General features: G+C 39.3%; 43 protein-coding genes (1 of these 43 only partly in view). 15 read left to right on the top strand and 28 right to left on the bottom strand.

Annotated elements, in window-relative coordinates:
• Positions 1-290: 290 nt before the first annotated feature.
• The 5 genes from H5090_RS02900 to H5090_RS02880 all read right to left on the bottom strand — a co-directional run bounded on the left by H5090_RS02900 (position 291) and on the right by H5090_RS02880 (position 5,041).
• A complete protein-coding gene (locus tag H5090_RS02900; RefSeq protein ID WP_182694991.1) occupies positions 291-761 on the bottom strand; it encodes a DUF1456 family protein in 471 nt (156 codons plus the stop codon).
• Between the two features lie 117 nt (positions 762-878).
• Positions 879-2,123 carry a lipoprotein-releasing ABC transporter permease subunit gene (locus H5090_RS02895; protein WP_182692978.1) on the bottom strand — a complete coding sequence of 415 codons (1,245 nt, stop codon included), beginning with the start codon at positions 2,121-2,123 and terminating at the stop codon, positions 879-881.
• A complete protein-coding gene (gene lolD, locus H5090_RS02890; RefSeq protein ID WP_007375330.1) occupies positions 2,113-2,811 on the bottom strand; it encodes a lipoprotein-releasing ABC transporter ATP-binding protein LolD in 699 nt (232 codons plus the stop codon). The genes H5090_RS02895 and lolD overlap by 11 nt, the downstream gene beginning before the upstream one ends.
• Entirely contained in the window at positions 2,804-4,021 is a 1,218-nt protein-coding gene (locus H5090_RS02885) for a lipoprotein-releasing ABC transporter permease subunit (protein WP_033029508.1), read from the bottom strand. Before H5090_RS02885 ends, lolD begins: the two co-directional genes overlap by 8 nt.
• 147 nt (positions 4,022-4,168) lie before the next feature.
• Positions 4,169-5,041, bottom strand: coding sequence for a LysR family transcriptional regulator (locus tag H5090_RS02880; protein WP_182694990.1), 873 nt, complete (start codon positions 5,039-5,041; stop codon positions 4,169-4,171).
• 134 nt (positions 5,042-5,175) lie between these two features.
• On the opposite strand from H5090_RS02880, the gene H5090_RS02875 reads away from it, so the two are divergent.
• Both H5090_RS02875 and fghA read left to right on the top strand, forming a co-directional pair.
• Positions 5,176-6,297 carry an S-(hydroxymethyl)glutathione dehydrogenase/class III alcohol dehydrogenase gene (locus H5090_RS02875; protein WP_002960732.1) on the top strand — a complete coding sequence of 374 codons (1,122 nt, stop codon included), beginning with the start codon at positions 5,176-5,178 and terminating at the stop codon, positions 6,295-6,297.
• Positions 6,298-6,369: 72 nt separating this feature from the next.
• Positions 6,370-7,212, top strand: coding sequence for an S-formylglutathione hydrolase (gene fghA / locus H5090_RS02870; protein WP_182694989.1), 843 nt, complete (start codon positions 6,370-6,372; stop codon positions 7,210-7,212).
• On the opposite strand, the gene H5090_RS02865 is transcribed toward fghA, so the two are convergent.
• Entirely contained in the window at positions 7,166-7,540 is a 375-nt protein-coding gene (locus H5090_RS02865) for a hypothetical protein (protein ID WP_096792994.1), read from the bottom strand. The two genes, fghA and H5090_RS02865, sit on opposite strands and share 47 nt — an antisense overlap.
• Positions 7,541-8,052: 512 nt before the next feature.
• Between H5090_RS02865 and H5090_RS02860 the strand changes: the two genes are divergently transcribed.
• Positions 8,053-8,469: an MgtC/SapB family protein gene (locus H5090_RS02860; protein ID WP_002960738.1), complete on the top strand. Its 417-nt coding sequence runs from the start codon at positions 8,053-8,055 to the stop codon at positions 8,467-8,469.
• Positions 8,470-8,618: 149 nt separating this feature from the next.
• Entirely contained in the window at positions 8,619-9,803 is a 1,185-nt protein-coding gene (locus H5090_RS02855; protein WP_024603369.1) for a DUF1624 domain-containing protein, read from the top strand.
• Positions 9,804-9,880: 77 nt separating this feature from the next.
• Here H5090_RS02855 and H5090_RS02850 read toward each other — a convergent pair whose 3' ends face one another.
• Entirely contained in the window at positions 9,881-11,788 is a 1,908-nt protein-coding gene (locus H5090_RS02850) for a beta-ketoacyl synthase (RefSeq protein ID WP_182694988.1), read from the bottom strand.
• Positions 11,789-11,914: 126 nt separating this feature from the next.
• Between H5090_RS02850 and H5090_RS02845 the strand changes: the two genes are divergently transcribed.
• The 3 genes from H5090_RS02845 (at position 11,915) to H5090_RS20750 (ending at position 14,239) form a co-directional block, all read left to right on the top strand.
• The gene (locus tag H5090_RS02845) at positions 11,915-12,925 is read left to right on the top strand and encodes a GlxA family transcriptional regulator (RefSeq protein WP_182694987.1); all 1,011 of its coding nucleotides are present in this window, start codon (positions 11,915-11,917) and stop codon (positions 12,923-12,925) included.
• A gap of 88 nt (positions 12,926-13,013) precedes the next feature.
• Complete coding sequence (locus H5090_RS20755) at positions 13,014-13,691, top strand: GAF domain-containing protein (RefSeq protein WP_259395029.1); 678 nt, start codon at positions 13,014-13,016, stop codon at positions 13,689-13,691.
• Between the two features lie 14 nt (positions 13,692-13,705).
• Positions 13,706-14,239 (top strand): EAL domain-containing protein, encoded by a 534-nt coding sequence (locus tag H5090_RS20750; RefSeq protein WP_310736302.1) that lies wholly within the window; start codon positions 13,706-13,708, stop codon positions 14,237-14,239.
• A 16-nt stretch (positions 14,240-14,255) separates the two neighbouring features.
• Here H5090_RS20750 and H5090_RS02835 read toward each other — a convergent pair whose 3' ends face one another.
• Genes H5090_RS02835 through H5090_RS02825 form a run of 3 tightly spaced genes read right to left on the bottom strand, consistent with a single transcriptional unit; the run spans position 14,256 to position 17,288 of the window.
• The gene (locus tag H5090_RS02835) at positions 14,256-14,768 is read right to left on the bottom strand and encodes an MgtC/SapB family protein (protein WP_002960746.1); all 513 of its coding nucleotides are present in this window, start codon (positions 14,766-14,768) and stop codon (positions 14,256-14,258) included.
• Between the two features lie 8 nt (positions 14,769-14,776).
• Positions 14,777-15,889 (bottom strand): GNAT family N-acetyltransferase/peptidase C39 family protein, encoded by a 1,113-nt coding sequence (locus H5090_RS02830; RefSeq protein ID WP_182694986.1) that lies wholly within the window; start codon positions 15,887-15,889, stop codon positions 14,777-14,779.
• A gap of 4 nt (positions 15,890-15,893) precedes the next feature.
• Positions 15,894-17,288 carry a RimK family protein gene (locus H5090_RS02825; RefSeq protein WP_182694985.1) on the bottom strand — a complete coding sequence of 465 codons (1,395 nt, stop codon included), beginning with the start codon at positions 17,286-17,288 and terminating at the stop codon, positions 15,894-15,896.
• Between the two features lie 293 nt (positions 17,289-17,581).
• Between H5090_RS02825 and H5090_RS02820 the strand changes: the two genes are divergently transcribed.
• Positions 17,582-17,920, top strand: coding sequence for a zinc ribbon domain-containing protein YjdM (locus H5090_RS02820; protein ID WP_182694984.1), 339 nt, complete (start codon positions 17,582-17,584; stop codon positions 17,918-17,920).
• A 45-nt stretch (positions 17,921-17,965) separates the two neighbouring features.
• On the opposite strand, the gene H5090_RS02815 is transcribed toward H5090_RS02820, so the two are convergent.
• The 5 genes from H5090_RS02815 to H5090_RS02795 form a co-directional block, all read right to left on the bottom strand.
• Positions 17,966-18,352 (bottom strand): hypothetical protein, encoded by a 387-nt coding sequence (locus tag H5090_RS02815; protein ID WP_138488983.1) that lies wholly within the window; start codon positions 18,350-18,352, stop codon positions 17,966-17,968.
• 182 nt (positions 18,353-18,534) lie between these two features.
• Positions 18,535-19,011, bottom strand: coding sequence for a GreA/GreB family elongation factor (locus tag H5090_RS02810; protein WP_007582643.1), 477 nt, complete (start codon positions 19,009-19,011; stop codon positions 18,535-18,537).
• Positions 19,012-19,193: 182 nt separating this feature from the next.
• Complete coding sequence (secF, locus tag H5090_RS02805; protein WP_182694983.1) at positions 19,194-20,129, bottom strand: protein translocase subunit SecF; 936 nt, start codon at positions 20,127-20,129, stop codon at positions 19,194-19,196.
• Positions 20,122-21,960 carry a protein translocase subunit SecD gene (secD, locus tag H5090_RS02800; protein ID WP_182694982.1) on the bottom strand — a complete coding sequence of 613 codons (1,839 nt, stop codon included), beginning with the start codon at positions 21,958-21,960 and terminating at the stop codon, positions 20,122-20,124. Before secD ends, secF begins: the two co-directional genes overlap by 8 nt.
• 108 nt (positions 21,961-22,068) lie before the next feature.
• Positions 22,069-22,530 carry a hypothetical protein gene (locus H5090_RS02795; protein WP_182694981.1) on the bottom strand — a complete coding sequence of 154 codons (462 nt, stop codon included), beginning with the start codon at positions 22,528-22,530 and terminating at the stop codon, positions 22,069-22,071.
• Positions 22,531-22,990: 460 nt separating this feature from the next.
• Here H5090_RS02795 and H5090_RS02790 point away from each other — a divergent pair, with 460 nt between their 5' ends.
• The 5 genes from H5090_RS02790 to H5090_RS02770 all read left to right on the top strand — a co-directional run bounded on the left by H5090_RS02790 (position 22,991) and on the right by H5090_RS02770 (position 31,617).
• Entirely contained in the window at positions 22,991-25,054 is a 2,064-nt protein-coding gene (locus tag H5090_RS02790) for a hypothetical protein (protein WP_182694980.1), read from the top strand.
• A gap of 129 nt (positions 25,055-25,183) precedes the next feature.
• Complete coding sequence (locus tag H5090_RS02785; RefSeq protein ID WP_182694979.1) at positions 25,184-26,962, top strand: ABC transporter ATP-binding protein/permease; 1,779 nt, start codon at positions 25,184-25,186, stop codon at positions 26,960-26,962.
• A gap of 240 nt (positions 26,963-27,202) precedes the next feature.
• Positions 27,203-29,281, top strand: coding sequence for a M13 family metallopeptidase (locus H5090_RS02780; RefSeq protein WP_182694978.1), 2,079 nt, complete (start codon positions 27,203-27,205; stop codon positions 29,279-29,281).
• Between the two features lie 258 nt (positions 29,282-29,539).
• The gene (locus H5090_RS02775) at positions 29,540-30,253 is read left to right on the top strand and encodes a YebC/PmpR family DNA-binding transcriptional regulator (protein ID WP_002959761.1); all 714 of its coding nucleotides are present in this window, start codon (positions 29,540-29,542) and stop codon (positions 30,251-30,253) included.
• Positions 30,254-30,294: 41 nt separating this feature from the next.
• Positions 30,295-31,617: a leucine-rich repeat-containing protein kinase family protein gene (locus H5090_RS02770; RefSeq protein ID WP_404936421.1), complete on the top strand. Its 1,323-nt coding sequence runs from the start codon at positions 30,295-30,297 to the stop codon at positions 31,615-31,617.
• A 79-nt stretch (positions 31,618-31,696) separates the two neighbouring features.
• Here the strand turns inward: H5090_RS02770 and H5090_RS02765 are convergent, their stop codons facing one another.
• From H5090_RS02765 to glk, 6 genes are all read right to left on the bottom strand, one after another.
• Positions 31,697-32,821, bottom strand: coding sequence for a sterol desaturase family protein (locus H5090_RS02765; protein ID WP_024597617.1), 1,125 nt, complete (start codon positions 32,819-32,821; stop codon positions 31,697-31,699).
• Positions 32,822-33,026: 205 nt separating this feature from the next.
• Positions 33,027-34,031 (bottom strand): type I glyceraldehyde-3-phosphate dehydrogenase, encoded by a 1,005-nt coding sequence (gene gap, locus H5090_RS02760; RefSeq protein ID WP_182694976.1) that lies wholly within the window; start codon positions 34,029-34,031, stop codon positions 33,027-33,029.
• Positions 34,032-34,040: 9 nt separating this feature from the next.
• Positions 34,041-34,661: a bifunctional 4-hydroxy-2-oxoglutarate aldolase/2-dehydro-3-deoxy-phosphogluconate aldolase gene (gene eda / locus H5090_RS02755; RefSeq protein WP_002959756.1), complete on the bottom strand. Its 621-nt coding sequence runs from the start codon at positions 34,659-34,661 to the stop codon at positions 34,041-34,043.
• 33 nt (positions 34,662-34,694) lie between these two features.
• Positions 34,695-36,545 (bottom strand): phosphogluconate dehydratase, encoded by a 1,851-nt coding sequence (gene edd / locus H5090_RS02750; RefSeq protein WP_182694975.1) that lies wholly within the window; start codon positions 36,543-36,545, stop codon positions 34,695-34,697.
• A 336-nt stretch (positions 36,546-36,881) separates the two neighbouring features.
• Positions 36,882-37,895: a LacI family DNA-binding transcriptional regulator gene (locus tag H5090_RS02745; protein WP_002959752.1), complete on the bottom strand. Its 1,014-nt coding sequence runs from the start codon at positions 37,893-37,895 to the stop codon at positions 36,882-36,884.
• A 38-nt stretch (positions 37,896-37,933) separates the two neighbouring features.
• Positions 37,934-38,926 (bottom strand): glucokinase, encoded by a 993-nt coding sequence (gene glk, locus H5090_RS02740; protein WP_182694974.1) that lies wholly within the window; start codon positions 38,924-38,926, stop codon positions 37,934-37,936.
• Positions 38,927-39,216: 290 nt separating this feature from the next.
• Here glk and H5090_RS02735 point away from each other — a divergent pair, with 290 nt between their 5' ends.
• Positions 39,217-40,233: a LacI family DNA-binding transcriptional regulator gene (locus H5090_RS02735; protein ID WP_024596123.1), complete on the top strand. Its 1,017-nt coding sequence runs from the start codon at positions 39,217-39,219 to the stop codon at positions 40,231-40,233.
• Between the two features lie 204 nt (positions 40,234-40,437).
• Here the strand turns inward: H5090_RS02735 and H5090_RS02730 are convergent, their stop codons facing one another.
• The 7 genes from H5090_RS02730 to H5090_RS02700 all read right to left on the bottom strand — a co-directional run bounded on the left by H5090_RS02730 (position 40,438) and on the right by H5090_RS02700 (position 55,983).
• Positions 40,438-43,365, bottom strand: coding sequence for a TonB-dependent receptor (locus H5090_RS02730; protein ID WP_182694052.1), 2,928 nt, complete (start codon positions 43,363-43,365; stop codon positions 40,438-40,440).
• Between the two features lie 504 nt (positions 43,366-43,869).
• Entirely contained in the window at positions 43,870-46,281 is a 2,412-nt protein-coding gene (locus H5090_RS02725) for a glycoside hydrolase family 15 protein (RefSeq protein ID WP_182694973.1), read from the bottom strand.
• Positions 46,282-46,290: 9 nt separating this feature from the next.
• Positions 46,291-47,796, bottom strand: coding sequence for an MFS transporter (locus H5090_RS02720; RefSeq protein WP_182694972.1), 1,506 nt, complete (start codon positions 47,794-47,796; stop codon positions 46,291-46,293).
• Complete coding sequence (locus H5090_RS02715) at positions 47,789-49,648, bottom strand: alpha-amylase family glycosyl hydrolase (RefSeq protein WP_182694971.1); 1,860 nt, start codon at positions 49,646-49,648, stop codon at positions 47,789-47,791. The genes H5090_RS02720 and H5090_RS02715 overlap by 8 nt, the downstream gene beginning before the upstream one ends.
• Positions 49,649-49,736: 88 nt before the next feature.
• Positions 49,737-51,593, bottom strand: a complete 1,857-nt coding sequence (locus tag H5090_RS02710; RefSeq protein WP_182694970.1) for a glycoside hydrolase family 13 protein — start codon at positions 51,591-51,593, stop codon at positions 49,737-49,739.
• Positions 51,593-53,086: a tryptophan halogenase family protein gene (locus H5090_RS02705; protein ID WP_182694969.1), complete on the bottom strand. Its 1,494-nt coding sequence runs from the start codon at positions 53,084-53,086 to the stop codon at positions 51,593-51,595. The genes H5090_RS02710 and H5090_RS02705 overlap by 1 nt, the downstream gene beginning before the upstream one ends.
• Before the next feature lie 104 nt (positions 53,087-53,190).
• Positions 53,191-55,983, bottom strand: a complete 2,793-nt coding sequence (locus H5090_RS02700) for a TonB-dependent receptor (protein WP_182694968.1) — start codon at positions 55,981-55,983, stop codon at positions 53,191-53,193.
• Between the two features lie 663 nt (positions 55,984-56,646).
• Between H5090_RS02700 and H5090_RS02695 the strand changes: the two genes are divergently transcribed.
• A protein-coding gene (locus H5090_RS02695) for an alpha-glucosidase family protein (RefSeq protein ID WP_182694967.1) crosses the window boundary here: on the top strand, positions 56,647-57,671 show its 5' portion. 598 nt of this gene lie beyond the right edge of the window; 1,025 of the gene's 1,623 nt are visible here — the first part of the coding sequence; its start codon is at positions 56,647-56,649; the stop codon falls past the right edge of the window.

Here is a 57,671-nt window from a genome sequence, read left to right as displayed (position 1 = left end):
AATTTTCATTCGAAAGTAACTTGATCCTACGCTGTTATGACCGAGCTTTACAGCGTTATAGCTTACGAATGCAATTATTATCTTTATTTTGCCAAAATTAGCGTTAATCTGTGAACTATTTGTGCGGGGGCAATATAATTTTTACACGCAAGTAAACCAATAAGTAACTTGGTGTTGTTATAAATGTATTTAATTATTAAGTGTTGGGGTTTAACATTGATAATAGGCTTTATGTAGCATTGCACATACACAAGCCCATTAACTAAAAGCTAATTAGCTAAAACCAGTTACTAAGCAGACTCTTCTGGACGATGCTGCTTTTGTACGCCGGTTAAAAACAAACGTAATATTTGATCGTTACAAACACGGTAATGTTTGTTATCTACTTTACGAGAAAATGCGCTTAACTCATGCTTACTTAAATCAAAATCAACAAGTGCAAGTGTTGCTATAACATCTTCTGCTTTCATATTTAAAGCAATACGTAGCTTCATAAAGATAATATTGTTGTTTAGCTTTTTCTCTGGCTCTGGTTGCTCACCTTCGCGTTTGCCACGTTGGGTATTAATAAACCCATTTAAAAAGCTTGCAAACTCAGTATCACTTATTGGGGTAAAAGCCTCTTCACCTTCTTTAGTTAACCATGCAATTACTTGCTCTTTGGTGACCGTATGCTCTGCTGATGCAAAAACATTGACCATAGCAGTATCAGTTAAGTTAAAAGTGTAGCGAATGCGGCGTAAAATATCGTTATTAGTCAAAGTAAATCCCAAAGTGAGGTATAGCAACCAAGCAGTTATTGCTTAATTTTATATAAGCACCTAGTTTAACAGGTTTACTAATACCACCCTATTAATTTTTATCTGAGCTTCTTATACCTAGTTACCAAGCACCTTGGCAGGATCTACGCGCGTTGCTTGCCATGCAGGATAAATAGTGGCAAGTATCGCAAGCACAAACGTAACAATCACTGTAATACCAATGTCTTCAAGTACTAATTTACTTGGTAAAAACTCTATAAAATAAACGCCCTCAAGTGGATTGGCTCCAAATAATTGGCTTATCCACGTAAAAAGCTCACTTATATTAAGCGCTAATACCACGCCAATTAGTGTCCCTAGTGCCACGCCTACAAATGCTTGCATTAAGCCTTGCATTACAAAGGTGGCTAAAATAGTACTGTCTTTCGCGCCCATGGTTTTTAAAATTGCGATATTGCCTTGTTTTTCGCGTACTTCCATCACCAAGGACGATACAATATTAAAACTGGCTACCGCTATAATTAAAAACACCACAATATAAACAATGGTACGCACCATTTGAATATCTTGATAAAGGCTGCCTTGGGTTCTAAACCAACTAGAAATATACACGTAGTCGTCAATAGTTTGGCCCACTCTTAGCGCTATTTGATGCGCCGAAAACACATCATCAACACTTAAACGCAGCCCTGTTACTTGGGTTTCATCGTAACCCAATGTTTGCTGTGCTTTGTTAAGATGTATAAATGCAGCGGTACTATCAATCGGTCCGCCCATTTCTATAACACCTGCAAGGTTAAGTGTTACGCGTTTAGGCGCTAATAATGATTGACCTTTTTGACTAATTTGCGGAATAAGTAATGTAATGTTATCGCCTACTTTGGCGTCTAACTGTTTTACTATTTGTTTACCTAAAATTACATCGTCAAGGCCTAGCTGGCTGACTAATTTACCACTGGTAAACTGATTTACCGCCGATACATTACTCTCTAGCGATGGCTCTACACCTCGAATTTCTATCGCTTTTAGCTGGCTTTTATATTGCGCCATCCCATTCACTGCAATAAATGGCGCAGCCCCTGTTACATGCGGTTGTGTTTGTAAATCCTCAATTTTTTGCGACCAATTCGCGATGGGTCTACTTGGTGCTACATATTCAACCTGTGGCACAACACTTAGTAATCTATGTACTAGTTGCTGCTCAAAACCATTAATTACCGACAGCGCCACAATTAAAACCGCGACACCTAATAAAATACCAATAGTGGACGCTTTAGCGATAAAACTAACAAAGCCGTTTTTTTCATCTTTGTGGCCTGAATAGGCTCTAAAACGTTTACTTAAAAATGCACTAAGCAACATGCTGCGACTCTTTAATAGCTAGTTTTCCATCGTCTAAATAAGCTATTTTGCCCAGCTTATCGGCAAGTTCTAAATCGTGTGTAACTACCACAAAACTGGTGTTTAAGCTTTGGTTAAGCTCATTAATTAAATCGTAAATTTTAATCGCATTTTGTTTATCTAAATTACCGGTTGGTTCATCAGCAAGCACAAGCGCAGGTTTTGTAACCAGTGCACGGGCAATAGCCACGCGTTGGCGCTCTCCACCAGAAAGCGCAGACGGTTTATGCGAGCTGCGATGTGCAAGGCCTACTTTTTCGAGCATATCGAGCGCTTGAGCTTTGGCTTCTTTTGCACTCAAGCCTTTAATTAATAATGGCATAGCCACGTTTTCGACTGCGCTAAACTCCATTAATAAGTGATGAAATTGATAGATAAAGCCCAAGTTTTGGTTTCTAAATGCGGCTTGCTCTGTTCGCGAAAGTTTTGCAACTTCTTGGTTTTTAATTTTAGCGCTACCTGAGCTTGCGGTATCTAATGTGCCAAGTATGTGTAAAAGCGTACTTTTACCAGAGCCAGAACTCCCTACAATAGCGAGCATTTCACCTTGCTGCAGCGCTAAATCAACACCTTTTAATACTTCAACTTGGTTGCTGCCATCTTGATAAACTTTACTTAAATTTTCACAACTAATTACTAAATCATTCATAACGTAATACCTCTGCTGGTTTTACTTTTGCGGCTTTACGCGCAGGATATAAGGTAGCTAAAAAGCTCATAGCAATGCTGGCAAATGCTATTATTACTAAACTCAAAATATCAAATTTTACCGGAAGCTCTATACCTGCCAATAAGTTTAAGCCCACTAATGCAAGTAGCTCATTTATATATAAACTAAATATTACACCTAAAAATGCGCCTATTGCTGTACCAATTACGCCGTTATATAAGCCTTGCACCATAAACACTTTTTGCACTTGCGAAGGCGTTAAACCTAACGTTTGTAGTATGGCCACTTCACCTTGTTTTTCGCTTACCATCATGGTTAATGCCGATACAATATTAAATACAGCCACCAATACAATGAGGGCAAGCAACATAGACATAATGCGCTTTTCCATAGCAACGGCTGCAAATAGAGTACCTTGGGTACTGCGCCAATCACTATAATTATGATCTTGTAAAATACGCTGGCTTGCTTCAATAAACTCATCTAGTTCGAAAGGTTCGTGCAATGAAACACTTAAATTTGGGGCAGTGTTTTTATCCAGCTTTAATACCCGTTGTAGTGAAGCGCCACTTGTAAACGCAAGTGCCATATCTATCTCAGATCCGGTTTCGTATATTGCGGCCACTTTAAATAAACGCTGGCTGGGTACTCGCCCAAGAGGTGTATATGTTGAAGCATTAGGCATAATAACGCGAAGCTTATCACCCACGCTAACGCCTAATTTACGACTCAAATAACGGCTTATAGCAATGTTGTAATTTTTGTTTAATACAGTTTTCCAATCGCCTTGCACTATTTTATCGGTAATTTTATACAAAGACCCGCTGTCGTTATAAAGGCCTTGTAGTAAAACGCCGTGCAAGTCTTTATTCGTCTGCAAAATAGCTTCGCCGTGGCGATATAAGCTTACATGATCAACATAAGGAGATTGTTCGAGGTCGGTTTTAAGGGTGCCCATTTGGGTGGCAGTATTTTTACCTGCGCTAACTTCAACATGCGGAATAAGTCCAAGCATATTGGTTTTTAGGCTATTTTCAAACCCGTTCATTACACTGCTTACCGTAAATAATGCCATTAAACCAATAGCGATACCGGCAATAGAAAAAAACGAAATAAAGGATATAAACGCATTTCCTTTAGAGGAGCGACTATATCTAAGCCCTATAAATAAGCTAACCGGTTGAAACATATTATTTTTAACACTTATCGTAAAAGTATTGAGCAATAGTAGCACGAAAAAAGTGCCTTTGGGTATGGCGTAAAATGTAAGAAATAATTTAAAAATCTGATACTTGGCTATATTTACAGCAATACATGCTTAACCATTAATTCGCGATTAAGCTTTCAGCCCTTTAACTAAATAATCGAGCAATACCCGTACATTAGTCGCCACAAACTGCCTTGGTGGATATACGCCCCATACCCCTTCTTGCTGTGGTTGATAGGGTGTTAAAATAGGCACCAATTGCCCTGAGTTAATTTCGTTTTCAATGTAGTAGTCTGGGAGTTGTACAATACCGAGCCCCTTTTTTGCGCCATCCACCAGCGCCCAACCACTATTACACTGTAGCCGCCCTGCTATTTTAATGTGTTTATCGCGCCCATTTTCGTTTACGCGCCAGTAGCTACTATTCCCAATTAAACATTCATGGCTGTTTAGCTCGCCTAAAGTATGCGGCTCACCAAATCGCGTTAAATACTGCGGTGCAGCGCACATAATAAAACGCCGCGCACTTAACCTACGCGCTTTTAAGCTCGAATCTTTTAAATGCCCTAACCTTATGGCTAAATCAAATCCGCCCTCTAATAAGTTTTCTTGCTCGTTACTTAGTGTGGCAACAACTTCTACCTCGGGATGCTCCTTCATAAAATTATGCACTATGGGCATAATAAAGCTCTCTCCGTACATAACTGGTGCTGTGAGCTTTATTTTACCTTTAGGCGTACTTTGTTGCTGAGCAAGGCCTTGAGTTGCCTCGTCCATAGCGTGTTGTAAGTGCTTTATTTGATGTAAGTACACTTCACCTTCTTTAGTTAAAACCACTTTACGAGTAGTACGAGTTAAAAGCTGGGTATTTAAACGTTGCTCAAGCGCCGTAACATGGCGGCTAATATGCGCAACCGAAAGCCCAAGCATTTTTGCAGCCGCAGTAAAGCTGCCCTCTTCACCAACCGCTATAAACTCATCAATTCCATCCCAACGTGCCATTATTACCATACTGTAAAAGTGTTTTAATAAAATTGAGATTATCATTATTTTAGAAACAAATACAATAAGCCCATCACCCAAGCAAATTGGGTCTACAATTATTTTTTAATAGCCAGTTAAAGGAAATAAAACACATGTCTGAATTTATTAAATCAAAAGCTGCCATTGCTTGGGGTCCTAATCAACCACTTAGTGTTGAAGAAGTTGATGTGATGATGCCTAAAAAAGGCGAAGTTATGGTAAAAATTACCGCTACAGGTGTGTGTCATACTGATGCATTTACATTATCAGGACAAGATCCTGAAGGCATATTTCCTGCTATTTTAGGTCACGAAGGAGCTGGTGTTGTCTATGCAGTTGGCGAAGGCGTAACGAGTGTTGAAGTGGGGGATCATGTTATTCCTTTATACACTGCAGAATGTGGCGTATGTAAAATGTGTACTTCAGGTAAAACTAACCTGTGTTCAGCCGTGCGCGAAACACAAGGTAAAGGCCTAATGCCAGACGGCACTACACGCTTTTTTAAAGATGGCCAACCAATTTATCACTACATGGGTACATCAACGTTCTCTGAGTACACTGTATTGCCAGAAATCTCACTTGCTAAAGTAAATAAAGAAGCATCACTAGAAGAGATTTGCTTACTAGGCTGTGGTGTAACAACGGGCATGGGCGCAGTTACCAACACAGCTAAAGTAAAGCCTGGCGACACTGTTGCTATATTTGGCTTAGGCGGTATTGGTTTGTCTGCGATTATTGGCGCAAAAATGGCTGGTGCAGGTCGTATTATCGGTGTTGATATAAACACCACTAAATTCGATTTAGCTACAAAACTAGGTGCTACTGATTTAATTAACCCAAAAGATTTCGACAAGCCAATTCAAGAAGTTATTGTTGAAATGACAGATGGCGGCGTTGACTACTCGTTTGAATGTATCGGTAATGTTGACGTAATGCGCTCAGCGCTTGAGTGTTGCCACAAAGGTTGGGGTGAGTCGGTCATTATTGGTGTGGCAGGTGCAGGCCAAGAAATATCAACCCGTCCGTTTCAGCTGGTAACTGGGCGTGTATGGCGTGGTAGTGCATTTGGTGGCGTTAAAGGCCGTTCACAACTCCCTGAAATTGTTGAGCGTTACATGGCAGGTGAATTTGCTCTTAGCGACTTTATTACTCACACAATGAGCCTTGAAGATATTAACGAAGCGTTTGATTTAATGCACGAAGGCAAAAGTATTCGTACAGTCATTCATTACTAATAAACTGCATTCGTAAAATAGCTTATTAATAAGCCGTAATACTTTTAAGTTTACGGCTTTTAAGGATTAAGTATGTTAGAAAATATCTCAAGTGTAAAAGTGTCTGGCGGTTGGCATAAGCAATATACTCACAGCTCGCGAAGTACACATTGCACTATGCGCTTTGCCGTATTTTTACCACCTGGCGCAAGTGAAGCAAATAAAGTACCGGTACTTTATTGGTTATCGGGATTAACCTGTACCGACGAAAATTTTATGCAAAAAGCCGGTGCATTTAAAAAAGCAGCAGAGCTGGGTATTGCTATTGTAGCGCCTGACACTAGCCCGCGTGGCGAAAACGTACCCAATGAAGACAGCTACGACTTTGCACAAGGCGCAGGCTTTTACGTAAATGCCACGCAAGCTCCTTACAACACCCATTTTAATATGTACGATTATGTTGTTAGTGAATTACCAGCATTGATAGAGCAACATTTTCCGGTAACATGTATAAAAGCAATTAGTGGTCACTCTATGGGCGGGCACGGTGCATTAATGGTCGCACTTAAAAACCCGACTGCTTTTGTAAGTGCCTCGGCTTTTAGCCCTATTGTAAATCCGATTGAATGCCCTTGGGGTGTAAAAGCATTTACTGGTTATTTAGGAAATGATAAAGCGCTTTGGAAGCAATACGACAGCTGCGAGCTGATGAAAAACGCAGAGCAAGCTCATTACTTACCCATGTTAGTGAGTCAAGGTGATGCCGATGGTTTTTTACAAGAGCAACTTAAGCCAGAAAACTTAGTCGCTATTGCTGATAAAAAAAGCTACCCGCTTACACTTGAAATGCAAGCAGGCTACGATCATAGCTACTTTTTTATAAGCAGCTTTATTGACCAACACTTATTATTTCATCATCAGTTTTTAACTGCTTAGCCTCATTAGTGTGTAGAGATGACTTTTCTACCTCTACACACTCTTTTAGACTTTTAGTGACCTGCCTACATACTTGCGTAGTAGTGCTTTCCCCTTTAACTAGGCTAACAAGAGCCGAATCTATCTTTAATCCCATATCAGTAAAGTTAAATCCGTTTTTATCTGTAGGTACTGGCTCTAGTGGGTTTTTATAAGGTGTTGACTGCGCCGGGCTAATACTATTTTTATCATTACGCGCCTGAGATTGTGCTTGCCCATCAATAATAGCGCCCGCAACTGTACAGCCAGAAAGGCAATAAAAAAACAAAAGTACAATAATTGTTTTCATCATTCATCCTTAACTAAATATTACCTAAATTGTATACGTTTTTTATTGTAACTCTGTAAAAAAATGTAAGTATTACTACCTAAAATCATTTATAAACTTTCTTGTAACACCCACCAGCTGCAATATAAAAAATGGCGACCCTAAATGACCTAAAATTTTATTAATGGTAGGTTGTAAGTGTTCTGTGAGAAGTTCAGGAAATAAAAAGCAAAAACAGATAACCCAGCGCAAAATAGTAACGCTGTTTTTTCAAGTTTAGTGGGTGTGATTAATGTTTTATTTAAAGGCAAAAGGTTCACATAGGTGTCTTTTAGGTATGATAAAAGAATACGGGGCTTTAAAACTCAGATCAAATTAACTATCGCGTAAAATAGTAATAAAAACATGTAAAAGTTTCCTCAATAATTTTTATTAAACTCAGCTTCCTACAATAAACCATTGATTATTAGTTATTTATGCAATGGCCCACTGTTTGCTTATTATTAACAAAATTAACCCGCATAGGCTCAATAATGGAAATTGATTTACAGTGGAATGAAATCATCGATAACTTAATACATTTAGGTATTGCATACCTACTTGCGCTACCTATGGCTTACGACAGAGAGCGTAGCCATGATGGTGCAGGCCTTCGTACCTTTCCTCTTGTTGCTGTTGCATCGTGTGGGTATGCATTAATAGCGATGTCGGTTTTAGATGGCGCAGAAGCTCAATCTAAAATGTTGCAAGGCATCATTACTGGCATTGGTTTTATTGGCGGTGGCGCAATTTTGAAAAATAACAAATCAACCTCCGGTACAGCAACCGCAGCCAGTATTTGGAATATGGGCTTAATTGGTATAGCTGTAGCCTATAGCCGTTACGAAATAGCCATTTTGCTCGCCATTATTAATTTTATAACGCTAAGGTATGTAAAAAAGTTTAAGTGATAATTAGCTGTATCATTACAAGTAATGCGAGCAAATATTGGTCGTATTACGTGTGTATAATCACTGGCAAAATATAAATACACGATTTCAATTTGATACAATATAACATATAATAAATACAGTTTTAAATCACTCTATATAGCTCTCTTATGTCGCTACCTTCAACCGATAACCGCTTACATCATATTGATATATTACGGGGCATTATAATTATATTTATGGTTATTGACCATGGTATGTATTATTGCCTTAATTACTCAGTTACCGATCCGATGACCATTCCAGGGACTGATCCCGTTACCTTTTTTACGCGTTTTGTTTCTCACTTTTGCGCACCACTCTTCGTATTCTTAGCAGGTCTATCTGCGGCTATAACAGAGCATAAATATGTATCCACTAAAGCATTTTCACAAAGCTTGATTATTCGTGGTTTAGTGCTAATTTTGTTTGAATTTACTATTGTTTCGTGGTCTTGGAGCTTTAACCCACTATACCCAATGCTATACGCACAAGTTATTTGGGCTATCGGCTGGGGCTTTGTTATTTTAGGACTGCTGCGTTTCCTGGGCATTTATGCCATTTTTGTAGCAGGCTTATTACTCGTGTTTGGGCATAATTTATTTGATGGAACAAGCTTTGAGCCTAATACATTTGCACATACTGCTTGGTCTATTGCACATCAAAAAAATGTACTTGATCTCCCTTTTGATTTTCAAATTAGAACAACCTACCCAGTTGCCCCTATTGTTGGCTTAATGGCATTGGCATATTGCGCTGGTGTTTATTACAAAGCACAACAATACAGTAAAAAAGTGATGAATCACGCATTGTTATTAGGGGTTACTTGCCTTGCGCTTTATGGCATTTTACGTGGGTTTAACTTATACGGTGACATGTCACAGTTTGCTATACATACAAGCTCATTACTCACTGTTATGTCGTTTCTAAACCCAACAAAGTATCCGCTTTCGCTGCAGTTTATGTTACTTACTGTTGGCCTTGGGCTTATTTTTTTAAAGGCATTAAGTGGTTTAAAAACCGATTTTTCGCATAACTTTTTACAAGTACTGGGTAAAACAAGTATGTTTTCATACCTTGTGCATTTGTATTTATTACATGCTATTGCTTGGTTACTTATACCTATTCTTGGCTTTAATTTTAGCGATATGACCTACGCAGATACGCTCGTTGGTTTGCCTGAAGGTTATGGCATGAGTTACACAGCAACACTTTTATTTATAGCCGTTGTAATAGGGCTAACAACCCTACTCGCTAAGCGATACATTGTTTGGAAGCGAAGCCACAAACATAGCTTAATTGCTAAATATATATAGCGTTTATACAAGTTAGCACAAAATAATAGACATTAAAAAAGGCGCTTAAAAAGCGCCTTGCTAACAAGTATGTGTGCTTAAAACATATCTTGATAGGAGTTTGTTGTGCTAAACGTAATTGCTTTTTCAAAGCCAGGTAAATGAATACTTTGCTCGTCTATTACAATGTCGTTGTCGTCAATAAGTCCGTCGCCAAAGCGATAAATAAGCTCGTACTGGCCTAAATCTGCTTGCGTTTGATACGTTTTCTGCGAAGCGCTAACCACACTATTTTTCTGTGTGTAACTAGTCATAACATCATCGCCATGGCGCTTAGCAAGCATTTGCATTGTTACTTTTGGTGAAAGTACAGTAGCTGTTGCATTGTTTCCGCCAAAGCCTTTTGAATTTATAAAAGCAATATCCATATCAGCGCATTCGTAATGGCTATTACGAATATCAAGATGGTCGCTATAAACATCATCAGCCACTTTATCAATTGTGGTAATACCCGGCATAATATTATGACTAAATATGCCTAACGCAATCGCTAACTGGTCACCGCTTGCAGGTGCAATAGTATGGCCAACATACGCTTTTGGCGCTGTTACTTTCCAGTTATCAATAGCAAACGTTTGCGCTACTTTATGATAAATCAAAGACTCTGTTACACGGTTTTGCGGTGTACTAGAACCATGGGCTAAAATAAAGCTACGTTCTTGCAGTGCTTCTTTACCTAATAAGCTGCTAGCAAGTGCGGCTGATTTTGCCATGGTAATATAGTTACCAGGGCCAGGTGATGTAATCGACTTTTTAACGCCATCTGCATTTACAAACACATCCGGTACGCTGCCCATAATATCAGCGCCCAACTCAAGGGCTAAAGCATCATCCATTAAAATAGCAACTTGCGCGCCTTCACCTAATGTAAAGCCACAGTTATCGCCAAATGGGCGACTGCTAGTACGGTAATCTGGTTCTTCATCATTTGATAAGTTATCTAAACGGCGCAAACCTTCAACGTTTGCAAGTGCACTCATGTTACCAAAGCCTTCTACAACTTCTGGTGTAATAGCGCACTCAACACTTGCGACAACCGCAACGCGTGTGCGCCCTGCTTGTATGTCATTAACCGCTGCACGTAAATTATATAAAAACGTTGCACATGCGCCCGAGGTCGAAAACGTAGTACCTACATTGCCCGTAACATAGGCATTAATAAAATCGGTAGACATTGTATTTAAGCCCAGTGCTAACTGCTTAGTGCTAACACGGTCGCCTTGTTGGCGCGCCTTTACTAAACCACCTAGGCCTTTGTCGTCCATTTGGCCAATTACCGATGCTGAATAGGTACCAATTTTATCTGGCTCTACGCTATTCATAATATGCTGCCAATCAAGCCCAGTTGATTTAATCGCATCTGTAGCTGCAAAAATAGTGGCTTGCAAACCACGAGGCTGATAGCGGCTGTTATACATAACTGATGGATCAAACCCAGTCGGAAATTGCCCAGCAGATTTAATTGGGTTATCGCGTGTTGAGTCATGCTTTACGTCTAAGTCGGCTGCAATAGTTACTTTAACTTTTTTGCCTTCAAGCTCTTCAACTTGCCAGCTAGCTGGAATAGGTGCAGGTAAGTCGCGAGCACGCGTTTCAAACACAATTGCGTTATCGCTTGATGCGGTTAGTGTCATTTTTTGCTGCCACGGTGTTGCGTCGGCATCAAAGTGTTCTTTTTCAATTTTACGAATAAGTGTACCAGCAATAATTTGCTCACCAAAGCGTGCTTCTATGTCGCTTTGCTCAACATTATTACCTTGTGTATCTTGTAATTGGCCGTTTACAACGCTTACTAGATTCATCAGTGTGGCGAGGCCTAAAAATGTTTCACTGCGATCTTGAGCATTTAAACTATCTAACACGATACGGCGATAACCTTGATGAAAAGAAGTACGGCCAGCGGCGTTAATGCCACCCATGCCTACTATAACGGGTAATGCTGTCATAATTTACCTTTTAGAAACGTGTTATAAGGAGAAGAGGCAGTTTAAATGGATTATGCACCACACATTGTGCTTTAATAGCCAAATATTCAGCACAAAAGGCCAAAATGTACTGGTCGGAGCATTTATATGACTGATAAACACACTAATCCACCTCTAAACATTGCTATAGCGGTATATCCGCATTTATTAGTGACTAGTTTAACGCTGCCTATAGAAATGCTAAGAGCCGGCGAGGCCTTTGCTAAAGGGCATCTTGATAAGCAAAGCTTTAGGCCACTTGCTATAAATTTAGTGGCTAAAAGTGCTGAATCTATACCCACCCGTGCAGGCCTTGCTATAAATCCTGATTGCATAACAACTAACGCGCCCTACAGCGATTTGATTATAGTGCCGGGTATTTGGCGAAAACCACGCCCAGTGGTGCGAACAAATCAAGAAATAGTTGATTGGCTAAGTGAAAGCTTTAGCGCAGGCAGCCATATAATTGGTGTCGGTACTGGCAACTGTTTATTAGCTGAGGCTGGCTTACTTGATGGCCACCCTGCTACCACCCATTGGCATTACGCCAAACAATTTAGCCATGACTACCCGCAGGTGCGCTTAAAGCCCGACTTTTTTATAACCCAATCAGAGCGCATGTATACCGTAGCAAGCCTTAATGCCCTTGCAGATGTTATCGTACATATTATCAGCCAGTACTACACAAAAGCCGCCGCGCAGCATGTAGAGCGTAATTTTTCGCACGAAATACGCAAACCCTACGAAGATCAACGCTATTTAGAAGGTGCAGTAGACCGCCACCCCGATGAGCTAATTGCGCAAATTCAATTTTGGCTAAAAACGAATTTAGCCACCGAGCTAAACTTGCAAGAAGTCGCTGCCCAATTTAGCTTAAGCTATCGTACTTTTACCCGCCGCTTTAGAGCCGCAACGAACCAAAGCCCTATTGAGTATTGGCAACAATTACGCGTAGAAGGTGCGAAAGAGTTATTAGCATCATCAAATTTATCAATTCAAGAAGTGGCTTTAGAAGTTGGATATAACGACCAAGGGCATTTAACCCGCGTGTTTAAAAAAGTATTAAGCCAAACACCCAGTGGCTACAGAAAAGTAGTTAGGAGAAAGTTGTTTGGCTAACCAACGACGACACTCTAAATTGGCATTTTTTTATACATAAATTATACTCTTATCAATAATATAATTTACGCCATACCAAGGTAACTGCATGAGAGATAAACTTAGTAAGCACCTTTTTGATCCACAAAGCGATGCTTCTATTGAATCAAAGTTATTAAAGTTACTTTCACTTGTACGAAAACATTTAAGTATGGAAGTCGCGTTTATTTCAAAATTCACCAATACTGAGCGCGTTTTTAAAGTGGTAGATAACCAAACTACAAATACATGCGTATCAGTAGGTAATTCAGATCCAATTTGCGAAACTTACTGTAAAAAAATATCTGATAACGAGCTAGAACAAATAATCCCTAATACTCTTGAGCACCCAATAACCCGCAACATGCCAGTCACAGAAAAGCTAAATATTGGCTCTTATATTGGTGTACCCATTATTTTATCCACCGGAAAAGTTTATGGAACTTTTTGCTGTTATAAAACCGTATTAGACAATGCCCTGAACGACAAAGATTTGTCATTTCTTAGGCTCATTTCTGAAATAGCTACTGAGTTAATCGAAAAAAAAGTTCAGTCTGACATTTTAAATAATGAGTCAAAGTCGCTTATTGAAAATATTATAAAAACAAACGATATTACGATTTATTTTCAGCCCATATTTAATTTATCAACCAACCAACTTTCGGGTTATGAATCTCTGTCACGCTTTTTTATTGAACCCTATAAAACACCTGATATTTGGTTTAAAGATGCTGAAAAACTGGGTTAGGAGAAGCATTAGAAATACTTGCTATACAAAATACATTACATTGCTTAGATCAATTTGATGAAAAAGCTTATATCACTATAAATACTTCACCTCAGCATATTTTATCAGGCTCAATAGACAAAGTATTACAAAGCATCGATTGTAATAGAATAATTTTAGAAGTGACTGAACATTCACCTATTTTAGACTACCAAGCGATGCGAACTGCACTTCAACCATTAAGAAGCAAAGGCGTAAGATTAGCTATAGATGATGTTGGAGCTGGCTATTCGTATTTTCAACATATTTTAGAATTAGAGGCAGATATCATTAAGTTAGATATAAGCCTCACTCAAAATATAAATAAAGACAGTAGAAAGTTTTTATTAGCTAAAGCACTATGCGGATTTGCCAAAGCTATTAATTGCTCAATTGTAGCTGAGGGTATAGAAAATCAAGATGAATTAAACACACTAAGAAAACTAGGCGTTGATAACGTACAAGGCTATTTTATTGGGCGCCCAGCTCCTATTGAAGATGCCATCCAATATCAAACAATTACGCTATAATTAATAAACGCCACTTTTAGTGGCGTTCTGATTCGTTAAATTCTTTTCGATAATAGCGCTTTTGATAGTTTTTTACTTTAGTGTGTACGCCTTTGCTTAAGCTTTTAAATTTAGCCTCAAGTACGTCTACACCGTATAAAATACCGACCACCAGCACCGAGAGTTTTATTGCAGCCCCAAGGTTTTCTGTCGCTATCATCACGCCTATTGATGCAAGCACCCAAATGGTTGCAGCAGAGGTTACGCCAACTACCGCACCATCTTTTGCGAGCATAACGCCTGCCCCTAAAAAGCCAATACCTGTAATTATTTGCCCAACTACACGAGAATGATCTATTACATCCCCTTGTAAATTAAACGCAGTGGATAAAAACAAATACGTACCCAACGTTATTAGGGCTGATGTACGAATACCTACAGGCTTGCCGCGCAATTGGCGCTCTATTCCAATAATAGCACCACAAAAAGCCGCAGTACCAATAGCTGCCCATGAATACGGGGCTACATCAATTAAATCTAAAAAAGTCACTGTTAACCTTATATTTTATTAGCTATAGCCACCGCCGTTCTTAAACGTTGGCTACCAAACGCTGACATTTTGCTAAAATCACTTCGTGCAATAGGTACATATTGGCAATCTATTGCGAGCTGTTTATCGTTACCGGGCTCACAAAACGGATCGTGAACATACACGCAGTGCTCATCAAGGTGCGTAACACACACCCAGTGTGGCGATTTTTTACCATCAAAACTGTATGTACTAATTAATAACAGCACACTAAAGCCTTTACTTAACCACTGCTCAATATGCTCAAGCTCTACATCTTTATACGTAAGCGGTATATTTGCTTGTGCAATACCATCTACAAATTGTTGATGCACGGTGGCAAGTACCACTTTTTTGTTTTCGTTACGTACGCCATCTAAAAACAAAGGCTCTGTGGTATTAACCATTACCTCGCTTTTAAAACCACGCTTATTAGCCCCAAGTGCCAAACCAAACGGATGGCAACCACCATGACCCGATGTCATAAAAATGGTGGTACCTTCACGCCAAAGTGCCAGCTCATGCGATTGGGTAAGCTCAGTTGTTGGCTCAAGTGCGCCCATTGCCATTAATAGTGCAGCAGGTCCGCACGTAAACTCAGTAGTTTGCTGATACCACGGCGTTAAACGCGCCACTTTTAACTCACTCGTTTGTCGAATGTTTTTTTGCATTCGTAGTGCGTCACTGTGGTCATCGTAATAATCGCTATATTGACCAAACACTCTGTAACCTAAGCTTTTATAAAGCCCTATCGCACCTTCGTTATTTACAGCCACTTCTAAACGAAGGTAAATACGCCCTCGCTCATACGTTTCTTTTTCAAGGCTAGTAAGCAATGTCTTTGCAACGCCCTTACCTTGCATTGTGGGTTTTACAGCAAGCGAATATAAACGCGCTAAACGAGTCCCTTTATGGCACCACACTAATCCATATCCACATACTTGCTCGCCATTTTGGGCAACGAGTAAAATACCGTGTTTTGCACTAAGCCAGCGTTTTAAACTACGCGGACTTAATTTATCGTTATTAAAGCAAGCGTTTTCAACGTCAATCAGTGCATTTAAATCACTACTAAGCGCCTTTCGAATAACAAGGTTGCTCATGTTATTACCCACGGCCTCGTGCTTCTAAGCGTTGTTTAAACTCATCCATAATGATCATGTATAGCTCGTCGCCTAAATAGCCGTCTTCTACCTTGTGATCAATACTTGGGTTGTCGTTTACTTCAAGTACATATGCTTTGCCTTGATGCTCTTTAACATCTACGCCATATAAACCCCTACCCACTGTTTTACATGCTTTTAATGCTGCATCTAACACCGCTTTTGGTAACTCAAAGGTTGGTAGAGTTTCAAAGCCGCCAGAGAAAAACCGTTTAGCGTCGTGGTTATAAATTTGCCAATGGTTACGCGCCATTAAATAGCGGCATGCATAAATTGCACGGCCATTTAACACACCCACTCGCCAATCATATTCGGTATACATGTATTCTTGTGCAAGCACTAATGCGCTATATTCAAACAGCTCTGTAAGCTTAGCGGCAAGCTCATCACGGTTTGAAACTTTAAACACACCTTTTGAGAACGACCCTTCAGGCATTTTTAAAACAAGCGGATACGTAAACGCTTCTTCTAATTGCTCAAGCGTTTCATTTGCTTGATCAGCCACTACAACCGTTTTTAAACTTGGCACTTTTTGATAATTAAATGCATCGTGTAAATACACTTTATTACAACAACGTAAAATAGACTCAGCATCGTCAATAACCACTAAACCCAGGCTTTGCGCTTTGCTTGCAAGGCGATACGTTGGGTGGTCAATCGCTGTAGTTTGGCGAATAAATAACGCATCAAACTGGGCAATGTTATCAATTTCGTCAAAGCTTAATGCTTGTGCATAAATACCGTGCTTAGCAGCTGCTTTAATAAAACGTGCAATGGCGTCTTTGTCACTCGGTGGTACTTTTTCGTTATGATCAACAAGTATTGCCATGTCCCATCTAAAACGACGTTGCACAGAACTAATACGCCACTGCGTTTTAGTAAAGTTATCTAGCTTGGCTACAAATTCGCTGTACTGCTGCTCGCTTAAAGACGACATCGAGCCTTGTTGCAATAATCCTTGTTCATCAACAAATAAAATAGGCGCTGGGTATTGTTTAAATACCGACTTTGCCGCTTTTGATTGTAAATCGTTTTGGGCATTACCAAAGTAAAGTGTGCCATCTATTTGGCCCACATTTAACATAGGAGCTTGGCCACTACGAAGAGCATTAATGGTTTTTACACTGGGTAAAACTTGGTGCTTGCGCGCCTCTGCAAGTAATGAGCAATAGTAACCTTTGCTCAAGTATTGGCTTGAGTCGCACAGATTAATAATGCGTGTTTTTGGTTCGTTATGTTTTGGGTAATCACGTAAGTAGGTATTAAACGTAATTACATTTTCGAACGATTGAGCAAGCGTTTGCTCGTTGTTATCAACCACAATTAAGGTTTTAAACACGACTTTTCCTAGTTAAGTCAAAATATAAAAAGCATGCTTAGTAAAATACTAAGCATTATAAATAGAAACACCCATCGTACTAAGTGGGCATTGCGCGAATCACTTAATATGATGGGTGCTTTAACAGGTACCTACTGTACGAGTTAGCGCTTAAATTGCTTAAGCGACATGTGCTTTATATGCCCTTTTTTAAAAACGCACAAACGAGATATTTTTAGCGTGAAGATGAAAAATATTGATTAACTAATAATGCAGATTAAAATACGCAAAACAACACCTTATGAGAGTTAAAAATGTCGCTGCCTGCTTGCCCAAAATGCCAATGTGAATATGCTTACGAAGACCAACAACTGCTTATTTGCCCCGAGTGCGCCCATGAGTGGAACCCAAATACTACAAATGATGAAGACGCAATTTTAGTAAAAGATGCCAACGGCACTTTACTTAATGATGGCGATAAAGTGACCGTAGCCAAAGATTTAAAAATTAAAGGCAGCTCGCAAGTAATTAAAATTGGCACCAAAGCGGTTGTTAGACGTGTGCTTGATAAAAAAGATCACGAGCTAGATTGTAAAGTGGAAGGCATTGGCGAAATGATGGTAACTGCTAAGTTTGTGAAAAAGGCTAATTGAGTTAGCCTCCCTATAACCGAGTAGTTATAAGCGAAGAATTGGTTTTCATATTCGCTTTAACAAGCATATACCAAAATTTTCTAACATTTTTTGGCATTGATTTATGTACATCTCGGAGTCCATTTTAGGCAAAATATATGCTAGTTGATCCTTGTCGCCATTAATATGCTTTACAGCATTTTTAGAGTAGTTAAATTTTTTGATTGCAAGTCGGGGCTTAGAGAAAAAATCAGGATTTGAATTATGGAAGTCCCATACCATTTTTTTTAAGTTTTGGTGTGAGCTTTCAAATCCATAAATTTCACTTAAACCAGATAATAATTCAGATGCTGCAGCAGATAAATGTAAGCTAGAAATAAAGCGTTCTTCATTGTACAGGTCGATAGCGTCTTCAATCATATCCATAGCAATATCACCTTTATGAATTTTCATAGTACCCTCCGGTCTCCCTTAATATAATCAAGGACATTTTACATTTTTGAGTATTACACTCTACAAAAACACTAATAATTGAGTAGTAACTCCAAGTAATATAGCTATAAAATCAGATAAGTTAGTTCAAGCTATGTATATAAAGTAGTCCCTCAGAAGGTTTACTTTGCTGAAGGAAGTATTTATAAGATCTCTACCACAACATATTCGTGGGCTTTACCTGCAATTGTTAACGTAATTTCATCATCAATCTGTTTATTTAATAATTGCTTACCCATTGGTGCGCCGGGTGTTACAACAGCAATTGCATGTTGTTTAACATTTACGGTTAAACCACCTGCTGCAGGGCCTAAATAAAACCATTTTTGCGCTGCGTTATCATCTTCTAAACACACCAACGAACCGATAGCTATTTTGTCGGTTGGCTTTTCGTTAAAGGCAGGCTCAAACAATTCTATGCTTTTATAGCAATCGTTTACGCGCTGGGCTTGGCCTTGTGCTAAATAAGCGGCTTCGAGCCCTAGGGTATCGTATTTGTTTTCGGCTATGTTTTCTTCATGTGTGGCGGTGTCGTGCGCGGTTTTTGCCGCTACTTTTGCTGTTGTAAGCTGCGCTTCTAGCGCAAAACGAAGATGTTCGATAACGTGGGTTTTATTCATGGGGATTAATACAATACTGGCAGTAAAAATAAGGCAGTTAGTTTAACATTTTTGCTAGGCTTAAAACCATTGTTTTAAACCCCCGTAAGTTTGGTGGGAATACTAGCGGGGCTTAAATTAGCATTAAACAAGTAAAGAGCTGTTGGTTGGTGCAGCTCTTTGTTTGTGCTTTATTAAAAACCTTATGGCATATCTAATAATGTTTGCGTGTGGGCATCTACTTTAACTTCGTAGTTTTTAGCGCTTAAGCCCAATAGCTCTGGCAAGGTTGCCGCTATACAAATAGACGAGAACGTACCCACTACAATGCCGGTAAATAATGCAATAGCAAAGCCTTGCAGTGGTGCACCTGCAAGTATCCAAACGCTGGCAACCGTTGCAAGTGTGGTACCCGACGTTATTAAGGTGCGCGTTAGTGTGCTTTTAATCGCATTATTAATAATAGTCGCTGGGCTAAGTATATTGTTTGATTGAACACGTAAAAGCTCACGCACTCTATCCCCTACTATTATTGAGTCGTTAAGTGAGTAACCAATAATAGCCAGTAAACTTGCCAGTACGGTTAGGTTAAATTCAATTTGTAATAGTGAAAATAACCCAAGTACGAGTATTAAATCGTGCACTAACGCAACCACAGACCCTACCGCTAATCGCCATTCAAAACGCACTGCAAGGTAAATCATTACCGCAATCATTGCAGCAAACATGGCTAAACAGCCTTGATCAAATAACTCATCGCCCACTTGTGAGCCAATATAAGCTGACGATAATACCTGTGCGTTTATATCATCGTTTTGTGTAACAGCGCTTTGCCAATCAAGGCTATTACCTGTTGTTGATGCACTTGGCGCTTCTCTTAATTGAAAATGGCTATTACCTTGCGCGGTTAGCTCAAACTCACCGTTATGATTTTTAGCAATAAACGATTGAAGCTCTTTTAGCTCAACACTTTGGCTGGTTGTAAACTCAGTTAAATAACCGCCGGTAAAATCTAGGCCAAAATTTAGACCTTTTTGCGTAAGCGTAAATACGGATAGCAGCACTAACATGGCGCTTAAAAGCATGCCCATAAAGCGTAAACGTGTGCCCGCCTCGCCTTTCAAAAAAGTGTTAAGCATGTGCTTTTTCTCCTACTTTTTTACCCATTTTTAAATACAACGTTTGGCTTAATATTTTTGATACGTACACACCTGTAAATACAGACGTTAAAAGCCCCAGTGCGAGTGTAATGGCAAAACCTTTAACGGGCCCATAGCCTATGCCGTATAAGATAAGTGCGGTGATCATGGTGGTTATATTGGCATCAAATATTGTATTTGCGGCTTGTTTATACCCCTCTTGAATAGCTTGATATGGTGCACGGCCTTGGCGACGTTCTTCTTTAATGCGTTCAAATATTATTACGTTAGTGTCTACCGCCATACCTATGGTTAGCACCAGACCTGCAATACCCGGAAGCGTTAACACAACCCCTGGTAATAATGACATTAAGCCCACAAGCGACGTTAAATTTAATATAAGTGCTACGTTTGCAATAAGGCCTAAACGGCGATACCAAAGCGCCATAAATGCAAGCGTAATACCCATGCCTAACATAAGCGCGGCTAAGCCATTACTAATATTTTCGCTGCCGAGGCTTGGCCCTATTGTTTGTTCGTGCACAATTGTAACGGGTGCTGTAAGCGAGCCTGCACGTAATAACAATGCTAGATCGGCTGCCGCTTGTTGGCTTTTCATATTGGTAATACTAAAACGCGAACTTAAATGCTGAGCAATATTGGCAACATTAATAACTTCGCTTTTTTTAACTACTTCACCTTTAGCATTTTGAGAATACTCAGAGTAAACCGTCGCCATTGGCTTACCAATATTGGCTTTTGAAAACGCCGACATTGCATCCCCTCCTTGGCCGTCTAGGCTTAGCTGTACCAATGGTTTACCCCAATCGTCGCGGCCTATGTTTGCATTATTAATATGATCGCCTGTAAAAATTGGCACAGGATCGAGCTTTATCTTTCCGCCCGATTGCATATTAAATGTTTGCCCGCCAATTTCTTTTAATTGATAAAAACCAAGCGATGCTGTTGCACCAATAATACGCTTAGCTTCGGTTGGATCTTGCACGCCTGGTAGCTCTATACGAATTCGATGTTTGCCTTGTTGCTGTGTTACCGCTTCAGTAATGCCTAACTCTTCAATACGTGAACGAAGGGTTGTAAGTGTTTGGCCCATTACTTCTTTATCAAAGCTGCTGCGGCCTTGCTCTGAATAACTAAATTTGGCAGTTTTAACGCTGCCATTATTGCTTGTTACAACGGCAAAATTAGCAAACCGGCTTTGTAGCTCTTCAATAACGGGGGTTAACTTGTCTGTTGCATTAGGCAATGCGTTTATTTCAAACCCGTGCTGAGTTTGCTGCGCTTTTACGCCATGTGCTTTTTGCTTAATAATGATTGATTTAGCTTGTTGATACGCACTGACTAACTGCTCATCAACGGCTTTATCTAAATCTACGTCTAATACAAATAGCACACCGCCATTTAAATCAAGGCCCAGCTTTATTGGTGATAAACCAAAATTTTGTAACCATGTAGGGCTGGTTGCATGCTCAACAATTTTAACTTGCGTGTTTGGGTATTGCGCTTTTATAGCCGCTTGTGCCTGAGCGCTTTTAGTTGGCTCGTTTAAAAGTACATTAATAGTTGATTGCTTATCTAAACCCTGCTCAACCTCTAACCCTTGGTTATTTAAAAAAGTAACTAGCGTTTTAGTGCTCGGTAAAGATTGCGTTTCACTGTGCGGAGCAGCACTGATGTGCAACCACGATTTATTTGGGTATAAATTTGGTAATGCGCTGATAGCTAATAAAACCAATACTATTAGCATGGCTATATAGCTTAATTTGAACTTAGCCGTAGACGGTTTTTTGTCTTTTTTAAAACTTAACATGTTGAATCCTTATTGCCAGCAAAGCTAGCAACGTACTTTTTAAAAGCACAATTAATCTGCAGGCTAAAACTTTAAAAGTTAAAACCTAATAAAATTAAATAAGGAAAATTAAGCGTGGTAGGTAGTTACAGCTCTGTAGAGTAAATTAACGTCTTTCCAGCCACTCAAGCGCGACTTTTTACTATTAGTTACAAGCGTATACCAAGGCTGTATAGGATTAATCGCTCTTGGTCGTAAGAATATATGCCTAACAAGATTTTGAGCAAAAAATTCAAAAACCACATCGTATTCTGGCTCACTTTGAACAGTGTGCAAAAACAATGATGAATTATTGGCAGTTAACCTTGGTTGGTGCGCGTCAAAATCGGTTTGATGCGTTTTTTTATGCTGCGCAGTATCTACAGACTTACTAATAGGCTGTATTTTAGTTAAATCGGCAATATCAGTAAGCGAAACCTGCGTACTAACAGTAATATTTAAATTTTGTGAGGCGCCCATAGCATTGCTCTGCACACTAAAAAGTGCAGCAAGTAGCAAAAAGGCAGTTAAAAACACTCTAAATTTAAACATTCACGTTTTAAAACTAAAATAAGGGATGCGTAGTATATAAGGGCAAGCGTTTAAAATACAATAGCCTGCTCGTTAATTTAGTTTGATCTTACAACTTAACCTGAGGCGCTGGCGTTGCTTTATTTCGAACCAATTATTTAAAGATTTTTTTGGTAATTTCATTTATAAAATATGTTGCGCTCAAATCTACTACTTCGACAGCATCTCTTTTCCTTACCAAATACAAAATAAGTAGTTATTTAGGGTTAATTTTAATTTATTACTTGTAGTTTTATTATTCATTTTGCATTTATTTAGTCGTTTTTTTTGGTAAAATAGTAAATAAGCCATAAAACTTCGTACTATAAATGGTCAAGTTGCAGCGGCTATACGAAATTAGTATAATTAAATGTAAACAAATAGCTAAATTTTGATTTTCTTAATTATGTTATGGATAGTAAATAAGGCAGGGAAAGTCATTATGGAAAAAAACATATTTAGTAAAATAGCCTCAAAATTTTACAACAAAAGCTTAAAGCTAATAAATACCCTAAGTAATGACACTGACCTAAAAAAGCTAATAAACAACAGTGAAATAGTCTCTTTTGATATCTTTGATACTGTAATCCTCAGAAAAGTCTTCGAACCAGCTGATATTTTTACAATAGTTGAGAATTTATATAATGATGAACATAAAAAGCTAGACATAGACTTTAAAAGCATCCGAGGTAATGCCGAGGCAGAAGCAACAAAAATACTAGCTGAGCTAAATGGTACCCAATCCATAGGTTTGGATGAGATATATGCACATATACAAAAAACACAAAATCTAGATAGCAAAGTAATTAACATATTGAAAGCGCTAGAAATCGAAATAGAATTAAAATTTTGTGTCAAAAATGAATATATGCACTCTTTTTATCAATACTGTATTGATAATGGTAAAAAGGTTATTTTCACCTCAGACATGTACTTACCGGAGTACGTGATAAAAAAAATTCTTTACGATAATGGGTATACAAAATTTCATAAATTATTTTTATCCTCTGTAATTCGTAAATCAAAGTCTAAAGGAGGGTTATATCCGCATATACTTAAAGACCTATCCTGTAAACCGTCTAAGCTTTTACATATTGGCGATTATTACTTCGCCGATGTCATTAACGCGATGAAAGAAGGCATCAAACCTTATTATTACAAAAAAACCAGTGAATATGCGCTTAGCCATCATTCATTTAAAAGACTAAGGCAGCTATACCCTTCTAAACTCTCTATAGAAGAATCTATTTATTTTGCGACTATCATAAACAAAACGTTTACCCAAAGAGATAATAACAACGAGAATATATGGTACGACTTTGGTTATGTATACTGTGGAATAATATATTTTGGCTTAACTCGTTGGTTAACTAGCCAGGTTTTGCATCAAGAAATAGAACATATATTTTTCCTTGCTCGCGACGGCTATATTATGCACAAAGCCTATAGCCTTATGAATCAGGGAGCTAAAACGCCTGTTAGTAAGTATATGTACGCATCAAGACGAGCTATAAACATCCCAACTATATACAATGGAATCGATGAATATTCGATAAAAGTACTATGCCATTTTGTTCCTAATTTGAGCGTCGCTAATTACCTTGATAGAGTTGATATAGATGCAACAAAACATATTAAAAAAATAAAAGAAGTTGGATTTTTTGATCAAAATCATATAATTGACACAGATAACGATAAGGATAAATTAGCAAAACTCTTTCATTTATTAGTTGATGATGTATGCAGTATTGCAGCTGTAGAAAGAGAAAACCTACTAACTTACCTAAATCAAATTGGGTTTATGGATGCCAAAAAAGTCGCGATTGTTGACATTGGGTGGCAAGGGACAATTCAGAACTCATTAAATAAGCTAATGTTATTAGAAAATAATGAAATAGATATTCATGGTTATTACCTAGGTACATTTCAAACTGCAATGAAGTTTGCTGAAAAAGGGTTTCCGATGTCTGGCTATATGTGTAACTTTTCAGAACCTAAAAATAATTTTCAAGTGTTATCGGAAGGTGTGCATATGCTCGAATTTATTTTTTCAGCACCTCACGGCTCTGTAATTAAATTCGATAAAAAAAATGATGACATAGTAGCTATATTCGAACCTAATGACTTTTCTAATGATAAGCTAAATACAATAAACGAATTTCAAAAAGGGGCTATGGACTTTATTTCTGATTTTATGGCTATTGAGAGAGACTATAAAAAAATAAATATCGCTCCTGAAACGGCTATAAAACCTATATCTCGACTATTAAAGACCCCTACTTATAGCGAATCCGTAAACTTTGGTAATCTAAAACACTCTGAGTATGTCGGAGCAAATAGCCATGAAAGTTATTTTGCTAAAACGTCCGATCCATTAAAAATGTTTCTTAACCCGATTAAGTTTAAGCAAACCTATAGCAAATCATTATGGAAAGCTGGTTTCAGAAAACGTTATATGCGATATATTCTACCGGAAAATATATACTGCTATTTTAGAAAGCATTAATTAGGTAACCGCATTTTAACGCTTAAAATTAATATTCAAAAAACTAATACCTTTCCTTGTTTCAATTTACTGCGTTTACTTAACTTATAAGTGATTTTATCTACCCACATACCAATTCTGAGATACTGAATGCGCCCCAGACAAAGCACAGAAAAACGCCCCGACGCCATGAATTTACGCCAAAGTGTAAAAACACTGTGGCCCTACCTTACAAAATTTAAAGGCCGTGTTTTTATCGCACTTATGGCGCTTATAGGCGCAAAAGGTGCCACGCTTTTAATGCCTTGGGCGCTTAAAGAAATTATAGAATCGGTAGATAAGTCGATTAACCCACTGTTAGTTATTCCCGCTTTATTATTATTGATGTACGGCGCGCTGCGTTTTGCTAGCGTGTTTTTAGGTGAAATAAGAGATGCTGTATTTTCTCGCGTTACCGAACACGCAATGCGTGATATTGGTTTAAAGGTATTTAAGCATTTACACTCACTTGAGCTGGCTTTTCATTTAGATAGGCAAACCGGTGGCATTAGCCGCGATATAGAACGCGGTACTAGCGGCTTAAGTTTTTTAATGCGCTTTTTAATGTTTAACATTGTGCCTACTTTGTTTGAAATACTGACCGTTGCGATTATTTTTGGCACGTTGTTTTCTGTTTGGTTTGCGCTGATTACATTATTGGCAGTCGCCATTTATATTACCTTTACTGTGGTGGTTACTCAGTGGCGAAACCGCTTTATTAGAGAAGCAAATGCTGCCGACAATCAAAGTAATACCCGCGCAATAGACAGCTTGCTTAATTATGAAACTGTAAAATATTTTAATAATGAGCAGTTTGAAGCAAAAACTTACGACACCTTTTTAGCAAACTGGGAAAAAGCCCGTTTAAAAAATAGAATGTCGTTGCTCGCCCTCAACTCAGGCCAAGCACTTATTATTGCTTGTGCTATTACCGCGTTAATGTGGTTGGGCTCAACCGAGGTAGTTGCAGGTACGCTTTCTATTGGTGAACTTGTGATGATTAACGCGTATATGATTCAGTTGTTTTTACCGCTTAACTTTTTAGGTTTTGTGTACCGCGAAATAAGACGCGCGCTAACCGACCTTGAAAACATGCTTGGACTACTTAACAAAAAACCACAAATAACCGATGCACTTAATGCTAAAGAACTCAATATTAGACAAGGTGAAATAACATTTAATAATGTAAGTTTTAGTTACGATGCGCATCGCCCTATTCTTAATAATCTTAGCTTTAATGTTAAAGCAGGCAGCAAAGTAGCCATTGTTGGTGCCAGTGGGGCAGGTAAAAGTTCATTAGCGCGACTGCTTTATCGTTTTTATGATGTAAGCGGTGGTGAAATTAGTATCGATAATCAAGCAATAAACTCAGTAACACTTAATAGTTTACGAAAAGCCATTGCAATAGTCCCGCAAGACACCGTGCTGTTTAACACCACGATTCGTGAAAATATCGCTTACGGCAGACCATCAGCAAGCGATGCTGAAATTGATGAAGCCATTGCTATGGCGCATTTAAAAGACTTTATAGGCACACTTGATAAAGGCGATAAAACACTGGTTGGCGAGCGTGGTTTAAAAGTATCCGGCGGCGAAAAACAGCGTATTGCCATTGCCCGCGCCATTTTGAAAAAGTCCCCTATTTTAATTTTTGATGAAGCAACATCTGCACTCGACTCTCATTCTGAGCAAGCAATACTTGCTGCAATGCGTGAGGTTGCCAGTAACCATACGAGTATTGTTATTGCTCATCGGTTATCTACTATTACCGATGCAGACACCATTATTGTGCTCAAAGCCGGACAAATTATTGAGCAAGGTAAGCACGATGAGTTACTTACACTCGCCGGAGAATACGCCCGTATGTGGGAGCTTCAGCATAAAAAGTAAATAGAGTGTAACCCCTCTTAGCTCGGATACTTTTAAGTATTCGAGCTAAATAAAGCGTTTATAGAACCTATTAGCCTTTCTCTTTTCTCCTATATTAGCTTTATCGAGCACTGTGGTGATTCACCTCAAAAGATTTGTTTGTCTGATTAATATCAATAACAATCGATAAGTTAAATATTCGTAACAATAAAAATGATTCACTGCTGCTTTAATTCAATCAGTGATACTCAGGAGTAAGTAATGAAAAAGAGTTTAATTGCCGCAGCATTAGCTGCCACATTTATTACAGGTTGTTCAGAGCCGCAAACAACAAAAACAGACGAGCAACAATCTAAAGTAACCACTGCAGCAGTGACACAAAAAGCAGAGTTAGGTAGTTTTGGTGTTGACCTAACAGCCCGTAACGAAGCCGTTAAACCAGGCGATGACTTTTTTATGTATGCCAGCGGCACGTGGTATAACAACTACGTAATGCCTGCTGATAAAACCCGCTACGGTGCATTTTCAGGATTAGCTGAGCGCAGCGAAGACGATGTTAAAGCTATTATTGAAGAAATAGCAGCACGTAAAGATTTAAACGCAGAAGAAAAACTAGTAGCTGATTTTTACAATGCGTATATGGATACCGAAACACTTAATAAACTCGGTGTAGCGCCTATTAAGCCATTGTTAAGTGAAATTAGTGATATAGCGTCAACTGACGATTTAGCTGAGATGTTTGGTAAGTCTTGGTTAACCAGTAATAAAGCCCCTTTTGGCGGCGGCATGTGGTTTAATCGCCTAGACCCTAATAAATATGAAATGTCACTAGGTGCTGGTGGTTTAGGTTTACCAGATCGTTCTTACTACCTTGAAGACGCTGAGCGCTTTGTAAAAACCCGTACAGCTTATGTTGCTCACATTGCTGACATGCTTAAGTTTGCAGGAGTAGAAAATACCGCTGAGCGCGCTCAAGCAATTGTTGATCTTGAAACCAAAATTGCACAAGGTCATTGGCCTCGTGAAAAGCGCCGTAATCGCGACTTAACCCTAAACCAAGTTGAACGTGCCGATTTAAGCACTGCTTATCCTGGCTTTAACTGGGATTTATACTTTGCGCAAACAGGTTATAAAGTACCTCAGTTAAATGTATCTCAGCCTGAGCCAATAAAAGCGATGATTGAGCTAATCAATCAAGAAGATATTGCAGTATGGAAAGACTACCTAACGTATCACGCTATTAGCGGTAACGCAGGTTTACTATCAGAGGACGTATTTAATACTAACTTTGCTTTTTTTGGTAAAGAACTAAACGGACAGCAAGAGCCTCGCCCTCGTTGGAAACGTGCAATAAGTGAAATGTCAGGCACAAGTTCGCTTGGTTTTGCTATTGGTAAGATATACGTAGCACGTTACTTTCCTGAGTCGTCAAAACAACAAATGTCTGAGCTGGTTGAAAACCTACGTACAGCTCTTGGTGAACGTATTGATAACTTAGAGTGGATGGGCGATGAAACTAAAGTAAATGCGCGCGCTAAACTGGCTGCATTTGTACCAAAAATTGGTTATCCCGATGTTTGGCAGTCTTATGATGGTTTAAGCATTACTAAAAACGATTTAATCGGTAATGTGAAAAACATGCGTGAATTTTTTCATGCAGAAAGTGTTGAAAAAGAGCTACAAAAAACAGACCGTAACCGCTGGGGCATGACGCCACAACGCGTAAACGCTTACTACAATAGCTCGTTTAATGAAATTGTATTTCCGGCTGCGATATTACAACCGCCGTTTTTCGATCCAAATGCCGATCCGGCTGTAAACTATGGCGGTATTGGCGCTGTAATTGGTCACGAAATGGGTCATGGGTTTGACGATCAAGGTTCAAAATCAGACGAAAACGGTGTGCAACGTAACTGGTGGACTGATGCTGACCGCGCTGCATTTGACAAAAAAGCCGATCAACTGGCTGCGCAGTACAGTAAATACGAGCCAATAGAAGGTAACTTTGTTAATGGTCGAAATAGCCTTGGCGAAAACATTGGTGATGTAGGTGGGCTATCAATGGCTTATCACGCGTACAAGCTCAGTTTAAATGGTAAAGAAGCGCCTGTTATTGACGGCGTTACTGGCGATCAGCGCTTCTTCCTTGCGTGGGCACAAGTATGGAAAGAAAAACGTACTGAGCAAAGCATGCTTAACCAACTGCGTGGTGGCACACATGCCCCTGGTCGCTTTAGAGCACAAGCGCCGCGTAACCACGATGCATGGTACAAAGCGTTTGATGTAAAACCAGGCGATGCGTTATACCTTCCTGAAGATGAGCGTGTACGTATTTGGTAAGTAACACTTACTTTTTATTACTTAGTAAGGCAACCTGTTATACAGGTTGCTTTTTTATTGAATTAAATTTACACATAATAGATATAATTCCAACGTCTAGAACCCTCGATGATCCCATTAATAAAATACAGTTTACATGGCTTTTAAACGTTACCGATTTAATCTGTTTTAATACTTACTAGCCCTTGAATGCATTTACCTTTAGAATACGCATTATAATTTTATTCTATTATTTACATATATTAAGGCGAAACGCAGATGGGAAGAGCTTACCAAAACAAAAAAGATTCAATGGCTAAGACTGCGGGTGCTAAAACTAAAGTTTATTCTAAGTACGGCAAAGAAATTTATATTTGTGCAAAAAACGGCGGTGTAGATCCAGATGGTAACTTATCATTACGTCGTTTAATTGAACGCGCTAAAAAAGACCAAGTACCAGCACACGTTATTGACCGCGCAATAGACAAAGCAAAAGGCGGCGGCGGTGAAGACTACGCAGCAACACGTTACGAAGGTTACGGCCCTGGTAACTGTATGATTATTGTTGACTGTTTAACAGACAACAACAAGCGTACCTTTGCTGATGTACGTGTTTGTTTTACCAAAGCAAATGCTAAAATTGGCGCTCAAAACTCTGTTTCACACTTATTTGATCACCTTGCTATTTTTGTATTTGACGGTGATGACGACGAAGCAGTACTTGAAGCTCTTATGATGGCTGATGTTGATGTAACTGACGTAGAAGTAGATGACGGTAAAGTTACTGTTTTTGCTCCTCACACAGAGTACAACAATACACGTACAGCGCTTGAAGAAATGGGCGTGACTGAATTTGACGAAGACCTAATTAGCTTTGTGCCACAAATTGAAACGCCGATTGAAGGCGAAGATGTTGAAGTTATGGAACGATTTTTAGCAATGTTAGAAGATTGCGACGACGTACAAAACGTTTACCATAACGCGCAATTCTAAAGAGCGATTTAGTAAGTTAGAACGACTTTAAGCCAACAGCTATGTTGGCTTTTTCATTTTTAGAACATGGTATTAATATGAACTCCCTTAAAGAGCTTAAAAGTGGCAAACTTGTTGGTGCTACTCGCCTGCAATTGGTAGAAGAGCTAACGACATTTCCTGAAGAAATCTTAAGCTTAGCTGACACGCTTGAAGTTCTCGATTTATCAAATAATAACTTATCAACACTACCTGATGAATTTGCCTGTTTAACACACCTGAAGCGTGTGTTTTTATCGTTTAATCAGTTTAAGCATATTCCTAAAGTGCTCGCTAAATGCCCTGCTTTAATTATGGTCGCGTTTAAAGGTAACCAAATTTCTGAATTTGCTTTAAACAGCCTGCCAAAAAATATTGAGTGGCTAATACTCACCGATAATACGTTAAGCGAATTGCCTGAAGATTTCGGTAATTATACCCAGCTTAAAAAGCTTGCGCTTGCAGGCAATCAACTTAAGCAACTGCCAAGTAGCATGGCGCAGTGTAAAAACCTTGAGCTTGTTAGGCTCTCTGCTAATAACTTAACACACGTAGACGACTGGCTGTTTGAATTGCCTAAACTTGCTTGGCTTGCGTTTGCCGGTAACGATTTTAATAAAGCCCAGTGCCTTACAAAAAGCTGCTTAGAAAATAAGTCTCTTAACGATTACACACTTAGTCATGTTATTGGCCAAGGTGCATCGGGCGTTATTCATTTAGCACAAGCTATTGAAAGTGCTGTAGCGATTAAATTATTTAAAGGCGCAATTACCAGCGACGGCTACCCGCTTGATGAAGTAAATTGCTGCTTACAAGCAGGCGATCACGCTAATTTAATTCAAGTACTTGCCTACATTGAGCAAAGTGATCAGCTAGGTTTAGTAATGGAGCTAATAGATAAAAGCTTTGCTAATTTAGGCCTGCCTCCAAGCCTTGAAACCTGTACTCGTGATACCTTTAATGATGATTGCCATTACTCAACTCACGCTATTTTAAAAATTGCACAGCAAATGGTAAGTACCTTACATCACTTGCATATTTGTAAAGTAAGCCATGGCGACGTGTATGCGCATAACACCATGATAAACAAAGATGCTGATGTATTATTTGGTGATTTTGGTGCAGCCACAAACTTAGCCATGTTAAGTGATTATCAACAAAAGCAAATCGAGTTAATTGAAGTACGTGCATTAGGGTGTTTAATTGAAGACTTAATAGGCACGGTAACTGGCGATGATAAACAAAGTGAGCTCTTTGTTAAAATGTCCGATATGGCAAAATTTGCCATGCAACCTACATTAAATCAAAGACCTACATTTACTGAGTTATTAGCAGAGCTAAAATAAATTTAATATTAATAATATAAGCGAGCAAAATGTAACATCTTACTCGCTTTTATTTTATGTTTATTCGGATTTTCCGTACTTATTTAGTGCGCTTAAACGGGTAAACCTGTTGTTTAAGCATACCTACGGGCATGTAATCCCCGACTACACCATACGCTTGTGGCCACTCTTTTTGGCCTTTAACAGCAGTACCAAACACATAATCTAAAAACGAAAAATGTGCAGCGTAATTTCGGTCAATCGCGGCTTTATCTGACGCATGATGCCAATGGTGAAACTGCGGTGTAACCATAAAATATTTTAGCCAACCAAATTTCACACGCACATTTGCATGGTTAAACACAGCCTGCAAACCCACAATTATTACGTACAAACTAATTATTTGCTGTGAAAAACCAAGTACAAATATAGGCGTGAGCACTAAGCTGCGCGTTACGAGTATTTCAAGAATATGCTGGCGAGAGCCCGCTAACCAATCCATTTCTTTAGCACTGTGATGTACGCCATGAAAGCGCCATAATAAAGGGACTTCGTGATAGGCACGATGCACCCAATACTGCATTAAATCAGCCACGAGTATTATTAAAAACAACTGCACTATAAAGGGTGTTTGCTCTATATAACCTTGTACTGTAGATGATACAGCCCAGCCAAAGCCATAATGCACAAAGTGGTTAGTAACGAGTAATACAAAACCAATAATTAAATGATTTACAAAAAAGTGGTTTAAATCGCCTCGCCATTCGCTACGTAATATTTTTTGATCTTTACGATGAGGTAATAACTTTTCAATCACAATAAATATAAGTGTTGAGCCGAGTAAATCTAAAATAAACCAATCAAGCCCTATATAAGGTGTATCAGAAGCAAATTCGTTTACTTCAACGTTTGGTCCGCCAAACATAATAGCGAGTAAAATAAAAAACCACGCTGTAGCCCCTAAACGCTTATTGGTATTACGTACAAAGTTAAGTAATCCTAAACTGCCCGAGACCAATAATGATGCAAACATAAGCTGACGTAAAAAGTCGACGCTGTAGCTTTTTCTCAGCTCTGGTGTGGTTAAATATTCAGGAAAGTGAAACGCTAATACGCCTAAGCAACTCAGTATTGCTAAAAAGCAGGCTATGTAGCCACTTATGTTGCCCTCACCTATCTGAAGATGATTTGTGCGAAATACTTTTCGCGATAGAGCTCTGATCATTTTTATTATTCCTTGCGTCGTTGAGTTGATTAAATACAACGAAATTCCATTGATTTACACACCCACATATTAACAAAATTTAGGGTATAAAAAATACAAATAGTTCCCTTCTAATTTTGAATTGCAAATATACAGATAAACTAAACGCAAAAAAGCCACGCAATGCGTGGCTTGGTTGGATAAAGCTAAACTTTTACAAGGTCAATTATAAGTACTGACCTAATGCTTTAACTTGGTCTAACATGCGGTTTGAGAAACCCCACTCATTGTCGTACCAAGCCATTACTTTAACTAGTTTGCCATTGGCTTTAGTTTGCGTTGCATCAAAGATAGACGACGCTGGGTTATGGTTAAAGTCGATAGAAACAAGCGGAAGCTCGTTATATTCTAAAATACTCTTCATTGAACCCGTTGATGCTTCTTTCATGATTGCATTGATTTCTTCTGCAGTCGTATCACGCTTAGTGATAAACGTAAAATCAACTAAAGAAACATTGATTGTAGGTACACGTACCGACATACCATCTAATTTACCAGCAAGTTCTGGTAATACTAAACCAACAGCTGCCGCAGCACCTGTTTTAGTTGGGATCATAGATTGAGTTGCACTACGCGCACGGTATAAATCTGGGTGGTAAACGTCAGATAAGTTTTGATCGTTGGTGTAAGCGTGAATAGTCGTCATGCTACCTTGCTCAATACCTACTGTGTCGTTAATTGCTTTTGCAATTGGCGCTAAACAGTTAGTAGTACAAGAAGCGTTAGAAATGATATTGCTGTCAGCATTAATTACATCGCTGTTTACACCATGCACTACTGTTGCATCTAAACCAGTACCTGGAGCAGATACGATTACTTTTCTCGCGCCTGCAGTAATGTGCTTAGCGGCGTCATCACGTTTAGTGAAAAAACCAGTACATTCTAAAACGATATCTACGTTTAGCTCTTTCCACGGTAAGTTTGCAGGGTCACGCTCTTGCGTTAACGTAATTACGTCATCCCCAATTAGCATAGTGTTGTTTTCAAGTGTTACTTTTTTTGAAAATTGACCATGAACTGAGTCATATTGCGTTAAATGTGCATTTACGTTAGCTGGTGCTAAATCGTTAATTGCTACAATTTTAATTTCGCTGTTTTGAGCTGACTCATAAAGTGCACGTAAAACATTTCTACCGATACGGCCGTACCCGTTAATTGCTACATTAATCATTTTAGACTCCTATTTAAGTTCACTTGCTTGGCGAGCAAGCGCTTCAATTGCTTGCCAGTCTTTATTTTCAATTAGTTGTTTATCTAGCATCCACGTACCACCAACACAAATAACGTTGTTAAGCGCTAAATAATTAGGAGCAGTTGCTAGGCTAATGCCGCCAGTTGGGCAAAAAGTAATATGTGGTAATGGGCCACCGATTGATTTAAGCATAGCTGTTCCGCCTGCAGCTTCTGCTGGGAAGAATTTTAAATACTTAAAACCATGCGACGCAAGTTGCATAACTTCACTTGCAGTTGCAGCGCCTGGTAAAAATGGTATATCTGATGTTTTAGCTAAAGCAATAAGCTCATCACTAACACCTGGACTCACCATAAAATCAGCACCAGCGGCAACCGAAAGATCAAAACTTGCCTTATCTACTACCGTACCAGTACCTACATAGGCTTCAGGTACTTCTGCTTTCATTAGCTTTACAGCTTCTGCAGCAATGGGTGTACGTAGTGTTATTTCTAAGGCTTTTAAGCCACCGTTGTATAAAGCTCTTGCAAGTGGTGCTGCATCTTCTAATTTTTCGATTACAACCACTGGCACTACGGGTGCCGATGCTAAGATTTTTTCAATACTCATTACTTGTTCCTCATTACCCAGTATGGCTAATATTTATTCAAGTCCAAAAGCACTCGCGCCTAAATCGGCACTGCTTACGATATTTCTAAATCCAGTAAATAATTCACGACCTGTACCAAATGTTGCACTTGGCAGGCTAAGTTCTGCTTCACGCTTAGCAAGCTCTTCGTCGCTAACGTGTACTTTTAAGATTCCGTTTGGCGCATCAAGCGTCACTAAATCGCCTTCTCGGATTTTAGCAATAATGCCGCCTTCTACTGCCTCTGGTGCTAAGTGAATAGCAGCAGGTACTTTACCTGATGCACCCGACATACGACCGTCAGTAACAATGGCTACTTTAAAGCCTTCATCTTGAAGCGTTGCCATTACTGGCGTTAACTTGTGTAGCTCTGGCATACCTTTCGCTTTAGGGCCTTGCTCTTTTAGCACGGCAATAAAGTCTTGGTTTAATTCGCCACGAGTGTATGCATCTTGAAGAGCACTTTGTGAGCTAAATACTTTTGCAGGAGCAGTAACGGTTTGATGTTCTTCAGCAACCGCTGACACTTTGATAACAGCTTTACCTAAGTTGCCAGTTAGAAGTTGCAGACCACCTTGCTTACTAAATGGGTTACTCACTGGACGAAGTACTTCTTCATCGTGCGAGTTTGCTGGGCAATCTACCCATTTAACTTTAGTTGGGCCAGTTGAGTCGCTCATGATCAAACTATCGTCTTTATCTAAACGAGGCTCTGTCATGTATGGTGCTAAACCATCGCCTAGCATTGTTTTAACGTCTGTATATAAGTAACCAGCGCTTGCTAGTTCTCGCATTAAGAAACCCATACCGCCAGCTGCTTGGAAGTGGTTTACATCAGCTGATCCGTTAGGGTAAATACGTGTAAGAAGTGGTACAACTTCTGATAAGTCAGACATATCTTTCCACGTAACCTGAATGCCGGCAGCTTTTGCTATCGCAACAATATGGATAGCATGGTTAGTAGAACCACCTGTAGAAAGCAGACCCACTAAACCATTTATAATAGTTTTTTCGCTGATCACATCGGCTAAACACGGGCTTTCTTTATCATCTGTAAGCTGCTTGAGCATTGTTTCTACAGCATTACCTGTAAGGCCATCGCGAAGCTCAGTGTAAGGATTAATAAACGAGCTACCTGGAAGGTGTAAGCCCATTATTTCCATTAACATTTGGTTTGAATTGGCAGTACCGTAGAACGTACATGTACCAGCGCTGTGATAAGACGCACTTTCAGCTTCGAGTAAGTCTTCGCGGCTCACTAAACCTTGTGCAAACTTTTGGCGAATACGTGCTTTTTCTTTATTTGGAATACCTGATTGCATTGGACCTGCTGGTAAAAAGAACACAGGTAAATGACCAAACGACAATGCACCAATTAATAAACCAGGAACAATTTTGTCACAAACGCCTAAACAAAAAACGCCATCAAACACATCGTGCGAAAGAGAAATTGCTGTAGACATAGCAATTACATCGCGAGAAAAAAGTGAAAGTTCCATGCCGTCACGCCCTTGCGTAACACCATCACACATTGCAGGAACGCCACCAGCAACTTGAGCTGTAGCATCGTATTTTGTTGCAATGTCTTTAATTAAATCTGGGTAGTCTTTGTATGGCACATGAGCCGATAACATATCGTTATATGAGTTGATAATAGCAAGATTTGGCTGCTCATCAGCCTTTAAGCGCGCTTTGTCATCACTGCTACATGCAGCCATAACATGGGCTATATTTCCGCAACCTAAACCAGCACGAACTCTTGTTTGTTTTTTTGCGTGCGAAATGCGATCTAAATAATCTTGACGGGTATTTTTACTGCGTTCGATAACGCGCTGGGTAACTTCTTGAATACGAGGATGTAACATAATTTAACTCATCTCTATTAGTTAGAGGATAAAGGCTCAGTAGCAACTACAGACTCCACGTAAATAACTGTACTGAGCATCTTTGATTTACCCGTTCAAAGGTACGCTACCAGGGAGCCTCTCACAACAACCCTGACACCGGTGTCACTGTATTAACGCATAGCAATGACACCGGTGTCAACCCCAGGTAACAAAAATAGTTTAATATTTTAACATGACCGAATAATGACCTAATTGATTTTTAGGCACAAAGCATGTTTTAGCAAGTTCAGAGTAAAAAAAAGCCCGAATAAACGTCACTCATATTCGGGCTACTGTGAAAGTGTTTTAAACTCACTATTTTATTGCTGAGGTAGACTCGCGTGTAATCAAGCGCGACTCAAGCGTTACCTGATACGGCTGCTCTTGTGGTTGAGCTATGTGTGAAATAAGTTGCGTTACGGCTTGTTTAGTCATCTCTTCAACGGGCTGTGCAATCGTTGTTAACCCGGGCCAAATATGACGTGCAATGGGCGCATTATCAAACCCAGCTATTGAAATGTCATCAGGCACTTTTAATTGGCGCTGAGTTGCTAATTTAAGTACGGCAGCCGCCATGTAATCGTTTGATGCAAATACAGCGGTTGGCCTAGGGGATAAATCTAATATGCTGCGTGCACTATCTACACCTGAGTGATAACTAAAGTTACCCTCCTCTACTAAGCGCTCATCAAATTCTATACCATGGCTTGCAAGTGAACGCCTGTAACCTTTAAAACGTTGTTGCGTGGCACTGTGATCTGGATGCCCTTTAATAAAGGCTATAGACTTATGACCGAGGTTAATTAAATGCTCGGTAATCTCAAATGCGCCTTGCTCGTCGTTACTACGCACTGAAATTGAATCATCTTGTAGTAAAGCTGAAGCAACTCTTGCATAAGGAATTTTTTTAGATTTTAAAAAAGAAGCAAGCTCAGCAAAATCACCAAAAGGAGGTGTTAGCACAATGCCATCTAATCGAGAAGTTTGTAGTAATTGCTCAATATTATTTATAAGTGCTTCACCACGAAACTCACAAGGGTGTATCAATAAATTATAGTTGTTTTCTTTACACGCTTCTAAGGCGCCCGTTTGCACTCGGGTAATATAACTTTTACTTGGGTTATCGTATAAACAGCCAATAATAAAGCTACGATTTTGAGCAAGACCTCGTGCAATTGGATTTGGGGTGTAATCAAGCTCTTTAAATACCGCAAGCACCTTTTCTCGGGTGGCGGCACTTACATTAGGCTCATTGTTTAACACGCGTGAGACGGTTTTTTTAGAAACCCCTGCATGGCTTGCTACACTATTTATGGTTACTTTTTTCATCTGTCCATTATCCAAATACAACCTGTAAGACCAAAGCCCTATTTGCTATTGTGTAAACACGCAGCAGCGCCAATAAGCGGTATGTTGTCTTGTGTTACGAGTGTTACAGGGATTTGTCCTGCGTACTGCGACATAATACCCTTTTGCGAAAATCGTTCAACAAAACGACTCTCAAGAAGTCTCGCTTGCATACGAGGTAGTATTCCACCGCCAATAAATAATCCACCTAACGCGCCATAAACAACCGCTAAATCACCGGCAACACTGCCAATCCAATCACAAAACTGGTTTAAGGTTGCATCACACACATCACATTCACCACTATTTGCAAGGCTGCTAATTTGTGCGGCATCTAAATTTTTAGCTGTTACACCCTTAACCGCAGACATTGCTTTGTATAAATGCGTTATGCCAGGACCTGAAAAAACTGTTTCGATAGAAACATGGGGATGATCTTTACGTAACTCATTTAATAATAAAGTATCGAGTTCATTAACAGGTGCAAGTGATATATGCCCCCCTTCTGAACTTAGCACTGCGGTAGATTGAGACGTTCTAACTAAGCACGCGGCACCAAAACCAGTACCTGGACCTATAACACCAATGTTTGCGTTATCATCAGCTTGACCTGATTTAACAATGACATTTTGTTTAGGATCTAAGTAAGGGGCAGCGTAAGCAAAGGCAGCAAAATCATTAATGACTTCAAGTTGTTGTAAATCAAAATGAGTTTTAAATTCACTGACGCTAAAATGCCAACCTAAATTGGTTAAATGCACTTGCCCGGCTTTTATTGGCCCTGCAACGGCTAAACATGCGCGTTTGGGTGCAATATGTGGGACGGTTTGTAAATATTGCTCGAGCGCACTTTCAAGAGAACCAAAATTGGCACTAGGAAAAATATTAATGTGCTCTATTATAAATTGGTTAGTCTGTTCATTAAAAGTAGTTATTAAAGCAAAGCGGGCATTAGTGCCGCCGACATCAGCAACTAAGATGGGATCAAATTGGGCAGAAGCGTTTGGGCTCATAGTATTATCTCTTTTGTTAAGCGACTCATGCTTATTATTTTACAATGGTGTACCATTGTTATTTATACTTTGAGCTATCACCTCAAAGTAGCTATCACAGTAAAAAATGCTGCCTATAAAGATATAGACAGCGAATACGTTTTGACAACAAAATGATAAAACACTGACATTATGACACCGGTGTCAGGAATTTATCAATAAAAATATACGTTAATTCACAAAAAGCTTGAAATTATTCATCAATAAACGAAAATGACACAATTATTTATCAATTTAATTAAGTTGTAACAATGAAAGGTAAAGCTACCTCATTTGATATTGCCCACTATGCAGGGGTATCTCAATCGACTGTATCTCGCGCTTTACGTAACAGCCACCTTGTTAATGAAGAAACACGCAAGCGTGTTTTCGATATAGCCAAAAAGCTTAATTATAAAGTTGATAAAAATGCGAGTAACCTTCGCACTCAACAAAGTAGTACGCTTGCATTATTGTTGTTTGAAGATCCCACTTCTGACGAGTCCCAAATAAATCCTTTCTTTTTAGCCATGCTTGGCAGTATTACCCGTGCTTGCGCTAAAGAAGGTTACGATTTATTAGTTTCATTTCAATCGGCCAGTGCTGATTGGCAAGCAGACTACGAAGACAGCCACAGAGCTGATGGCATTATTTTACTCGGGTATGGCGATTACATTGATTACCAACCAAAATTTAACACCTTACTTGAACAAAACACTAAGTTTGTTTGCTGGGGTGCAACGGTAGATAACCGTCCCGATTTAACTGTTTGTTGTGATAACTACGGTGGCGGTAAGCTCGCCGCTGAGCACTTTATTGCGCATAGCAGAACTGATTGCGCTTTTATTGGTGATGCTTCTGATCACAGCCCCGAATTTTTTAGTCGTTTTCAGGGTTTTAAAGATGAGCTATTGGCTAACAACGTTAAAATAAATGAACGTAAAATGGCTAATGCTATATCTACTGAAGAATCAGGTTATCACGCCACACGCTCACTAATTGCTAATAATATTAAATTTAACGCCTTATTTGCTGCAAGTGACTTAATTGCTATAGGGGCTATACGCGCACTTAAAGAAGCAAATATTAACGTGCCGAAAGATGTTGCGGTAGTCGGCTTTGATAATATAGCCATTGCAAGTTATGTAAACCCACCACTAACTACAATAGAGCAAAACACCACTATTGCTGGGCAAATGTTAGTAGAGAACCTATTAAAACTGATACGTGGTGAAGAAGTTCAAAGCACCCTGTTGCCTCCTATTCTCATTCCTAGAAAGTCAAGCTGAGCCGGGCTGATAAAATAAAGTAGAATTTATAAACGGTTTTAATTGGAAGTTACAACGACACTAATTTATTCAGTATATTTTTATCTATTCATTTCACTTTTCTTTCTGATCTATTCATATCTCATAAAAATTCAAAATTTAGATATAAAAAAAGCCTCTAACGAGGCTTTTATTAAACAACTTTTAACTCATACTAACAAGTTATTAAAAATCGTAAGACGCAGATAATTGAATTCTACGAGGAGACTGGTAAGACTGAGCTAAACCAAACGTAGCATTTCCATCGCCAGCAGCTATTTCTGCAGCTTCGTCGTAACGAGTTTCAGTAGAAGCATCAAATACGTTAAATACATCCATAGCTAAACGAACTTTCTGATCGTTAAAGCGAAGGTTATAAGTAAAGTTAAGATCTAAGCGTGCTGTCCATGGTGTAGTACCCATGCTGCCACGAGGGAAACGTTTGTCACCTACGTAGTAAGTATCACCGTATACGTATTTATCAGGGTCTGGAGTATAACCTTGACCTAAAGCAGTCCAAGGACGTCCAGATGCGATATTAACATTAGCACCAATTAAGAAGTCTTCTGTAACAGCAAAAGCACCATAAATTTTAATGTTATGACGACGATCTGCAGGTAGATTACCATTAGCACCATCCATTAAATAAGGGTAATCCCAATCTTGCGTAAGACCTGCATCATCTTGACCATTATCAGATTTAACAAAACCTTCTGTATTACCATAGTTGTGAGACCATGTGTATAGCGCTTTTAAAGACCAAACCTGATCCCATGTTTTCTCTAATGTTAAATCAACTGATGCATATTTACGCTTAGCATCCGGATAACCTAACTCTTCTGCACTAAAGCTATATTCTTCAGTGGTGCCGTCACCATCAAGATCAAAATTGAAAGTAGCGCCATTACCAGGGTTAAATAAGAACCAGTTTTCACCTAAATATTCACCATTTTCATCACTAAAGATATAAGAACCATCATCAATTTGATTACCTAAAACACGGTAAGTAGCCTTGACTCCCCAAGACCAATCATCATTAATTGCTGCTTGATAACCAATCATATACTCATCGTTATACATAGGTTCAAGATCTTTATCAGATAAGGTATTTGATGGTTTTGCAGTACCGTCACCACCATTAGAAATAGCAGGATCACCTAGCTGAGTACCTAAACCAACAGGGGTACCGTCAGCATTTAACCCTTCATAGGCGTACCAAGTTTGGATGTACGTTTCTGCACCAGCTAAACGAATATTTGTATTAGCTGCTACTGGTAGATAATAACGACCAGCAGTGAAGAACAACTTACTATCGCCATCTCCATTAATATCCCAAGAACCACCTATACGAGGAGCAATTTGGTTATCAATAGAAACAAACTCTTCGCCATCTGCATTGTAGTTAGTAAAGCTATCATTACGGAGGCCTAATGTTAATGTTAAATCTTCAGTAACTGACCATTGATCTTCAATATAAATAGCCCAGTTTTCTACTTCAAACGAACCGCCATTTTTATAATCGCGTACACGTGTTGTCTTCATTTCTTCAGGTAAGACATAACCATTAGCCAGCCTTGCGCCTTCTTCATATGTACGATAATAGTAGTAAACGCCACCAGAGTTTTGTGTTGTTGAATCAGCTGTATTAGTTTCAGAATCATAGCCAAATCTTAACGTGTGCTCATCGTTTAGGTAGTAATCAAAGTCAACTCGCAATTGCTCGCGTTTATCTTCATTTTCACCAACGGTAAAGTTTACATAACATGTAGTATCCTCACCTAAATCGGCATCATAACCTGTAGGACAATCATCGAAGTCTGAGTAATCAGTTTCTGAAAACTTAACTTGGCCAAACATTGCTGACATACTTAGATCATCTGTAAGGTTACCAGTATAGCGAACTGCAAAACTTTCTCCGCCTCGCTTATGATAAGCTGTGCCACCATCTACAGTATAATTACCATTTCCTTGAGGATCTGAAATTGTTTTTTCTGAATAAGTGCGTTTGTCACTAAAGCCCCAAAGCATTAGTTGATGATCTTCGTTAATATTCCAGTCAAAGCGTGCTAGGTAATATGGGTCATCATCTTTTTCAACTGTTAAATCTGTTTGAGATGCATTACCATATTCGTAGTCATTATCTCTTGCAGTGTAAATACCATAGAAAAATAATGTATCTTCAATTATCGCACCTGAAGCATAAATACTTGTTTCAAATGAGTTGTCATAGTCGTCTTGGTTATTAACATATAAATCACCAATACAATGCCCATCAGCGTCTTCACAACGATCATTTTGTTTATAAAGTGAATTAGGAGCTTGCTCACTTAATGAGTCAGACGAATAAATCGTTTCAACACCAAAGTGAAAATCATTAGAACCAGATTTAGTAACTGATGAGATTAATCCACCGGTAGTACGCCCAAACTCTGCAGAATAACCACCCGTCTTAACTTGGAAGCTATCGTACGCGGTGAAAGGGATTGTTGCGCCACCAAGACCATTTCGGAAATTAGTCATATTTAGACCATTCACGTAATAAGCATTTTCAGCTACAGAAGCACCACCAAATGAAGCTTGGTCGCCAAAACGACTGTCCCCTTCAGTTGCGCCAGGCGCAAGCAATGCAACTGAAGTTACAGAGCGAGATATAGGTAAAAGTTCTAGTTCTTCAGAGCTAATATTGAGTGAAGATTCTGATGCAGAAACATCTATCGCACGAATAGAACCACCGACAACTGCAATTCTTTCGATATTACCTGTAGTTAGTGGAATTTCAATAAGAGCTGTTTTACCAACTCCTATTACTACATCTTTAACTTGAGCTTGGTCAAAACCAGCTTGTGAAACTACTATATTATACTTGCCTACCGGTACCTGTTTTAGATCGAACTCGCCGTTAGAATCTGCAATAAGCGTTTTTGAATAACCTTTAGTGTCATCTGTTATTGTTATTGTTGCACCCGCTAGCGAAACACCTGACTGAGCCGTTAAGCTACCTTTTATAGCGCCGTTAACGTTATCTGCCATTGCAGGCATTGCCGCACTTAACGTCATTGCAACTGCTGCAGCAGTAAATGAGCGTTTAAATGTCTTAGAAAAATTATGGTTCATCTTGATTTATCCCTAGATAATTAAATTATTATTTTTTATGTATTACATTATTTAAATTCACATAAAAATTACTTATATAAATTAAATAACACCTCTTAACCTACAAGAGAAACAAATTAATAACACAATAAAAATAAACTTGCCAACAAAATGCGATAGCGGTTAACCATGGATATATCAATAGAAACAATGGATTAACAAAAACAAATAGCACGAACAGAAAATCAGGATAATGAACACAAAATTAACACCAATAACTATTCACGGAGACAATGAGCCAAACACAACAACAACCCTGTCATTTGTAAGTTTAGGGGCCTGAAACAGTAAAAAAAGATAAAGCCTATACGCCAAAACGCGATTTATAACTAATTATTATATTGGCTGAGCTGCATAAATATTCACACAACACTTTTTCAATTAGGAACCATTGCATAAAACAAAACTAAATTAAGAGAAAAAAAGTTCCTAATTAGGAACTTTTTTTGTGTGATTTTAAGACAACTAATTAAGTGACTCGCCAACCACTGGATAATAATCCCATACTTGTTTATCACTGAGTGAGCGTACAAGCTTAATGTATTCTGCATGTGTCCATGCAAGTGGCGTTGCTGAGTTTGTGCCCTCGCCTAACGCATGACCAGCTTTATTTACACCTACACCATCCCATACTTGCTCTGGTAGCATTAGCCCTTTATTGGCAAATTGCTCCAAACCTTTAACATAACTATTTTTAATTTGCGCTTGTTTAGCATCATCAAAGGCGTTGTTTGCGTTAGCTGCTGCTATTTCATAGTGGCCACGTTCACCTGTGAAAAACGGCCATACACGACCACGTTGGCCTGGTGTATTACTGCCACCCTCGGCATAGTTTGTGCCCGTTACTTCATCTTCGCCGTAGCCATCATTACCATAGCGGCGATAGCCTGCAAATGTGCCGCTGCCGTCGTCAAAGCTAAAGCTGTATTTAATTTGTAGGTTATCTTCTAGTGTTTCGTCATCGTACTCAGGTAGTGTTTTAACGATGCTTTCATCATTTGCACCGCGTACGCCATACCGTACTAGCTCTAAAAAACCGCCATCTAAAATTTGCTTTTTATTAAACCCTTCGCGGCCATTATTAGCGTTAATTTTAGTGTTTGAGTTTGCATCGGTATCTTGGCCTATACGAATAAAGTATTCGCCATCGCTATTCTCACCTTTTAAGTTACCTTTAGTGGTAAACATTTGCGATTCAATATCGCTGCTGTATTTTTTAGCTGTATCTAAGTAGCGCTTTGCGTTTGTATCATCGCCACTTAGTGTTGCAATATCACTGGCTGTAATAAGGCCAGCTACTATTGCTGCAGTAGTCGAAGGCGAATAACCGCTTTGCTCTTCCCAACGCTCTTGTTGGGTTGCCGGTGGTGTAATTTGCGTGTCGTTCCATAAAATTTTAGCAAGGCCGCCATCAACCAAAAAATCAGCCGCGGGTTTTAACATTTTTCCGTACCAGCTTTTTAGCTCTTCATCACTAAGTACATTGGCTTTATGTAACTTCCAAGCAAGCATAATAGGCATAGCTGTTTGGTCAAGCTGTACGCCGACCCATTCAAGCTCACCATCTACGTGCGTTTTTTGTAAAAACCAGCCTGTATCGCCTTTATTACCTGGTGTTTTGCTATTTACTTGCACTTTTTCAAGGTATTCAAACGCTGTTTTTGCTGTGGCTGTATCGCCGAGTGCCATAAAGGCCATGGCTACTTGATAAAAGTCGCGCACCCATACTGCTTTATAGCCAGTAGAGCCCTCTTTAGCCGAAACCGTTTCGCCCCATGGATTAGATAGAGAAGCAATTAATGCCCCTGCGTGTGTTTTATCTTCTTGTGCTTTTAGAACCATGGCGCTGGTGTATAAAAGCTTACCGTTATCGGCTGTTTGTTCAATCATTTTATTGAGCGGTTTGAGACTTTGTAGGTAATCTTCCCAGCCTAGCGCTTCACCTTTACCGTTATAGTGATCAAGCACCGCTTGGTACCCTTTTGCTAAGCTTTTTTCGCCTTGCTTTATACTTTGCTGCTGCGTTTTACCAAAACTAAGTGCTAAATCAAAGGTGGTATTCGCGCTTATGTCGCCAAGCTCTGCAAGCATGCTTACATTACCTGCTGTATCGCCGGTATTTATGTATTGTGTATTTATAGATTGCGTAGTTTTAAGTGCGTTAATACCATCGCTTTCACCGGTAAAGCCCACTGTTTTATCTTTAAATGAGGTCGCTGATTGAAGTGATAAATAGTTATCGTCTTCCCATGCGACAAGGCCTTGCTCAGTCGTTTTAGCGAAGTCACCTAGCCCGTTATTATTAATATACGGATTAACAGACACATATGCTTTTAACCCTTCAAGCTCAGTATTAAATACGCTGCGTACAAACAGGGTTTGCCCACCTGGGTCAGTAAATATGTGTTTTTCGAGGCTAAAGCGGCCTTGTTTATCAGTGCTTGTTACTTTATAAGCCAGCGATAACGGGCGACCTTGTGCATCTTTATGTAAGTAATCAATGGTGACATCTAAATCATCAGCTTCACTAACGGTAAAGTCTTTACCTGTTACTATAAATTGCATGTCTTTTATTTGAGCTTGGTGAATAAGCCCAAACATGGTTTCGGTGATCATACCTTTAGCAATTGAAAACCACACCTTAGATACATCGCCCGTTGCAGCTGAATCACTGTATTGGCCGTTTTGGTATTGCTCGTATGACGTGCCAATACCTGTTTTACCCGCATAAGCCCAAAAAGGCTCTGCGCCTGGGGCGCCTGGGGCTGATGTAACCTGTGCTGTGGTACTTTCGTTAGTTGTGCTTGTGTTTTGAGCGCCGCAAGCCGTTAAACCTAACGTTAAAAGTGAGGCGGTTATAAGGTTATATTTTTTCATTGTGTGTCCTTAATTTGAATTTTTAACGCGCATTACCGCAACGGCAGCGACAACGAACGAGGCTGCACCAATTAACAATGCGTAAATAGGCTGATTAGAAAATACGTGGCGTAAAATGAGCCCTAAAATGCTGGCGGCAAGTAACTGAGGTATAACTATAAAAAAATTAAAAATCCCCATATAAACGCCCATTTTGTTACTCGGTAGTGCGTTACTTAACATGGCATACGGGAGTGATAAAATAGACGCCCACGCAAACCCTACGCCTATCATAGGTATAAGTAACATTTTAGGGTCTCGAATAAACATAAAGCTTGCAAGACCTAACGCGCCCAGCAATAAATTAAAGCAATGCGCGCCTTTTAATCCCATTTTTTTTACTAAAAATGGAATACACATAGCGGCAATTGCGGCAAATCCATTGTAGGCGGCAAATAAAATACCCACCCAGTCAGCACCATCGTTAAATGCTTTAGAGGTTGCATCGCTACTACCATAATGAAAGCTTGTTACTGCAGCGGTGGTATAAATCCACATAGCAAATAAAGTAAACCAGCTAAAAAACTGCACCCAAGCAAGCTGCTTCATGGCCTCTGACATAGTAAATACGTCTTGTACTACTTGGTAAAAACCACCTTGGGTTTTATTCGCACTTTTAAGCGCCGCTGCAATCCACTGCACAATACCAAACGCTAATAAACCACCAGCAAGTAGGTATAATTCTTTTTCAAGGGATAAGCCCATGACTAATGCAAGAGTTGCTAAACCCAGTACCACAAAAATAATGGCACCTTTATTAAAGTTAATATTAACCAGTTTGCTTGTAGTAGGTTGAGCGCTTTGCTTTTCAAAAGCCGCTAATTGCTCAGGGCTGTATTCTTTAGTACGTGCCACGGTCCAAAGCACGGCAACAAGTAACACCACCCCGCCCCAATAAAATGAGTATTTAACAGATTCAGGAATTTGCCCTGGGGCTGCGGTATTGCTTACATCAAACCAATTAGTCATCATCCATGGTAATGCTGAGGCTAGTACAGCACCAATACCAATAAAAAAGCTTTGTAAACCGTAACCTGTCGCGCGTTGTTTTTCTGGCAAGTTATCACCAACAAGTGCTCTAAACGGTTCCATGGTTACGTTGATTGACGCATCCATGATCCATAACATACCCGCGGCAATCCAAAGCGTTGGTGAATGCGGCATAATAAATAGTGAAAGCGTTGTTAACACTGCGCCTATAAAAAAGAACGGACGACGACGGCCAAAGCGCCCCCACGTTTTATCGCTCCAATAACCTATAATAGGCTGAACAATTAAGCCTGTAAGTGGGGCTGCAACCCATAAAATGGGAATATCATCAACTTGTGCGCCTAATGTTTGAAATATTCGGCTCACATTGCCGTTTTGTAGTGCAAAGCCAAATTGAATACCTAAAAAACCAAAGCACATATTCCATATTTGCCAAAAACTCAGGTTTGGTTTGTTGCTGTCATAATTATTATTTTGATTATTCATGATTAGCCTTATTAGTTAAAACTGCGCTGCTAAATGCATCAAGTGTGAGGTTAAATGTAGCGCCTTGCGGGTGAGCTTTAAGCTGGGTGGTGTGATTTTCAAGTAAATCATTTAATAGCGTATTTTCACTCATTGCTCCTAATTGTGCCTTTGATAAATTAACCGTAATTGTTTGAGGTTGTTCACTAAAGTTACTTAATACGTACAGCGCTTGTTGGCCAAGTTTGCGCGTAAAACCTACAACTCGCTCACTTCCTGTAACGCTAAGCTCAGTCATTTCACCGCCTACCACAGCAGGTAAACTATTTAGTGACATAATCGCTTTGTAGTAGTCACGAAGAGCTACTTGCTCTTGTGTTAAATTAGCACCGTCAAACTTGCCATTATTCATCCATGCTTGGTGCGCTGGCACGCCAATGTAGTCAAAAATACTGGTGCGTGTAGCTGTGCCAAATCCTGCGTTTTCTGAGCCATCTTCTCCCACATCTTGACCAAAATATAATAACGTGGGTGCGCGGCTCATTAAGTTAGAAACCACCATAGCCGGTTTACCCCACGCAGCGTTACCTGCAAAGTCAGGGCTCGCGATGCGTTGTTCGTCGTGGTTTTCTAAAAAGTGCAGCATGTGCGCTTCAATATCAGTAACTTGGCTTTGGGCTGCAAAAATAGTATTAGCAGCTTGCTTACCCTGCATAATGGCTTTTAGTGTGTCATAAAAGCCTACTTTGTCGTAAAGGTAGTCCATTTTACCTTGGTGAATATACGCACGGTACATTAGCGAGTTATACACTTCGGCTAACAAAAAGGCGTCGCTTTTTTGCATTTTTATCGACGAATTTAAAAAACTCCAAAACTCTACTGGCACCATTTCGGCCATGTCGTATCTAAAGCCATCAACGCCTTTATCGAGCCAAAAAAGTGCTATGTCTCTAAATTTGTACCAGCTGTTAGGAAGTTCTTTATCTTGCCAAAATGCATAATGAGCACGGTAGTCTTTATTTTTGTATTCACTTGGCAATTGAACAAAATCGTAGCTACCATCTGGCTTTACGCCATAATTTACTTTTACTGTTTCGTACCAATCGTTTATATCGGGTTTTGGTGCACGGGCACCGTTACCTGTCCATTTAGCGGGTGTTTCATCAAAAAAGCCATCAGCTAATGGGCTTTCATTACCCCCTAATACTTTGTACTCTGGCGATGTTGGCACCTGAAAAGACTGCCCTGGTACGTAGAAAAAGTTATTGTTTTTATCGTACGCTTTAGTCGTGTCGTCTTGTTCGCCAAAGTCTTTAACGCCTTTAGGCTTTCCAAGTGATTGATAATTGCGGGCAACATGGTTAGGCACTATATCAATAATGACTTTCATGCCGTGGCTATGTGTACGTTCAATAAGCTGGCTAAACTCTCCCATGCGGTTCGTCACATTAACGGCTAAGTCGGGGTTAACATCGTAGTAATCCTTAATTGCGTACGGTGAACCTGCACGGCCCTTTACTACATCGGGGTCATCTTGCGAAATGCCGTAGTCGGTATAATCGCCCACTAACGCATGGTGTAACACACCGGTATACCAAACATGTGTGGTGCCTAACTCTTTAATGCCTTTTAGGGCTGCATCGTTAAAGTCGGCAAATTTACCTACGCCGTTTTGCTCTTTAGTGCCCCATGAAACATTGGCTGTTTCGGTATTACCAAACAAGCGAGTAAATACTTGATATACAACCGGCTTTGTTAACTCATTTTGCGTGTGTGCAGGTGGTTGCTGTTGTTCAGGTTTGTTATTTTCTGAACACCCTGTAGCAATAAGTGCACTACAAAGTACTGCGGATACATAAACTGATTTTTTCATTGTGTGTCTTTTTTGTCAGTATTGTTATTAACTTTATACTAAAGATTACTGCAGCAACCATACAGTTGCTGCATACGTATTCAAGTTACTATTGTGGCGTTTTTAAAACGAGTACCGTTGCGCTCATCGCTGGTAATTCAATGGTTTTGCCCAGCTTTTGTGTTTTTTGAGTAAATAAATTAAATGCTGTTGTGCTGTTAGGCATCACCTCTTGCATATACTCAATGTTTTTTTGTAGCGTTTGTGTATTTTTATTCATAAATACCAACACAGTTTGCTCGTCGCTAATACGCACATAACTATAAACCCCTTGTTGAGGCGTAAAATGTACAAGCTTTCCTTTATCTAATGCTGAGCTGTTTTTTCTAAAATTAAGCAGCGTACTGATGGTGTTATGCATGTCTTTTTGCTGTTTTGTTAAGCCCTCTTTGGTAAAGGCATTACGTGTTTGGCCTTCAAATCCACCCGGGAAGTCGATTCTAATATCACCATGGTCTTTACTTGGGGTGTTATCCAATAGTACTTCGGTGCCGTAATACATTTGCGCTATACCACGTGTGGTTAAAAATAACGTCATCGCCATTTTTGTTTTAGCTACGTCTTGGCCAAGTTCAGTATAAACACGGCTCATATCGTGGTTATCTGCAAATACCATAATGTTATCTGTATCTGGGTATAAAAAGTCATTAGCTAACGATTCATATACTTTAACCCAACCGGTATTCCAGCTTTCATCTTCATTTAGTGCTTGAATTACCGACTCTTGCAACGAAAAGTCCATCACGCTTGGTAAGCTTGATGTATAGCCATCTTGGTTATGTTTGCCACGTTGCCAGTAAGAGGCAATAGCAGGGTTAGACGTCCACTCTTCTCCAACAATATTAAAATTTGGGTACTCTTGCATTATGGCTTTTGTCCAATCACTCAAAAATGCTTTATCTGAGTAAGAGTAGGTATCAACACGAATACCACTTAAATCGGCGTATTCTATCCACCAAATAGCATTTTGAATTAAGTATTCACTTAACAGTGGCTGGCGCTGATTTAAATCGGGCATGGTTTCTATAAACCAACCATCGTTAAACTGGCGCTTGTCGTATTCACTCGCGTGTGGGTCTTGTATAGTTTGGCGCGCATGGCTTGTGGCGTTTTTACCTTTTTTAAACTCGCCATTAAAGTTAATCCAATCTTTAGTTGGCTTATCTTTAACCCAAGTATGCTCAGAGCCAAAATGGTTAAGAACCATATCCATTACCAGGCCTATGCCCTGCTCTTTTGCTTTTACCGAGAGCGTTTTATATAACTGGTTTGAGCCCATACGTGGGTCAACCTTATAAAAATCAGTAATTGCATAACCATGGTAAGAATAATTAGGCATATTGTTTTCAAGCACTGGGGTTAGCCAAAGCTGTGTTACGCCTAAATCGTTTAAATATGGAAGTGCGTTTATAACGCCTTGTATATCACCACCGTGGCGCCCGCCCTTTGTAGTAGGATCAGCGACTTCTAGCATGCTAGGGACAGTATCGTTTTGCTCATCACCATTAGCAAAGCGATCTGGGTTAATTAAATAAAGCGTATCAGCTGATGTAAACCCTTGGCGGTTTGCGCTGTTTTTATTACGTTCAAGTAGTGAAAACTCAAAATTTTGACTCGCTTCGCTGCTGTTAAACACAAGCGTTCCTGCTTTAGCGGTATCAGTAATAGTAATATTTAAAAATACATAATTTGGGTTATCTGTACGGGTTACTTTATTTAACTTAACACCATTGTATTTAGCTAATGTAATTTGCTCGTTTGCAATATTTTGCTCATGCACCATGATGGTTATGGTATTTTTGTTCATGCCAACCCACCAATTAGCAGGCTCAACGTTAAGTGCGTAGCTAATGGTTGGTAAAGTACAGGCACTTACAAGTAAAAGTGTGTTTAAAAATCGCATCATCAGGCCTTTTTAATTTTTGCTAAAAAATCTTTATGAGTGGGTAATTGATCTACTGTTGAGGTAATAAGCGTTTTTAATGTAGAAAATAAGTCGTTTAGTTGTTCACTGCTTAATGAGTCAACAATACTGTTGTAATCATCGGGGATGAGGCCTTGGCCAATAAATACCTGTTGCCAAGCAACTTCGGCAAATAGTTCATCGTTTTCGCGCACTACTTTGCCAGTTTCCTTAAATAATTTGAGCTTGTGGGCCAATGAGTGAGGAATGTCCATTTGCTTGCATTGTCGCCAAAAAGCAGAATCTTCTCGCTCCGTCAGTTTGTAATGCAAAATAATAAAATCGCGTATGTGCTCTATTTCTATCACGCTTTGCTTATTAAATTCAGTAACTAAAGTTTCGCTTATGCCATTGTGAGGAAACAGCTTTATTAAACGGGTTACTGCACTTTGTATTAAGTGGATACTAGTTGACTCTAACGGCTCTAAAAAGCCACTAGCAAGACCAACCGACACCACGTTTTTATGCCACTGCTTTAAGCGCCGTCCTGTTTTAAATTTTATAACACGTGGCGCCGTAATGGGCTCAGCGGGTAAATTATTTAATAATAACTGCGTTGCTGCATCGTCAGATAAATAACGGCTACGGTACACCAAGCCATTACCTATTCGGCTTTGCAGCGGTATTTGCCACTGCCAGCCTGCGCTGTGTGCAATTGAACGCGTATAAGGTTTTAGCTCGCTAGTACCTTGAGATTGCACTGCAACGGCGCTGTCGCATGGTAAGTAATGAGACCAATCTACAAAACCTGTATTAAGGGTTTGCTCTATGAGTAAGGCGCGCTGCCCTGTAGCGTCTATAAAAAGGTCGCCATTTATCTGCTGTGTGTTATCAAGGGTTAATGATTTTATATTCCCTGATAGAGGACATTGTTCAACCTGCTCTATTTTGGTATCAATATGATCAACACCGCGTGACATTGCGAGCTTTTTTAAAAACTCGGCATATAAAGTTGCGTCAAAATGGTACGCATAGCTTAAGCCAGGTAATTGCGTGTTAGGTATGGTATTTAATGGTGCAAACTTATGCTGTTTAGCTGCTTGGTAGTTAAGAGAAAAATCCCATAAGCTTTCTTCTGTACCGCTAATATGCCCTTTTACCCAAAAATTGTAAAAATCGCAAAAGGGGAAGTCTTTACCAAATGAGCCAAAAGCATGCATGTAGCTATGAGAGGTGGTTTTCCAATTTTCGAACTCAATTCCTAGTTTTATAGATGCATTAGTAGCGTTTATAAACTCTTGCTCGTTTATACCCAGTGCGTTATTAAGCTGAATAATAGGCGGAATTGTTGCTTCACCCACGCCTATAGTGCCAATAGTACTTGACTCAATAAGGGTTATTTTGATTACTTTACCTAACACTTTATTAAGCAAGGCGGCTGTTATCCACCCTGCTGTGCCCCCGCCTGCGATTACGACGTGTTTTATTGGTTTCATATTATTGTCCACGTTTACAGTTTAAAGCTTTGTTAAGTTTGATAAAGTAGCTATAAAAAAGCCCTTGTAAAACAAATTACAAGGGCTCCTACACACAACCTTTATTATAGCTGGTAGCTAAAACCTAACAAGTAAGTGCGACCGTAATCTTGGTAGTCGCGAACTTGTAGCGCGTTATCGCCAGAAAGCGATGTGAACGGCTCTTCTGTTAAGTTTTGAACTTGGAACTGAATTGATAAACCTTCAAGGCTCTCAACCCCTGCTTCAGAGAAGTCATAACCTGCCTGAATATCCCAAATTGTTTCGCCGATAATATTCACTTGCTCTGTATTAAAGCCTAATCCGTAAACATCACCTTTGAAGTCACTACGCTTACGCATGCTGGTTCGTAATTGCATGCCATTCATCTCGTAGTAAACCGTTAAGCTTTGAATTTTATCTGATAGACCCGGTAGTTCGTACTCATTGCCATTTCCATCTTCAATATCAGATTCAATACCTGTATGACTAGCAATTAAGCCAAAGCCTTCAAGAGACGGGTGGAAAATTTTAAATGGTAACGCTAGAGATATCTCGTAACCGTATAGGTCACCGCCGCCGCCATTTACTTTGCCACTGCCAGTACCTTCGGACGTAGCTGGTACTTCACCTGTTGATGGGTCCGCAACACCCGACATATCAATCGCGTAAGTACCGTCAAAAATCCACTGGGTTAAGTCTTTATAGAAAAATGCAGCAGAGAAGTAACCTTCATCACTAAAGTAGTTTTCATAAGATAAATCGTAGCCTGTTGCTTCTTTAGGTTCTAGATTAGGGTTACCACCCGATACAGACCAAAAGTTACCGTTTTCATCCGGTGTATCATTATATGATGCATTAACAGAGGCGTTCATTTCATCTATACGCGCACGTGAGATTGTTTTAGCTGCGCCAAAACGTATTGTTTGCTGCTCATCAATCGCAAGTGATAAATTTAAGCTTGGTAAAACGTGAGAATAATCGTGACCAATATCTGTAGGTGAAGTAATGACTAGACCAGTATTCCCATCTACACCAAAAGCATTACCTTGAGAGGATTGATCTGTATGAACATAGCGCACCCCAACATTACCAGTTAATGGAAGACCACTTACCTCTGCATTAATATTAGCTTGTGCAAATGCTGAGGTGATTTCTTCTTTTACTGTCCACGACTTAGTTGCATGAGTTGAGCTAGTTAAACTTTCGTCAAGGGTTTCATAGTAACCATCATTAACTAAACCATTTACATCGTAGGCTATCATGTCGCCTAGCCCAATAAAGTCAAGGCCAACACTGCCTAAACGGTATTGCTCAGGTACACTAAACATTCCTGGGTTTTCAAGTGAAAAATCAGTTAAAGTCAAGAAGTAACCTTGCGAAGATTTAGACTTTTCACGCTCTTTATAACCTAAGCCAAATTCAATTGAACTAATGTATTCGTTTTCTAGTACTTTAGACGCTGCAAGTTTTAATGTAACTAATTCATCTTCAATAGTTGGAGCATTAATAAAACCGTCTTGAGCTTGGTTCTCATACTCTGTGCCAGTTAATCCATATGCATCATTTAGTGCAGAACTTGCACCCCACGAAAGCGGCCCACCTAATTGAATTAGATCATAATCGCTGTAATCTAAGTCATGTGAAAAAGTAGCGCCAGTATTGCCACCATTAAAAGCATAACCTAAGTTATCTGCAACACCGCGAGAATCACCACGCCCTGTACCTGAGTAGCTTTCTATACTCCAAATTTTACGGTCAACTTGCGAGTAGCTTGCGTCAAATTCTACTGACCATGAATCATCAATATCGTATTTAGTGTTAAATCCAAATGCAGTTAGTTCAGCATCACGCTCTTGGTAATCGTTACGCACAACAACACGTTGGCCTTGTGTTACAGCACTTGTTATAAATCCACTTTCTGCATCTACTATAGCACTGCTTGCATCAATACTACCTTGACCCCAAGCAAAAGGAACTTCAATGCCGCGCAAAATTTGCTCGTCTGTAAAGTCTACATACAACGCATCAAACGTCATATTTAGTTTATCTGTAGGAGCTGCCTCTAGAACAAGCATTGCTGAATCACGTTCAAGCGTTGATGAACGAACATATGGTTTAGCACCGCCTAAAATTGAATACGAGTTACCATCTTCAGCAGTGAATTCAGGGTACCCCCATGAATTCCAACGTTTTTCTTGGTTTGGCGAGCTCATGGTGTTTAGTGCAAATGCAATACCAATGGTGTCATCAGCAAACTGGTCGATGTATGAGAAAGTGCCACGGTAACCGTCGTCGTTGCCGTCAGGGTTTAATTTATCAAAGCTTGTTTGCTCATACTGTCCATTTACTTGAACAACACGTTCACCTTTACTTAGTGGGCGAACTGTTTGCATGTTAATTATGCCCGCAATACCCTCTGCATCTAAATTTGCACTTGGTGTTTTATAAACAGTTACACCGCTCATAATTTCTGATGGGTAAAGGTCAAATTCTACGCCGCGGTTATCACTAATAGATACTTGCTCGCGGCCATTAAATGTGGTGCCACTTTCGTTTTCACCAAAACCACGAATTGATACTCTACTTGCGCGACCATCTAGGCGTTGCGCTGTTAAACCTGGTAAACGTGCAATAGACTCAGCAATAGATGAATCAGGTAGCTTACCTATATCTTCTGCTGAAATTGACTCAACGACTTGAGTAGAAAAACGCTTTGTGTTGATTGATTCTACAACACTGCCACGAAAGCCTTTTACTTCGATAACCTCAACGTCATCATTTTTAGCTGTATCTTCTTGTGCTGCTACAGAGGCAAAGCTTGCTAATCCTGCAGTAGCCATTGCCAACGTTAATATACTTGGTTTGAACATAGACATGATGTTTTTCCCGTTACCCATATTGTGATACTCGCTTCTTTATTTGAGTGATAGTCAAACAGGCGAGCTAATTTTGTTGTCAGGATGAATATTAACGCCAGCTTTATTTTATTAACAACTTTATGCATACGTATTCAACAGTTATAGCACGACTTCAGATTAATAAAAACCTTGCCAAACAAACATTAAACCATTGATTTTGTTGTAAATAAAATTATTGAAAATGACGCAATCAACATTACATGTAAAATCTACTGTATCAAAAACTAAAAGTTAACAGGACGCAATGTAAACAAAGTGAAACTAATTAGTATCGCTATTCAAAATAAGAAATATTAGACACAATTCAAATGTTTAATTGGTCAGACCATTAAGTTCAAAACATAAAATATATTTTCTCTTGTATGACAAACCGTTATGTTTAATAAAAGTCAGAAAGTAAGTGAGCACCATAATTGGTAAAAATCCAACACATAAATAAAACACCTTTAAGCTAGCTATAAGTACTTATTTTTAATAATTTAATTGCGTTAATTTTAGTGCATACGTATGCAGACTTTTTACAGTGTACAAGGCTTCACGTATGCTTTTTGCAAATAACGTGATTAATCGTAATCACAAATAAAAATAGTCTAAATACTGTGTGGAATGACGGAGAAAAGCATGAACCAAAAGCAGTGGTATAAAGGTGCGGTTATTTATCAAGTTTATCCGCGTAGCTTTCAAGATAGCAACAACGATGGCATTGGTGATTTAAGAGGGATTATTAATCGTATTGATTACATTAAAAGCTTAGGCGTTGATGCTATTTGGATTTCACCTTTTTTCAAATCGCCAATGAAAGACTTTGGCTATGATATTAGCGACTATCGTGACATTGACCCGCTTTTTGGTGACCTAAATGATTTTGATGAGCTAATAAGCGAAGCCCACACTCGTAATATTAAAATAATTATTGATCAGGTGTTAAGCCATACATCAGATCAACACCAATGGTTTACTGATAGCCGTGAAAATCAAAATAACAGTAAAGCCGACTGGTATGTTTGGGCTGACGCAAAAGATGATGGAACAGCCCCAAACAACTGGCTATCTATTTTTGGTGGTGGTGCTTGGCAGTGGGAGCCTCGTCGCGGGCAATACTACCTACATAATTTTTTAACCGAACAACCAGATCTTAACTTTCATAACCCAGATGTTCGAAAAGCTGTGCTTGATAATGTTGAGTTTTGGCTTAAAAAAGGCGTTGATGGTTTTAGGCTTGATGCAATTAATTTTTGCTATCACGACGCGCAATTACGTGATAATCCGGCTAAACCAAAAGATAAGCGCCAGGGTCGTGGTTTTAGTGAAGATAATCCGTATGCATTTCAGTACCATTACTACAATAATACTCAGCCTGAAAATATTGAGTTTATGCAAGATATTCGCACATTACTTAATAAATACCCAGGTACTGTATCGCTTGGCGAAATCTCATCAGAAGATTCATTAGCTACAATGGCGCAGTACACCCAAGGTGGCGACAAACTGCACATGGGTTATAGCTTTGAGCTATTAACAAATGATTACTCAAGTGAATATATTAGAACTACGGTTCAAACTCTAGAACAACGTATGACTGAAGGCTGGCCATGCTGGGCATTTAGTAATCATGATGTAGAGCGCGTAGCGAGCCGCTGGAGCGA

The organism is Pseudoalteromonas sp. SR43-5 (assembly GCF_014163835.1).
Classification (GTDB): Bacteria; Pseudomonadota; Gammaproteobacteria; order Enterobacterales; family Alteromonadaceae; genus Pseudoalteromonas; species Pseudoalteromonas distincta.
The sequence above is the reverse complement of the archived record's forward strand: the minus strand, read 5'-3'. Positions and strand labels throughout refer to the sequence as shown.

Bases quoted from the DNA above. Each gene is read 5' to 3' on its own strand.
- H5090_RS02715 (WP_182694971.1), bottom strand. From the start codon at position 49,648: ATGAAAAAATCAGTTTATGTATCCGCAGTACTTTGTAGTGCACTTATT.
- fghA (WP_182694989.1), top strand. From the start codon at position 6,370: ATGTTAGAAAATATCTCAAGTGTAAAAGTGTCTGGCGGTTGGCATAAG.
- H5090_RS02770 (WP_404936421.1), top strand. From the start codon at position 30,295: ATGTTGGCTTTTTCATTTTTAGAACATGGTATTAATATGAACTCCCTT.
- H5090_RS02820 (WP_182694984.1), top strand. From the start codon at position 17,582: ATGTCGCTGCCTGCTTGCCCAAAATGCCAATGTGAATATGCTTACGAA.
- H5090_RS02860 (WP_002960738.1), top strand. From the start codon at position 8,053: ATGGAAATTGATTTACAGTGGAATGAAATCATCGATAACTTAATACAT.
- H5090_RS02815 (WP_138488983.1), bottom strand. From the start codon at position 18,352: ATGAAAATTCATAAAGGTGATATTGCTATGGATATGATTGAAGACGCT.
- H5090_RS02875 (WP_002960732.1), top strand. From the start codon at position 5,176: ATGTCTGAATTTATTAAATCAAAAGCTGCCATTGCTTGGGGTCCTAAT.
- H5090_RS02830 (WP_182694986.1), bottom strand. From the start codon at position 15,889: ATGAGCAACCTTGTTATTCGAAAGGCGCTTAGTAGTGATTTAAATGCA.
- H5090_RS02785 (WP_182694979.1), top strand. From the start codon at position 25,184: ATGCGCCCCAGACAAAGCACAGAAAAACGCCCCGACGCCATGAATTTA.
- H5090_RS02790 (WP_182694980.1), top strand. From the start codon at position 22,991: ATGGAAAAAAACATATTTAGTAAAATAGCCTCAAAATTTTACAACAAA.
- H5090_RS02725 (WP_182694973.1), bottom strand. From the start codon at position 46,281: ATGAAAAAATATAACCTTATAACCGCCTCACTTTTAACGTTAGGTTTA.
- H5090_RS02735 (WP_024596123.1), top strand. From the start codon at position 39,217: ATGAAAGGTAAAGCTACCTCATTTGATATTGCCCACTATGCAGGGGTA.
- lolD (WP_007375330.1), bottom strand. From the start codon at position 2,811: ATGAATGATTTAGTAATTAGTTGTGAAAATTTAAGTAAAGTTTATCAA.
- H5090_RS02765 (WP_024597617.1), bottom strand. From the start codon at position 32,821: ATGATCAGAGCTCTATCGCGAAAAGTATTTCGCACAAATCATCTTCAG.
- H5090_RS02730 (WP_182694052.1), bottom strand. From the start codon at position 43,365: ATGAACCATAATTTTTCTAAGACATTTAAACGCTCATTTACTGCTGCA.
- glk (WP_182694974.1), bottom strand. From the start codon at position 38,926: ATGAGCCCAAACGCTTCTGCCCAATTTGATCCCATCTTAGTTGCTGAT.
- H5090_RS02720 (WP_182694972.1), bottom strand. From the start codon at position 47,796: ATGAATAATCAAAATAATAATTATGACAGCAACAAACCAAACCTGAGT.
- H5090_RS02700 (WP_182694968.1), bottom strand. From the start codon at position 55,983: ATGTCTATGTTCAAACCAAGTATATTAACGTTGGCAATGGCTACTGCA.
- H5090_RS02845 (WP_182694987.1), top strand. From the start codon at position 11,915: ATGACTGATAAACACACTAATCCACCTCTAAACATTGCTATAGCGGTA.
- gap (WP_182694976.1), bottom strand. From the start codon at position 34,031: ATGATTAATGTAGCAATTAACGGGTACGGCCGTATCGGTAGAAATGTT.
- eda (WP_002959756.1), bottom strand. From the start codon at position 34,661: ATGAGTATTGAAAAAATCTTAGCATCGGCACCCGTAGTGCCAGTGGTT.
- H5090_RS02775 (WP_002959761.1), top strand. From the start codon at position 29,540: ATGGGAAGAGCTTACCAAAACAAAAAAGATTCAATGGCTAAGACTGCG.
- secF (WP_182694983.1), bottom strand. From the start codon at position 20,129: ATGCTTAACACTTTTTTGAAAGGCGAGGCGGGCACACGTTTACGCTTT.
- H5090_RS02810 (WP_007582643.1), bottom strand. From the start codon at position 19,011: ATGAATAAAACCCACGTTATCGAACATCTTCGTTTTGCGCTAGAAGCG.
- H5090_RS02710 (WP_182694970.1), bottom strand. From the start codon at position 51,593: ATGATGCGATTTTTAAACACACTTTTACTTGTAAGTGCCTGTACTTTA.
- H5090_RS02850 (WP_182694988.1), bottom strand. From the start codon at position 11,788: ATGACAGCATTACCCGTTATAGTAGGCATGGGTGGCATTAACGCCGCT.
- H5090_RS02880 (WP_182694990.1), bottom strand. From the start codon at position 5,041: ATGGCACGTTGGGATGGAATTGATGAGTTTATAGCGGTTGGTGAAGAG.
- edd (WP_182694975.1), bottom strand. From the start codon at position 36,545: ATGTTACATCCTCGTATTCAAGAAGTTACCCAGCGCGTTATCGAACGC.
- H5090_RS02705 (WP_182694969.1), bottom strand. From the start codon at position 53,086: ATGAAACCAATAAAACACGTCGTAATCGCAGGCGGGGGCACAGCAGGG.
- H5090_RS02865 (WP_096792994.1), bottom strand. From the start codon at position 7,540: ATGAAAACAATTATTGTACTTTTGTTTTTTTATTGCCTTTCTGGCTGT.
- H5090_RS02795 (WP_182694981.1), bottom strand. From the start codon at position 22,530: ATGTTTAAATTTAGAGTGTTTTTAACTGCCTTTTTGCTACTTGCTGCA.
- H5090_RS02895 (WP_182692978.1), bottom strand. From the start codon at position 2,123: ATGTTGCTTAGTGCATTTTTAAGTAAACGTTTTAGAGCCTATTCAGGC.
- H5090_RS02745 (WP_002959752.1), bottom strand. From the start codon at position 37,895: ATGAAAAAAGTAACCATAAATAGTGTAGCAAGCCATGCAGGGGTTTCT.
- H5090_RS02885 (WP_033029508.1), bottom strand. From the start codon at position 4,021: ATGTTTCAACCGGTTAGCTTATTTATAGGGCTTAGATATAGTCGCTCC.
- secD (WP_182694982.1), bottom strand. From the start codon at position 21,960: ATGTTAAGTTTTAAAAAAGACAAAAAACCGTCTACGGCTAAGTTCAAA.
- H5090_RS02780 (WP_182694978.1), top strand. From the start codon at position 27,203: ATGAAAAAGAGTTTAATTGCCGCAGCATTAGCTGCCACATTTATTACA.
- H5090_RS02855 (WP_024603369.1), top strand. From the start codon at position 8,619: ATGTCGCTACCTTCAACCGATAACCGCTTACATCATATTGATATATTA.
- H5090_RS20755 (WP_259395029.1), top strand. From the start codon at position 13,014: ATGAGAGATAAACTTAGTAAGCACCTTTTTGATCCACAAAGCGATGCT.